Source organism: Roseococcus sp. GW821-FHT12F05 (assembly GCF_058806835.1).
Genome location: NZ_JBXAQB010000003.1, coordinates 282887 through 338265 on the forward strand (window position 1 = coordinate 282887; position 55379 = coordinate 338265).

Consider the following 55379-nt stretch of genomic DNA (forward strand, 5'->3'; position numbering starts at 1 on the left):
TGGTCGCGGCGGCCTTCGAGCCAGCCCATGGCGCCATGCGCGCCGGTGTCGAGAAAGGCGTCGAGATGCGCGCGGGCGGAGTCCGGGAGCAGGGCCTGGGTGAAGCGGGCCACGTCGAAGCCTTGCGCCAGGGCCTCGGCGCGGATGGCTTCGGCGGCTTGATCCGGCGACCGATTCAGACCTCCGCGCCTTCCGGCGCTCCAGTCATCGGGCGCCACGGGCCTCACCCCTTCGGAAGGATGGCCGTGGCCTCGATCTCGACCTTCGCCTCCTCCTCCACCAGCGCGCCCACCTGCACCAGCGTCATCGCCGGGAAGTGGCGGCCCATCACGGCGCGATAGGCGGGGCCGAGCTCGGCCAGGCTCGCGCGATACTCGCCGATATCGGTCACGAACCAGGTGAGGCGCGCGATGTCCTCCGGCCTGCCGCCGGCCTCGGCCAGCACGGCGAGGATGTTCTGCAGCGCCTGCCGGACCTGCGGCACGAAGCCCTCGGCGAAGCGGCCGGTGGCGTCCCAGCCGATCTGGCCGCCGACGACGACGAGGCGGCCCTCGCCCATCAGGCCGTTGGCGTAGCCCTTGGGGGCGGGCCAGCCCTTGGGTTGCAGCGCGGTGAGGCTCATGGGGCGAGGCTTTCGCAGGAGGCGGCGCGGTGCGCAAGGGTCATGGCGTGCCCTGCCGGAGGGCGAAGCGCTGCAGCTTGCCCGAGCCGGTCTTCGGCAGTTCCGGCACGAAGACGACCTTGCGCGGATATTTGTAGGGCGCGATCTCGGCCTTCACATGGTCCTGCAGGGCCTTGGCCGTGGATTCGTCGGGCGTGTGGCCCTGCTCCAGCACGACGAAGGCGGTGACGACCTGGCCGCGCGCCGGATCCGCCGTGCCGACGACGCCGCATTCGCGCACGGCCGGATGCAGCAGCAGCGCGACCTCCACCTCGGGCCCGGCGATGTTGTAGCCGGAGGAGACGATCATGTCGTCGCTGCGGGCCTGGTACCAGAAGTAGCCGTCGGCATCCTGGACGTAGGTGTCGCCGGTGATGTTCCAGCCCTTCTCGACGTATGTCCGCTGGCGTGGATCGGCGAGGTAGCGGCAGCCCGTCGGCCCGCGAACGGCGAGGCGGCCGGGCGTGCCGCGCGGGACCTCGTGGCCGTCCGGGTCCACCACGCGCGCCTCGTAGCCGGGGACGACGAGGCCGGTGCTGCCGGGGCGGACCAGCTCCTCGGGCGCGCCGATGAAGATGTGCAGCATCTCGGTGGCGCCGATGCCGTCCATCAGCTTGATGCCGGTCTTCTCCAGCCAGAGGTCGAAGATCGGCTTGGGCAGGGTCTCGCCGGCGGAGACGCATTTGCGCAGCGAGGAGATGTCGAAGCCCGCGGCATGCGCGGCCATCGCGCGATAAGCCGTGGGTGCAGTGAAGCAGATGGTGGCGCGGTATTTCGCGATGGCGGGCAGCAGCTCCTCCGGGCTCGCGCGCTCCAGCAGGATGGCGGTGGCGCCGACGCGGAAGGGGAAGAGCACGAGGCCTCCGAGGCCGAAGGTGAAGGCCAGCGGCGGCGAGCCGATGAAGCGATCGTCGGCGTCGGGCTTCAGCACGCGTGCGGAATAGGCGTCGCAGATCGCGAGCATGTCGCGATGGAAGTGCATCGTGCCCTTGGGCTCGCCGGTGGTGCCGGAGGTGAAGCCGATCAGGCAGGTGTCGTCGGCCGCGGAATCGAAGGCGGCGAAGTCGGGGCTGGCGGCGGCGCAGCGGGATTCGAGGTCGCCGTCGCCCCAGAGGACCAGGTGCCGCAGGTCCGGCGCTTCCGCCTTGCGCATGTCCTCGGCGAGCCTGAAGTCGCAGAGCGCGTGGGTGATGCGCGCCTTGATGCAGATCTGGCTGATCTCGCGCGCCCGCAGCAGCGGCATGGTGGCGACGACCACGCCGCCCGCCTTCAGCACGGCGAAATAGGCGGCGACCATCCAGGCATTGTTCGCCGAGCGCAGCAGCACCCGGTTGCCAGGGATGAGGCCGAGCTCGCCCACCAGCACGTTGGCGATGCGGTTCACGCGCTCGGCGAGCTGGGCGTAGGTCAGCGCCTCGGCGGGCGTGACGATGGCAAGGTGGTCAGCGCGGGTGGCGAGGTTGGCGTCCAGCAATTCCGTCGCGCAGTTGAGGCGCGCGGGGTAGGGGATGGGCAGAAAGTCAGGCCATTCTCCCGATGGCGGGAGGTTGTCGCGCGCGAAGCTGTCCATGCTCACATCCTCTCCCGCTCGGCGCGCGCGATGATCACGCGCTGGATCTCCGAGGCGCCCTCGTAGACGCGGAGGGCGCGGACCTCGCGCGTCAGCAGCTCGGGGGCGGAGCCGCTGACGACGCCGAGCCCGCCATGCAGCTGCGCGCAGGCATCGGCGACGCGGCCGGCGGCCTCGGTGGCGTGCAGCTTGGCCATGCTGGCCTCGCGCGAGACGCGGGGCGTTCCCTGGTCCTTCAGCCAGGCGGCGCGATAGACGAGGAGCGCGGCGGCATCGACGTCGACGGCGGCGTCGGCGATGGCGGCCTGGGTCATCTGCTGATCGAAGAGCGCGGCGCCGAAGAGCTTTCTCGATGTCGCACGCTGCAGCAGCAGATCGAGGCCACGGCGCGCGAAGCCCAGCGCCGCCGCGCCGACGGTGGCGCGGAAGACGTCGAGGGTTGCCATGGCGACCTTGAAGCCGTCGCCGGGTGCGCCGACGCGGTGAGCGTCAGGGACGCGCACATCCTCGAAGCGCAGGCGGGCGAGGGGATGCGGGGCGGAGACCTCGATGCGCTCGGCGATGGTCGCGGCCTCGCCCGGCATCCAGAAGGCAGTCAGGCCGCGCGCGCCGGGCGCCTCCCCGCTGCGAGCGAAGACGAGATAGCTGCCGGCGATGCCGCCATTGCTGATCCAGGTCTTTTCGCCGGAGATGCGCCAGTGGGCGTTTCCATCGCGCGTCGCCGTCGTGGTCAAGGCTGCGACGTCACTGCCAGCCTCCGGTTCCGACAGCGCGAAGGCGGCGAGGGTGGTGCCGGCGCGCACGCCGGGCAGCACCTGCCGCTTCAGCGCCTCGCTGCCGAAGAGGGTGATCGCGCCGGTCCCCAGCCCCTGCATCGCGAAGGCGAAATCCGCGAGGCCCGAATGCCGCGCCAGGATCTCCCGCGCGAGGCAGAGGCTGCGGACGTCCAGCACGCCATCCTCCGGCACGGCGATGCGGAGCAGCCCGGCCTCGCCCATCGCGCGGGCCAGGGCGCGCGTGCTGCCGTCGGCGTCGCGATGGTCGGTCGGGCGTTCGGCGTTCGCGGCGGCCCAGGTCTCGACCTCCTCGGCGAAGGCGCGGTGCCGTGCCTCGAAGAAGGGCCAGTCGAGGAAGGACCGGTCCGCCATCAGTCGCCCTTGAAGATGGGCGTCTGCTTCGCCGCGAAGGCTTGATAGGCGCGGCGGAAATCCTGGGTGGTCATGCAGAGCGCCTGGGCCACGGCCTCGGCCTCGATGGCCTGCTCCACGCCCATGGCCCATTCCATGGCGAGCATCCGCTTGGTCATGCCATGCGCGAAGCCGGGGCCGGCGGCGATCTCCTCGGCCAGCGCGTGGGCTTCCGTCATCAGCGCCTCCTCGGCGACGATGCGGTTGAAGAAGCCCCAGCGCTCGCCCTCTTCCGCGCGGAGCGGGCGGCCGGTGAAGAGCAGTTCGCTGGCGCGCCCCTGGCCGATCAGGCGCGGCAGGATGGCGCAGGCGCCCATGTCGCAGCCGGCGAGGCCGACGCGGTTGAACAGGAAGGAGGCGCGCGCCCGCGGCGTGGCGAGGCGGATGTCGCTCGCCATGGCGATGATGGCGCCGGCGCCGGCCGCGATGCCATCCACGGCAGCGACGATGGGCTGCGGGCAGGCGCGCATGGCCTTCACCAGCTCACCGGTCATGGCGGTAAAGCGCATCAGGCCCTTGGTGTCGCGCTCCAGCAGCGGCCCGATGATCTCGTGCACGTCGCCGCCGGAGCAGAAGTTGCCGCCGGCGCCGGTGACGATGAAGGCCCTGACAGCATCGTCCTTCGCGGCTGCGCGGAAGATGGCGGACATCTCCTCGTAGCTCTCGAAGGTCAGCGGGTTCTTCCGTTCGGGACGGTCGAGGGTCAGCGTCACCACGCCGCCCGCGGCCTCGAGGCGCAGATGCTGCGCGGCATAGTCGGCGAGGGGGATCATTCCGTGTCGAGCCTGTCGCGGATGGAGGTTTTCGCCCGTCCCAGCAGGCGATGCAGCTGCGCGCGCTCGGCCTCGGCGAGGCTGCCCAGCAGCTCCGCGATCCAGCCCTCATGCGCGGCGGATTGCCGGGCGAATTCGCGCGCGCCGCGCGCCGTCAGCCGCAGCCGGAAGGCGCGGCGGTCGCCGGCGTCGAGGCGGCGCTCCACGAGCCCCTCCGCCTCCAGCCGCGTGGCGAGGCCGGTGACGTTGCCGTTGCTCACCATCATGCGACGCGAGACGTCGCCGAGCGTCATTCCTTCGCCGTTGCGGTCCAGCGCGGCGAGGAGATCGAAGCGGGGCAGGGTGGTGCCGAACTCCACGCGCAGGCGCTTGCGGATCTCGGCCTCGATGAGGTTCGCGCAGGTGAGCAGGCGGAGCCAGAGCCGCAGCGAATCCTTGTGGCCGGGCGCGGAATCGGCGAGGGCTGTCTCGGCGTCCATCAGATCTCACCCCCACTCACCGGCAGCGCCGCGCCATGGATGCCGCGTGCGGCATCGGTGCAGAGATAGGCGGCGAGGCCCGCGATCTCCTCCGGCAGCAGCAGGCGGCCCTGCGGGTTGCTTTTCGCAAGTTCGGCGCGCGCGGCGTCCTCGTCGCGGCCGGTCTTCGCCGCGATGCGCGCGATGCTCTCCGCCAGCAGCGGCGTCTCGGTGAAGCCCGGGCAGATGGCGTTGACGGTCACGCCCCTGGACGCGACCTCCAGCGCCAGCGCGCGGGTGAAGCCGAGCAGCGCGTGCTTCGCCGCCACATAGGGGACGACATAGGCATAGCCCTTGAGCGAGGCCGTGGAGGCGATGTTCACGATGCGCCCGAAGCCGAGCTGCAGCATACCCGGCAGCACAGCCCGCGAAAGGGCGACGGCGCTCATCAGATTCGCCTCCAGCGCCGCGCGGAAATCCGCGTCGGTGGTCCGGAGGAAGGGCATGCTGGCGGCCGAGCCGGCCGCGTTGATGAGGAGCGAAAATCCCGACAACGGCGGCGGCGCGCAAGCGTCGCCGACCAGGATCGAGCTGGCCGCGCCGGACTCGACCGCAGCCCGCAGCGGCGCCTCGCGTCGGCCCAGCACCGTCACCTCCGCGCCGGCTTGCGTGAGTGCCCGCGCGCAGGCCAGGCCGATGCCGGTCCCGCCGCCGCTCACCAGGGCCCGCTGTCCTACGAGGGAGTGCATATTTTAAGCTTAAAGCATTGCGGGCCACCTTCCTTCAAGCGTAATTTGGAGGGGCAGAACGATGGAGACGGCCATGCGCATCGCGGTCATCGGCGGCGGCCCCGCCGGGCTCTACTTCGCGATCCTGATGAAGCGTGACCGCCCTTCGGACGACGTCACGGTGGTGGAGCGCAACCAGGCGGACGATACCTTCGGCTTCGGCGTGGTGTTTTCCGATGCGACGCTGGACGCGTTCCGCGAGGCCGACGGGCCCTCCTATCGCGCGATTGCGGAGAGCTTCGCCTATTGGGACGATATCGAGATCCATGCGCGCGGCGCCACGCATCGCATCGGGGGCAACGGCTTCTGCGGCTGCTCGCGGCGGACGCTGCTCACGCTGCTGCAGAGCCGCGCGCGGCAGCTCGGCGTGGTCCTGGAATTCGGCCGGGACGCGAAGCCGGAGGATTTTCCGGAGGCCGACCTGATCGTCGCGGCGGATGGCGTGAACAGCCCCATCCGCACCGCGCATGCGGAGCATTTCCGGCCGGAGGTCGATCTCCGGCCGAACCGCTTCGCCTGGATGGGCAGCACGCGGCCGCTCGACGCCTTCAACTTCTTCTTCGAGGAGCGGCCCGAGGGCATCTTCATCGCGCATGCCTATCAGTACGAGGCGGGCGCCAGCACCTGGGTGCTGGAGACGGATCCCGAGACCTTTGCCCGCGCCGGCCTCGGCCGCATGGATGAGGCGCAGAGCGCGCACTATCTGGAGGGTGTCTTCGCCGAGGCGCTGCAGGGTCATCGCCTCATCACGAACCGAAGCCACTGGCGGCAGTTTCCGATGATCCGCTGCGATCGCTGGGTGAAGGGCAACCTCGTCCTGCTCGGCGATGCCAAGGCCAGCGCGCATTTCTCCATCGGCTCCGGCACCAAGCTCGCCATGGAAGATTCGATCGCGCTGCACGGCGCCTTTCTGGCCGGCGGCGACGTCGCCACCTGCCTGCACCGCTTCGAGACCGGCCGGCGCGAGGAGGTGGAGAAGACCCAGCACGCGGCCGACGTCTCGCTGGTCTGGTTCGAGCATGTGCACCGCTTCTGGGACTTTTCGCCCGCGCGTTTCGCCTTCGGCGTGATGACGCGCAGCAAGGCCATCACCTGGGACAACCTGCTGCTTCGCGCTCCGGAGTTCGTGCGGGAAGTCCAGGAGGTGGTCGCGGCGGAGACGCCGGGCGGAGACCCGGAGAAGCCACCGATGTTCCAGCCCTTCCGGCTGCGCGGCATGGCGCTGCCCAACCGCGTCGTTGTCTCGCCCATGTGCATGTACTCGGCGGAGGAGGGCGTGCCCGGCGATTTCCATCTCGTGCATTACGGCGCCCGCGCGATGGGCGGCGCCGGCCTCCTCTTCACCGAGATGACCTGCCCGGCGCCCGATGCGCGCATCACCCCGGGCTGCGCGGGGATGTGGAACGACGCGCAGCAGGCGGCCTGGACGCGGATCGTCTCCCTCGCGCATGCACATGGGGCGAAGATGTGCCTCCAGCTCGGCCATGCCGGCCGCAAGGGCGCGACGAAGCTCATGTGGGAGGGCATGGACCAGCCGCTGGAGTCCGGCGCCTGGCCGATCATCTCGGCCAGCGCCATTCCCTACTATCCGCACAGTCAGGTTCCGCGCGCGATCGACCGCGCCGATATGGACCGCGTGAAGGCCGAATTCGTCGCGGCGGCCCGGCGCGGCATCGCGGCCGGTTTCGACATGCTGGAGCTGCACTGCGCCCATGGCTATCTGCTGGCGAGTTTTCTGTCTCCGCTCACCAATCACCGCGAGGACGAGTACGGCGGCCCCGCGGAGAACCGCCTGCGCTTCCCGCTCGAAGTCTTTCGCGCGATGCGCGAAGCCTGGCCCGGGGATCGCCCCATGTCCGTCCGCATCTCCGCCACCGACTGGGCCGATGGCGGCATCAGCGACGAGGACACCCTCGCCATCGCCCGCGCCTTCCACGCGGCGGGCGCCGATCTCATCGACGTCTCCACCGGCCAGACCGTGCACGACGCCGAGCCCGTCTATGGCCGCATGTTCCAGCTCCCCTGGGCCGACATGCTGCGCAACGAGGCCGGCGTCGCCGTGATGTGCGTGGGCTCCATCACCACAGCCGACCAGGTGAACACCATCATCGCCGCCGGCCGCGGCGATCTGGTGGCGCTGGCGCGCCCGCATCTGACGGACCCTTCCTTCACGCTCCATGCCGCCGCAGAATACGGCGTGCGCGGCGTGAACACGCCCGTGCAGTATGGCCCAGGCAAGGACGCGCTGTTCCGCAACACGAAGCGCGCGCGGGAGGATCTGATGGAGCTGCGCCGCAAGGCCAAACCGGCGAGTCACGCGCCAGCGCCTCTGAAGCGCGCGGCCGAATGAGCGGCGCGCGCCGGCGCCACAAGGCGCCTCCGCCCCCCGTCCTCATCGCCGGCGGCGGCATCGGGGGGCTGACGCTCGCCCTCTCGCTGCACGAGCGCGGCATCCCCTGCCTGGTCCTGGAGGCCGCGAAGGAGGTGAAGCAGCTCGGCGTCGGCATCAACACGCTGCCGCACGCGATCCGCGAGCTGGCCGCGCTCGGCCTCCTGCCGGCGCTGGACAAGGTGGGCATCCGCACGCGCGAGCTGCGCTACCTCAACCGCTTCGGCAGCCGGATCTGGACCGAGATGCGCGGCCTCTACGCGGGGCACGACACGCCGCAATTCTCCATCCATCGCGGGCGGCTGCACGGCGTGCTCTGGCAGGCGGCGCAGGAGCGGCTGGGCAAGCAGCTCGTCTCCGGCATGCGGCTGGTGGGCTACGCGCAAAGCGGCGGCAGCGTGACCGCGAATTTTTCCGATGGTTCCAGTATCCGAGGCTCGGCGCTGATCGGGGCGGACGGCATCCATTCCGTGCTGCGCGGAAAGCTGCACCCTGATGATGGCGGGATCCGCTGGAACGGCATCCAGATGTGGCGCGGGGCCACCGACTGGCCGGCTTATGAGGGCGGCGACACCATGGTCGTCGCCGGCGACATGAAGGAAAAGCTGGTCCTCTACCCGATCGGCGCGGGTGCCACGGCGGGCACGCGCCTCACCAACTGGGTCGTCTGCGCGCAGATCGGCGATCCGGAAAAGCCGCCGCCGCGGCGCGAGGACTGGTCGCGCCCCGGCACGCTGGAGGATGTGCTGCCCCATGTGCAGCGCTTCCGCGTGCCCTGGCTCGACGTCGAGGCGCTCGTGCGCGCGACGCCGGAATTCTGGGAATATCCCATGTGCGATCGCGACCCGCTGCCCTTCTGGACGCAGGGCCGCGTGACGCTGCTCGGCGACGCCGCGCACCCCATGTATCCGGTCGGCTCCAACGGGGCATCGCAGGCCATCCTGGATGCGCGCGCGCTGGCGGCGCTTCTGGCCGAAAAGCCCGTCGAGGACGCGCTCGCGGCCTATGAGGCCGCGCGCCTGCCCGCCACGCGCGAGCTGGTGCTGACCAACCGCCGCGGCGGGCCTGAGCGCGTGGTGGACGTGGTCAGCGAGCGCGCGCCGGACGGCTTCGACAAGCTGGAGGACGTGATCGCCATCGACGAGCTGGCCGCCATTGCCCGCGGCTACGCGCAGATGGCAGGTTTCGCGCGATGAGAATCCAGATCGAACGCCGGGGCGACGTCCGGCATGTCACCGTCGCCAATCACGCCAAGCTGAACACGCTGGGCTCGCCGCTGCTGGAGGCGCTCGCGCAGGCCTTCCATGTCGAGGACGACATCCGCGCCGTCGTGCTGACCGGCGAGGGCGACCGCGCCTTCATCGGCGGCGCCGACATCAAGGAGATGGGCGCCGTCACCACGCCCGCCGGCGGCGAGGCCTTCATCCGCCGCGTGCACGGCGCCTGCGCCGCCATCCGCGCGTGCCGTGTGCCGGTCATCGCGCGCATCCAGGGCTGGTGCCTCGGCGCGGGGCTGGAGATCGCGGCGGCCTGCGACCTGCGCATCGCCGCGACGGCGGGAAAATTCGGCATGCCGGAGGTGCGCGTCGGCATCCCCTCCGTGGTCGAGGCGGCGTTGCTGCCGGGGCTGATCGGTTGGGGCAGGACGCGCCGCCTGCTGCTGCTCGCCGAGACCATCGACGCCGAGGAGGCCGAGCGCTGGGGCTTTCTCGAGCGCGTCGTGCCGATGGAGGCGCTGGACGCCGCCGTCGACGAATGGGTGGACCTCATCCGCGAGGCCGGCCCCATCGCCATCGCCAACCAGAAGGCGCTGATCCGGGAATGGGAGGACCTGCCCATGAGCCAGGCCATCGCCGCCGGGATCACCGCCTTCGCGAAGTCCTTCGAGACGAAGGAGCCCAACGAGATGATGGGCCACTTCCTCTCGCGCCGGCGCTGAGAGGCCATCTCTGCCTCCGGTCCGAAATTTGCGTTTCCCGATATTTACTTTCCTCTGACGCCGTCAGTCTGACCTCTGCCACGCGAATAGAGCAGAGACATGAGAATTCGGCGCAGGGTCAAATAACGGTGATTTGACGGTAGGGACGTATCCTGGTCGAGGAAAGGAAGCGTCGGGCACAGCGGCCCGTACGATCCTCCCCAAGGATTGGAGGATCCGGCCATGCGTCTCCTCGTCAAGGCCCATCCGGAGGCGCGTGGATTGCGCCTCGGCCTGGGCGCCCGCTCCGAGATCCGTCTCCGGCCGCTGATGCCGAGCATCGACGCGTCGCGGCCCCGAGGCCTCGGCCTGGCAGGCGGAGCGCAGAGCTGGCTCCTGTCCGAGGAGATCGACGGGGGCAGGAAGCCCTGGGACGCAAGCCACGATTTGCTGCGGGAGGGCCTCGGCATCGGCCCTGGGGACGGCGTGGCCTTCGCCGAGCCCGATCTCGAGCAGGCCTGGATCGGGCAGGGCACGGCGGCCGCCGCGCGGCCGGAGGGCTGCGCCGCGCGCGAGGAGCAGAGGACCGACTACCCTCGGGGCCCGAAGGACAACTGGTTCGCGCTGGACGGCTTCTCCGGCCTGGCCTCCGCCCGCGCCGCGCTGGGCAGCAAGAAGCCCGTCACCCGCATCGCCCATCTCGACACCGGCTATGACCCCGGCCATGGCACCAGGCCCAACCGCCTCAGGACCGAGCTCGCCCGGAACTTCGCCGATCCGGGCCCCGACGGGCAGCCTCAGGACGGCGCCGTGGACCAGGACAATGGCGGGCTCGTCTCCTTCTTCGGCCACGGAACCGGGACGCTCGGCCTCCTCGCCGGCGAGGGCTATGGGGGCGCCCGGGGCTTCGAGGTGGTGCCGCTGCGCGTCGCCAACTGGGTGACGCTGTTCAGCAACAGCTCCATCGCCGCGGCCTTCGACTATGTCCACCGCCTGGCGGGCCGCGAGGACACCCGCTGCGACGTGCTGAGCATGAGCATGGGCGGCCTCGCCTCCGCCGCCTGGGCGGACGCGGTCAACGCGCTCTACGAGGCGGGCGTGGTCATGGTGACGGCGGCGGGCAACAACTTCGGCGGCGCGCCCGTGCGCAGCGTCGTCTTCCCCGCGCGCTTCGACCGGGTGCTCGCCGCCTGCGGCGTCATGGCGGACGGCAAGCCCTACGCGGATTTCGGGAACCCGCTGCTGATGGCGGGCTGCTACGGGCCGCCGAGCAAGATGCGGACGGCGCTTGCGGCATGGACGCCCAACACGCCCTGGGCGCGCTTCGGCTGCCCCGGCATCGTCGACCAGAACGGCGGCGGCACCTCCGCCGCCACGCCCCAGATCGCCGCCGCCGCCGCCATCTGGGTGGAGAAGCATCGGAACCAGCTCGCGGGCCTGCCGGGCTGGCAGCGCGTGGAGGCGGTCCGGGCGGCGCTCTTTCTGGCCGCAGGCCTGCCCGGAGACGGGCCGCCGGACACCTATTTCGGCCGCGGGCTGCTGCGCGCCCGCGAGGCGCTCAACCATTTCCCCACGCTGTCCTCCCTTCGGAAGACGCCGGAGGACGATGCCGATTTCGCCCTGCTGCGGCTGCTGACCGGCCTGGGCGTGGCCTCCGCCCGCTCGGGCCGCATGCTGGAACTGGAGGCGCTGCAGCTCTCGCAGCGCTCGGAGGCCGTGCGGGCGGCGCTGGCCGGGCTGGAGCTCGAAGACCCCGCCCTGCCCAATGCCGCGCGCCGCGCCGTGCTGCGCGCCCTCGCCGAGGAGCCGGACTGCTCCGACGTGCTGAAGAGGTTCATCCATCGCGGGCTGGGCGTGACGCAGGTCGCGCCCGGCGGGGGCGGGGGAGGGCTCCCGCCCGGGGATGCGACGAAGCCCGGCGCGGCGGCTGGCGATCCGCCCGCCAAGGCCGCCGTGGCGCAGCCCGGCCAGCGGCCCGCCGACGAGATGCCGGAGGTGGCCCCGCCCACCGCGCGTCGGCTGCGGGTCTTCGCCTTCGACCCCACCCTGGCAAGCCGGCTCGAGACGCGGCGGATCGCCACCGCCACCATCGAGCTCGACTGGGAAGGCGAGCTCAAGCCGGGCCCGGTCGGCGAGTATCTCGACGTGGTCGACATCGACCCCGCCAGCGGCCGGGCCTATCCGCCGGTCGACCTCAACCGGCCGGAGGTCCTGGCGCAGGACGGGCTGGCGCCGAGCGAGGGCTCGCCGCAGTTCCACCAGCAGATGTGCTACGCGGTCGCGATGAAGACCATCCGGCACTTCCGGGTGGCGCTCGGCCGCGCGCCCTTCTGGGCCGATCGCGTGACCGTCAGGGAGAACGACGAGAAGAAGAGGGAATTCGAGCGGCGCTTCGTCCGGCGGCTGCGCATCTATCCGCACGCGTTGCGCGACGCCAATGCCTATTACAGCCCCAACAAGGGCGCCTTGCTCTTCGGCTATTTCCGGGCCGTCTCGAGCGGCTCGGGGGAGGTGCTGCCGGGGGGCATGGTGTTCAGCTGCCTGTCGCACGACATCGTCGCCCACGAGACGACGCACGCGCTGCTGGATGGCCTGCATCCGCGCTGGAAGGAGCCGACCAACCCCGACGTCCTGGCCTTCCACGAGGCCTTCGCGGACATCGTCGCGCTGTTCCAGCACTTCACCATGCCGGCGGCCGTGCAGGCCGAGATCAAGCGGACGCGCGGCAAGCTCGGCAATGCCGAGATGATGGGCGCACTGGCGCGGCAGTTCGGCCAGGCGATCGGCGGCCATGGCGCGCTCCGCAACGCGCTGGGGCGGCGGCCGGGCGAGGGCGACTACCTCAAGGCCCGCGAGCGCGGCCCGCATGCGCTGGGCGAGGTCCTGGTGGCGGCCGTCTTCGACGCCTGGCTGCAGGTCTACCAGGAGCGGACGGCCGACCTCTTCCGGCTGGCCAGTGGGGGCACGGGCATCCTGCCCCCCGGCGAGATCCCCGACATCCTGGCGGCGCGGCTGGCGGAGACGGCCGCCCGCGTGGCGGCGAACTTCCTCAACATCTGCATCCGGGCGCTCGACTACTGCCCGCCGATGGACCTGACCTTCGGCGAGTACCTGCGCGCGATGATCACGGCGGACCGCGACATCGTCTTCGACGACCCGCACGGCTACCGCATCTCCCTCATCGAGGGCTTCCGCCGCCGCGGAATCCTGCCCGAGGGGGTGGACACCTGGTCGCCCGACGCGCTGGTCTGGAAGGTGCCCGCGTTGAGGATGGAGCACCTCTCCGAGGCCCTGAACGGCATGGCGAACGGCTGGCGGCTGGAGGCCGACCGGTACGACGCCTGGCAGAGCTGCCGGGACGATGCCGCGCATCTCCAGAGGGTGCTGATGGAAGCGCCGAACCGTGACGAGCTGCTCGGGGCCCTCGGCCTGTACCCCGTCTCGGGCCGGCAGAAGTGGGAGGTCGCCGAGATCGACGACCTGCCCGGCCTCGCCTCGCGGATCGAGGTGCATTCCGTGCGCCCGGGCCGGCGCGTGGGGCCGGACGGGCACGTGGTCTCCTCCGTGGTCATCGAGATCACCCAGCGCTGGAAGCCGAAGGACAGCACCGAAGCCTATCGCGGCGGCTGCACCATCATCTGGGACCGGACGCGGCGGGAGCCCTGCTACGTCGTCTCGAAGCGCATCGGGCACTCCAGGCGCGTCGCCGCGCAGCAGACCTACCGCCTCGCCATGTCCGACGGCGGCGCCACCCACGCCAACTACTTCGGCGCCGCCGGGCAGGGCGAGCCCTTCGCCCTGCTCCATTCCCATCTCTGAGGAGACGCGTCATGGCCCGCAAGCCGGCTTCCGCCGCCGCCCGCTCCCCCGCGCCGCCCCGCAGGCGCGCGCGCAAGACCGCCGCGGTCGCCACCAAGGCCGCCCCCGTGCCGGAGAAGATCGGCATCCGCATGTACCGGCTGGGTGTGGGGGACTGCTTCCTGCTCAGCCTGCCGCGCCCCGGCGGCAAGCCCTTCCGCATGCTCATCGACTGCGGCATCCACGCCGCGGAGACCGGCGGGAAGGACCGGATCCGCCGCGCCGTCCAGGACATCCGCGCGGAGACGGAGGACCACATCGATCTCGTCGTCGGCACGCATCTGCACTGGGACCATCTCTCCGGCTTCTTCCATGCCCGCGACCTCTTCCAGGATCTCAAGGCCGACGCGATCTGGTGCGCCTGGACGGAGGATCAGACGGACGCCTTCGCGCGCGCCCTCGCCAAGCACCGCGACGAGGCGGTCAACGCGCTCTGGGGCGCGATGGGCCGTAAGGCCCTCGCCGAGACGGGAAGCGGGAAGGCGCCGGGCTGGGAGGGCATCCTCGGCTTCTTCGGCGACCGGCCGGGCACCGGGCCCAAGGCGAAGCAGGCCGCCGACGCGATGCGCGCGCTGGTGGCCTCCGAGGACGACATCCACTACCACACGCCCGGCGAGGAGCCCTTCGATGCCGTCAGCGATTCCTGGCGCATCTTCGTTCTCGGCCCGCCGCGCAACCGTGACCAGCTCGAGAAGCTCGACCCCTCCCGCGGCAGCGGCGAGGCCTATCCCCTGGCCGCGGCCGCCATGGGCGCGGCCAATCTCAGCGCGGCCGTCGGCCATGAGGACGACCTGCCCTTCAAGGAAAGCGCGAGCATCGAGCTCGGCGACACCCGCGACCTGCGCTTCTTCCGCGAGCGCTACTGGGGCGATGGGGCCGCCTGCGAGAAATATCCCCAGGAAGAGGTCCGCCACGACTGGCGCCAGATCGCCGAGGACTGGCTGGACGTCGCCGGCCCGCTCGCGCTCACGATCGACCGGATGACGAACAACACCTCCCTGGTCCTGGCGCTGGAGATCGGCCCGAGGGACGGGAAGGACAACCGCGTCATCCTCTTCGCCGCCGACGCGCAGATCGGCAACTGGTCCTCCTGGAAGGACGTGGAGTGGAAGGACTACGCCGGCCGCCAGGTGACGGGGCCGGACCTGCTGCGCCGGACCGTGATCTACAAGGTCGGGCACCATGCCAGCCACAATGCCACGCTGATGGAGGGCGGGCTCGAGATCATGAACCGGCTCGCCCTCGCCCTCGTGCCGACCAGCTCCGAGATGGCCGGCAAGGTCGGCTGGGGGACGCTGCCCTGGCTCAACCTGCTGCGGCGGCTGCAGGAACGCACGGGCGACTGCCTGCTGCGCAGCGACCTCGGCGCCACGGCACCCGCGCTGGCCGGGAAGACCGCCGCCCTGGCCGCCGCGGGCGTGCAGGCCGTGCGCGAGAACGACCTGTGTTTCGAGATCGAGATCGCGGTCTGATCAGTCCAGCCGCACGCCCGTCAGCCGCACCACCTCGCCCCAGGTGTCGATCTCCGAGCCGAGAAAGCGGCCCATCTCCTCCGGGCTGCTGCCCACCGGCAGACCGCCGCTCTCGATGATGCGGCTGCGCACCTCCGGCACCGCCAGCGATTCATGCACGGCCGAGGCGTAGCGCGCGACCAGCGGCGCGGGCGTCCCGGCCGGCGCGAGCATGCCGATCCAGCTCGAGGCCTGCAGCTCCGGCATGCCGAGCTCCCTGAAGGTGGGAACGTCCGGCAGCGCGGGCCAGCGCTCGTCCAGCGCCACGGCGAGCGGCCGCAGCCGGCCGGACTGCACCGCGCCCAGCGTGGTGACGATGTTGTTGAAGGAGGCGTCCACCTGGCCCGACATCAGCTCGGTCATCAGCGGCCCGGCCTCGCGATAGGGCACGTTGGAGAGGTCGATGCCGAGGCGCAGCTTCATCAGCCCGCCCGCCAGCGTCTGCGTGCTGGCCGCGCCGAGCGAGCCGTAGGTGACGCGGCCGGGATTGGCGCGGGCGTAGGCGACGAATTCCTGGAAGGTGCGCGCGGGAAAATCGGGCCGCACCACCAGCAGCGTCGGCAGCATGGCGACGAGCGAGACGGGCGCGAAATCGCGGCGGATGTCGTAGGGCAGCCCGGGCTTGGTCGCCGTGATGGCGAAGATCGCCGCCGTCAGCAGCAGCGTGTTGCCGTCCGGCCGCGCCTTGGCGACGAGGTCGGCGCCGATCACGCCCGAGGCGCCGCTGCGGTTCTCGACCACCACCGCGTTGACGCCGAGGCGCGCCTGCATCTGCTGCGCCACCAGCCGCCCGACCTGGTCGGTCCCGCTGCCCGGCGAGTTCGCGACCACCAGCCGGATCGTCGTGCTGGATTGCGCCAGGGCGGGCGCGGCGAGCGCCGCCGGGGTCGCGCCGATCAAGGCTCTTCGTAACATCGCTTCCTCGCAGAATTTCGTTGGGCCGGAAGCTACCGCACTGCAGCGATCTGCCAAGCTACCCGCGCAGCGCCTTGATCTGCGCGGGATAGGAGCTCGGGTCGGTGCGCACGTCGATGAGCCTCGGGCCCTTCGTCGCCAGCGCCTCCGTCAGCGCGGCCGTCAGCCCTTCCGCGTCGTTCACGCGCCAGGCCGTGCCGCCCATCCCCCGCATCACCTGCGCGAAATCCACCTCCGGCCAGTCGAGCGCGCCTTCGGGCAGGTCGCGGTTGCCCTTCTTGATGTCGATGAGCGAGAGCGTCGCATCGTTGAACACGACGACGGTGAGGTTCAGCGCCATGGTGGCCGCCGTCGCGAGCTCGCCGACCGCCATCAGCAGCCCGCCGTCGCCGGTCAGCGCGATCGCGCCGCGGGCCTGATCGTGCCAGGCCGCGGCGATCGCAGCCGGCAGCGCATAGCCCATGCTGGCGAGGCCGTTGGAGATCAGCAGGTCGCAGGGCCGTTCCGCCTGCCAGAAGGTGGTGCAGGGGAACATATGCGCGCCCGCATCGACGGCGACGCGCGGATCGGCGCCGAGCCTGCGGCAGGTCGCCTGGGTGACGCGCACGAGCTCGGAGGGGGACATGCCGCGATTGCCGCTGGCGGTGTTCTCCAGACAGGCGAGCCACGCCTCGCGCAGCGCGACGAGGCGGCCATCCGGCCAGGCGCGGCGCGGCGCATCCTCGGCGAGCGCCGCGGCGGCGATCTCCCAGGCGCCGAGGATCTGCACCGCGGGCTTGCGGTATTCGAGCGCGCGCGCGGCCGTGGCGAGGTCGAGGATGTCAGCGTCGAAGCGCCAGGGCTGGGGGATGAACTCCACCGGGTCGGCGCCGGCGAGGATGATGAGGTCCGCCTCGCGCAGCAGCGGCGCCTCGGCCTCGCCGCCGGTGAAGATGCCGCCGAAGAGCGGATGCGAGTCGGGCAGCACGCCCTTGGCCTTGTAGGTGACGAGGCCCGGGCATCCCAGCGATTCCACCAGCCGCCGCGTGGCGGCGCAGCGCGCAGGCTCGGTCGCCTCCAGGCCGATGATCACGGCGGGACGCTTCGCCGCGGCGATCAGGCGGCGCGCGGCGGCGAGATCGGATTCCGAGGGCGCCGGCAGCACGGGCAGGCGCAGGGCGGGCGCCGGCGGCGTGGGCGCGCGCGCCGCGTCGCCGGCGAGCTCCAGATAGGCCGGGCCGCGCGGCGCGGTCATGGCCGCGGCGACGGCTTCGGCGGCGGCGCCCGGATGGCCCGCGGCGCGGCGCTGCGTGCGCGTGACGGGCGCCATCATCGCCGCCTGGTCGAAGAGCTGGTGCGTCGCGATCGCCGATTCCTGCACGCCGAAGCCGTCGGCCACCAGGATCACCGGCGCGCGCTCCAGATCGGCGTTCGCCATGCCGTTCGCGGCGTTGGAGACGCCGGGCCCGCGCGTGGTCAGAAGTCCGACGGGCTTATGCGTCAGCTCCGCCAGCGCCGCGGCCATGATGCCCGCGCCGTTCTCCGTGCGGGAGAGCACGAAGGGAATCCCCGCCGCCTTGGCCGACGCGATGAGGTCGAGGCTGGAGCCGCCGCCGGGCACGCCGAAGATCGCGGGCATCTCCGCCTCGGCGAAGCTCCGGGCCACGGCGTCGGCGCCGGTGGTGGCGTGGGACGGGTCGTTCATTCCTGGGATTCCTAAGGCTTCGCAGGATCATAGGCGAGCCTCCGCCTTCACCCAAGTCGCCCCGGACTTGCCTGTGCCATAGGCAGCTCCGGCCCGCAGCCGTGCTTTCCGGGCCGGTCTGGCTTGCGCCGACCGCGTGGCCGGGCTCAATCTCCCGGCATGAGGGAGCCGGGTTCTGCATGACGGGAATCGCGTTCGACGAAATGGGGGAGGGCGACCGGCTGCGCCCTGCCTATGCGGCCATCGCCGAGTGGCTGAAGCACACGCCGCAGGCCGATCTCGCGGCCAAGCGGGCGGAGGCGGAGGTGCTGTTCCGCCGCGTCGGCATCACCTTCGCCGTCTACGGCGAGGGTGGTGACCCTGAAAGGCTGATCCCCTTCGACATCATTCCGAGAATCCTCGGCAAGTCCGAATGGGACGGGCTGAGCGCGGGCCTGACCCAGCGCGTGCGCGCGCTGAACGCCTTCCTGGCCGATGTCTACGGCAAGCAGGCGATCCTGCGGGCCGGGAAGATCCCGGAGCGGCTGGTCAACGGCAACGAGCAGTTCCGCCCGGAGATGCGCGATTTCCTCCCGCCCGGCGGCATCTACACGCACATCTCCGGCATCGACGTGGTGCGCACCGCGCCCGACCAGTTCTACGTGCTCGAGGACAATGCGCGCACGCCCTCCGGCGTCTCCTACATGCTGGAGAATCGCGAGGCGATGCTGCGGCTCTTTCCCAAGTTGCTGGCGCGGCACCGCATCGCGCCGGTGAACCGCTACCCCGAGGAGCTGCTGGCGACGCTGAAGGCCGCGGCCCCTGAAAGGGCCGGGCCGAATCCGACGGTCGCGATCCTGACGCCCGGCTCCTTCAACAGCGCCTATTACGAGCATTGCTTCCTCGCCGACGAGATGGGCGTGGAGGTGCTGGAAGGCCCCGACCTCTGCGTCGAGGACGACGTGGTCTACATGCGCACCACCGCCGGGCCGAAGCGCGTGGACGTGATCTACCGCCGCATCGACGACGATTATCTCGACCCCAAGGTCTTCCGTCCCGACAGCATGCTCGGCGTCCCGGGGCTGATGGCGGCCTACAAGGCCGGCAACATCGCGCTGTGCAACGCGCCCGGCTGCGGCATCGCGGACGACAAGGCGATCTACCCCTACGTGCCCGAGATGATCCGCTTCTACCTCGGCGAGGAGCCGAAGCTGGAGAACGTGCCGACCTACCTCTGCGAGCAGGAGGAGCACCGCGCCTATGTGCTCGAGCATCTGCATGAGCTCGTGGTGAAGCTGGCGCAGGGCTCGGGCGGCTACGGCATGATGATCGGCCCGCACGCCAGCGAGGCCGAGCGCGCCGAGTTCTCCGCGCGCATCCGTGCCCGGCCACAGGACTACATCGCCCAGCCTACCTTGGCGCTCTCCACGGTGCCGACGCTGGTCGAGGGCGGCATCGCGCCGCGGCATGTGGACCTCCGCCCCTTCGTGCTCAGCACCAAGGACGAGGTGCGCATCGTCCCCGGCGGCCTGACCCGCGTCGCGCTGCGCGAGGGCTCGCTGGTGGTGAATTCCTCGCAGGGGGGAGGGACCAAGGACACCTGGGTCCTGGAACGCGATCCGCCCGCCGAGGGAACCCAATCGCAGTCGCAAAGTCAGTCCATGGGAGGTGCGTCATGCTGAGCCGCACCGCCGACAGCCTCTTCTGGCTCGGCCGCTACACCGAGCGTGCCGCCAATGTGGCGCGCGGCCTGGCCGTCGCCTCCCGCATGGCGAGCCTCACCGACGAGCTGAACGCCGAGAACGACCAGTGGCGCTCGCTGCTCGTCGCCGCGGGCTGCGAGCCGGCCTTCTTCGAGCATCACAGGGAGGCAACGGAGGAGAACGTCGTCGACTTCCTGGTGCGCGACCCCGCGAATCTCTCCGGCATCATCCCCTGCTTCGCCGCCGCGCGGCACAACGGCCGCAGCGTGCGCACGGCGCTCACCGTCGACATGTGGAGCGCGCTCAGCGACAGCTGGATGCGGCTGCGCCACGTCACGCCGGCGGACTACCAGGGCGAGAAGCTGCCCGGCTTCCTCGAATGGGTGCGCGAGCGGGTGCTGCTCTTCAACGGCGCCGCCATGGACACCATGCTGCGCGGCGAGGCCTGGATGTTCGTGCAGCTCGGCACGGCGCTGGAGCGGGCGGACAACACGGCGCGGCTGCTGGACGTGAAGCACGACCTGCTGAGCGCCACCGCGCAGGAATCCACCGTGCAGCACGGGCAGTGCCAGGCCGTCCTGCAGTCGGTCTCGGCGCTGCGCGCCTATCACTGGACCTATCGCGAACGGATGGATCCGGCGCGGGTGGCGGAGTTCCTCATCCTCAACCGCGAGATGCCGCGCAGCCTCGCCGCCTGCTACGACCGGGTCTGCGAGGTGCTGGAGCTGATTGCCGCCTGCCAGGGCGGCCGCAAGGGCGAGTGCCACCGCATGGCCGGTGAGGCCCAGGCGGCGCTGCGCTACGGGCGGATCGAGGACATCCTGAAATCGGGACTCCATGTATACCTGACGGACGTCATCGACGGGGTCGCGGCCCTGGGCGGCGAGATCGAGGCGTTCTACATCCGGGCCTGAGCACGCGGTCGCGCGCCAGGGAAGGGAACCGGAACATGACCTATTGCGTCGGCCTGCTGCTGAACGAGGGCGTCGTCATGCTCTCGGACACCCGCACCAATGCGGGGCTCGACAACATCTCGACCTTCTCGAAGATGTTCACCGTCGAGAATCCCGGCGAGCGCGCGCTGGTGCTGATGACGGCGGGCAACCTCGCCATCACGCAGACGGTGTGGAACCTGCTGCAGGCGGGCGTCTGGCTGAACGGCATCTCGCAGAAGCTCACGGACGTCCCGGACATGTTCACCGCGGCCCAGCTCGTGGGCGCGGCGGTGCGGCAGGTGGCGTCCATGGACAGCGCGGCGCTGGCGGCCCAGGGCCTCGGCTTCGACTGCAGCCTGCTGCTGGGCGGGCAGATCGCGGGCGGGGCGCCGCGGCTCTTCCTGGTCTATTCCGCCGGCAACTTCATCGAGGCGACGGACGACACGCCCTTCCTGCAGATCGGCGAGCACAAATACGGAAAGCCGATCCTGGACCGGGTGCTGACGCCGCAGACGACGCTGATCGAGGGCGTGGCGCTCACCCTGATCAGCATGGACAGCACCATCCGCTCGAACCTGTCGGTGGCGCTGCCGCTGGACCTCGCGGTGGTGCGGCTGGATCAGATGAAGATCTGCACGCGGCGCCGGATCACCGAGGACGATTCGTACTACCGGACCATCCGCGACGGCTGGTCGAATGCGCTGCGCGACGCCTATCTCGCGCTGCCCCGGCCGGATTTCGTGCTCGGCTGACAAGCCCCTTGCGGTCCTTCCCGCCCTGCGCGACGATTCGGCAGGGAAACGAGGGAAAGCAGCATGCCGCGCAGACGGAATCTGTGGCTCGCCGCGCCGGCATTGCTGGCGGCGGGCCGCGCCTGGGCGCAATCCGTCTGGCCGCAAAGGCCGGTGCGCATCATCGTGCCCTTCGGCCTCGGCGGCTCGGCCGATGTCGCGGCACGGTTTCTCGCGGAGCCGCTGAGCGCCGCCTTCGGCCAGCCCTTCGTCATCGAGAACCGGCCGGGCGCCGGGGCCACCATCGGCACCGATCAGGTCGCGAAATCGCCGCCCGACGGCCAAACGCTGCTGCTCATGAGCAACACGCACACGGCCAACGAGACGTTGCTGCCCAACCGGCCCTATGTGCTGATGCGCGACCTGCTGCCGGTGGCTGCCATCAACATCGCCTATCACGCGCTGGTGGTGCATCCCTCGATCGAGGCGCGCAGCGTGGGCGAGCTCATCGCGCTGCTGAAGGCCCATCCCGGCCGCTACGACTATGCGAGCAGCGGGCCGGGCACGCCCTACCACATCGCGGGCGAGGTGTTTCGGGCGATGGCGGGAGTCGAGATCCAGCACGTGCCCTTCCGCGGCTCGAACGAGGCGCGGACGGCGGTCATCGCGGGCCAGGTGCCCATCATGTTCGACGCCATCCCGACCATGCGCGAGCAGATCACCGCGGGACGGGTGAGGGGCCTCGGCACCACCGGCCCGCAGCGCAACCCGCTGCTGCCGGAGCTGCCGGCGGTGGCCGAGACGCTGCCGGGCTACGAGGCCTCGATCTGGCTCGGGCTGATGGCGCCGCTGAACACGCCGCGGCCGATCGTCGAGCGGCTGAACGCCGAGGTGAACAAGGTGCTGGAGCGGCCCGAGACGCGCGAGGCCCAGGCCCGCATGGGTGCGCAGCCCCTGCCCATGGGGGTGGAGGCCTTCGCCGATTTTCTCCGCGCCGATATCGCCCGGCAGGCCGAGTGGATCCGCATGGCGCGGATATCGGCGGGATGATCGCCTTCACCTTGAACGGCGCGCGTGTAGAGCATGCGCCGGGGGGCACGCTGCTGCAGGCGCTGCGCGGCGCCTTCGGCCTCGACGCGGCGAAATTCGGCTGCGGCGAGGAGCTTTGCGGCGCCTGCCATGTGCTGATCGACGGCAAGTCGGTGCCGAGCTGCGCAATCCCGGTCGAGGCCGCGGCGGGGCGTGAGGTGGTGACGCTGGAAGGCCTCGGCACGCGTGCCGCGCCGCATGCGCTGCAGCGCGCCTTCCTGGACGAGCAGGCGGGTCAGTGCGGCTTCTGCCTGCCCGGCATCATCGTCACCGCGAGCGCCGTCCTGCGGGAGAATCCTTCGCCCGACGAGGATCAGCTGCGCGCGGCGCTGGACGGGCATCTCTGCCGCTGCGGCAGCCACAACCGGATCCTGCGCGCCATCCTGCGCGCCGCGGCGGAGATGCGCGCATGAATCTCGCCTTCTCCGGCGGCGGCGAGGACGGGCGGCCGAAGCTGCCCGGCAGCCTGCACGTCAACCGGCGGCTGGACACCTGGCTCAGCTTTCATCGCGACGGCCGGGTCACCATCCATCCGGGCAAGGTGGAGCTGGGTCAAGGCATCCTCACCGCGCTGGCCCAGATCGCCGCCGACGAGCTGGACGTGGCGTCGGAGCGCATCGAAGTCGCGCCGACGATCACCGGCGAAAGTCCGAACGAGGCGGTGACCTCGGGCAGCCTCTCCATCCAGGAGGGTGGCATGGCGCTGCGCCATGCCTGCGCCGATGCGCGCGCGCTGTTCCTCTCGGTGGCGGCGCAGGCGAGCGGCGTCCCGGTCGAAGCGCTGCGCGTGGAGGAAGGGCGGTTCCTTGGTCCGCAAGGCGAGGTAGGCTCCTACGCCGCGCTGGCGGATCGCGAGTTGCTGGATGTGGAATCCTCGCCGGATGCGCGCGCCAAGCCGCCGGCCGGGCGGCGCATGGTCGGCCGCTCCGTGCCGCGACTGGATCTGCCCCAGAAGATCTTCGGCGAAGCGCGCTTCATCCACGACATGCGCCTGCCGGGCATGATGCATGCCCGCATGATCCGCCCGCCGGCGACGGGCGCGAAGCTGATGGAGACCCCGCCTCTCGCGCTGCGCGACGGCGACTTTCTGGCCGTGCTCGCGGAGACGGAAGCGGAGGCCGAGCGGCTCGCTGGACATGCGGCGCAGGCTGCGCGGTGGAGCGAGGGCGTGCCGCTGCCGGCCGATCTGCGCGGCTGGCTCGCCACGGCACCAGGCCAGGACAGCGTGGTACTGGAGCGTGGCGAGGCTGGCCCCGTCGCCCGCCGCCTCTCACGGAAATTCTTCCGGCCCTATTTCGTGCACGCCTCGGTCGGCACCTGCTGCGCCATCGCGCTGTGGGACGGCACGACGATGCGGATCTGGAGCCACAGCCAGGGCCCCTACAACCTCCGCGCCGACCTCGCCATCGCGCTGAAGCTCCCGCCGGAGCGCATCGTCGTCCAGCATGTCGAGGGCTCGGGCTGCTACGGCCACAACGGCGCCGACGACGTGGCGATGGATGCGGCCCTCTGCGCGCGGCAGCGACCGAATGTGCCGATCCGCGCCCTCTGGACGCGCGCCGAGGAACTGGCCCAGGCCCCGCACGCGCCGGCCATGTGGGTGGAGGTCGAGGCTGGGCTGGACGCGCAGAACAACCTGGCGGATTGGCGCGTGCACGTGCGCTCGAATGGCCATTCCGGACGGCCCGGCCGCGGCACCATGCCGCGGCTGCTCGGCGCGGCGCTGATGGAGGGCGGCCAACCCATCCCGCCTTCGATCAACCCGGCGCTCGCCGGCGGCGGCGGGGCGCAGCGCAACCTGGTCCCGCTCTACCGGATTCCCTATCTGGCCGCTGGTATGACCGAGCTCTCCGTCATGCCCATCCGCACCTCCGCGCTGCGTGGCCTCGGTGCGACCATCAATGTCTGGGCGATCGAGAGCGTGATGGAGGAGCTGGCGGAGCTGGCCGGCGAGGACCCCGTCGCCTTCCGCCTGCGCCATTGCGACGACCCTCGCGCCGCGCATCTGCTGCGCGAGGTCGCGGAGATGTCGGGCTGGGCCGGCCGCGCGCCGCTGCCGGCGGGCGAGGGGCTCGGCATCGCCGTGGCACGCTACAAGAACGCCGGCGCCTGGTGCGCGGTCGCCGCGCATGTCCGCGCGGAGGAGCGCGTGCGCTGCCTGCGGCTCTTCATCGCCTGCGACATGGGCGAGGTGATCAACCCCGACGGCGCCACGAACCAGATCGAGGGCGGTGCCATCCATGCGGTCTCGATCGCGCTGCACGAGGCGTCCAGCTTCGACACGCAGCGCATCACCTCGGATTCCTGGGAGCGCTACCCGGTGCTGCGCTTCAAGGACGTGCCGCGTGTGCAGGTGAAGCTGGTTCCGCGGCCGGAGCAGCCGCCGCTCGGCGTTGGCGAGACCAGCGTCGGGCCGACTGTCGCGGCCATCGCCTCGGCCATCCACCAGGCGCTCGGCATCCGGCCCGACCGGCTGCCCTTCACGCCGGACAACCTCGCGGAAGCTCCCTGAATGACGAAGCTGCGCCTCACCCTGGCCTGCACCCTCTCCGACCGCACGCGCCCCATCCTGGACGGCCGCGTGCCGGTGCCGGGCGTGGAGTTCATCGCGCTCCCGGGCGAGCCGGAGGACATCTTCCGCCGTGCGCTGAGGGACAGGGCCTTCGAGGTCTCGGAGCTTTCGCTGGGCAGCCACATCGTCACCACGGCGCGCGGCGACAGCCCCTATATCGGCGTGCCGATCTTTCTGTCCCGCGCCTTCCGGCACAGCGCGATCTATATCCGCACGGACCGTGGCATCACCCGCCCCGAGGACCTGGCCGGCCGCACCATCGCGCTGCCGGAATACCAGCAGACGGCGGCGCTCTGGGTGCGCGGCATCCTGCGCGAGACGCACGGCGTGGACACCAGGGCGATCAAGTGGCGCATCGGCGCCGAGCGCATCGCCATCACCCTGCCCGAGGGCTTCGACGTGGCACCCCTCGGCGAGACGCCGGAGAACGCGCTGCGCGAGGGGCGCGTGGATGCGATGATCGGTCCGCGTCCGCCGGCGCCGCACCCGCACATCGCACGCCTCTTTCCCGACTATCCCGCGGCCGAGAAGGCCTGGCACGCGCAGACCGGCTTCTTCCCGCTGATGCATTGCCTCGCCGTCCGCCGCGACGTGGCCGAGGCGCATCCCTGGCTGCCGCTCATCCTCTTCCGCGCCTTCGCCGAGGCGCGCCGGATCTCGCTGGAGGAGCTGCGGCTGGTGAACGTGCTGCGCGTCTCGCTGCCCTGGATCGCGGCGGCGATGGAGGAGCAGGAGCGCGCGATGGGCGGCGACGTCTGGCCCTACGGCTTCGCGAAGAACCGCGAGGAGATCGCCGCCATGATCCGCTTCGCGCGCGCCGACGGTCTCGCCGCGCGCGACGTCACGCCCGAGGAGCTTTTCCACCCCTCCACCCATGCCGAGGCGCCCTGAGGCGGGGCTGGGCCGTCAGACGGTCAGCACATAGGACTCGTTGAAGAAGCAGGCCTGGATGTACTCCGCGGAAGGGTAGCCGAAACCCTTGTCGCCCCAGCTGGTGTCCCAGCTGTTCCGAAGGATGAAGCGCCCATCGGCGCGATATCCGACGATCGCGACGGCGTGCCCGCCCAACGTCTGGCCGGGATCGAACTGGTCGAGCTTTCCGTCGCCGGTCCCCTGGCTGAAGCTTTGATCCACCGTCAGCCCCGCCAGGACCGGGGATCCCCCGGCGAGAGCCTTCTTCCATTCCATCATGTTCTTCTTCGCGTTGAAGTAGTTCGCGGCGCGGCGAGTGGAGCACTTCGCGTAGAAGGCCTCGATGTCGCCCAGGTACATCGATGATGTCACGACGAAGGGGAGATCCGCTTCCAGTGCCGTTCCGTACTTGCGGCAGATGTCGGCCGCCGCCTTCAGCGAGGTTCCCGATTCCTCGATGAAGCTTTCGGGACGCTGCGTGAATTCGTCGGTCTCCTTGGAGGCCATCCAGACGAAGCGTGGGGAAAGGAGCTCGTTCTGGCGCAACTTCCCCGCCTTCACGAGCAGCGGGCGCATGACGCCGTCGGCCGTCGCCCAGCCGACGCAGGAGCCCGTTGTCCCCTGGTTGCCGATCTTCCACCACGAGGCCCGCAGGTCCACCGCGGGCGGCAGCGGAGCGGCGCGCAGCGCGCCCGATGCCAGGGCCGTATCGATGTTCCAATCGCGCTCCTGGTCCTTCGAGGGGACGAGATTGTAGATGCGGCGCGTCGCTGTCTTGGTCGCCTTTGGTTTCTTGGCCATGGAAGGGATCTCCCTGTTTTTGTTTTATCCTGTCTTCATTGTACAGGGTAGCAATGAATGGGCCATTGATTGTCAATATGTCAACAATATTGATTGTCGTTATTTGAATTGAGCGATGGTCTGTTCCGGGCGCGACGAATTCACGATCGCGCCGGGCCCAGCTTTACGCCGCGCCGATTGCGTCACAGTCTCCCCGCAAATCGGGAAGGACATCCGACATGAATCTCACCATCGACGGCCGCAACGCGCTTATCACCGGCGGCTCCAAGGGGCTCGGCCTCGCCATGGCCAAGGCCTTCGCCATGGCCGGCGGCAACGTGGCGCTGGTCGCCCGCGGCGCCGAGGCGCTGGAGGCCGCGAAGGCCGAGATCCAGGCCGCGGCGCCCAAGGCCAAGGTCGCCGCTGTGCCGGCCGACATCCGCAGCATCGAGGGCTGCGCCGGGGCCGTGGCCGATGCCGTGAAGGCGCTCGGGCCGATCGACATCCTCGTGAACAACGCCGGCACCTCGCAGCGCGGACCCTTCCTGGATGTCGCGGAGGAGCTCTGGAAGGACGATCTCGACCTCAAGCTCATGGCGGCGATCCGGCTCTGCAAGGGCGTGCTGCCGGGGATGAAGGCGCGCCAGTGGGGCCGCATCATCAACGTGCTGAACATCGGCGCCAAGGCTCCGGCCGCCCAGTCGGCCCCGACCAGCGTGAGCCGCGCGGCCGGCATGGCGTTGACCAAGGCCCTGGCGAACGAATTCGCGCCGGACAACATCCTGGTGAACGCCATGCTCGTCGGCATCATCGAGAGCGACCAGTGGGTGCGCCGCCATGCGGCCGACAAGCGGAACATCACCTGGGAGGAGTGGAAGAAGGAGCAGGGCGCGCCGGTGCCGCTCGGGCGCATCGGCAAGGCCGAGGAATTCGCGGCCATGGCGCTCCTGCTGGTGAGCGAGCAGTGCGGCTACGTGACGGGCACGGCGATCAACGTCGACGGCGGCCGCAGCCCGGTGGTCTGACGCGGGGCGGTTTCCCCGAAGTCCTGCCTATTTGATGGGCTGAATCCGGCCCGGGGCTCCGGCTCCGGGCCGTCTCTTTTCCTGGCACGGCGGATGCATGGACAAGCGGCAACCCAAGGGAGCGCCGCATGGCCAAGCTGTTCGACCCCACCTGTGCCTGTGGCGTGCCCCATGCCGCGAACTTCGCCTGCGACACGCCGCCCGACGGCACGGGCGCGATCGGCCAGGCGGTGGACGAGGCCGCGCTGCGCGCCGTCTTCCCGCATGCGCCCACCCGCCGCGCCATGCTCTCCGCCTTCGGCGCCGGCACGCTGCTGGCGGCCATCGGCGACATCCTGCCGCTCTGCGACATGCGCGAGGCGATGGCCCAGACGGGGAATTCTTCCGCAGCGCCGGAGAAGCGCGACCTCAAGATCGGCTTCATCCCTATCACCTGCGCCACGCCCATCATCATGGCCGACCCGATGGGCTTCTACCGCAAGCACGGGCTGAACGTGGAGGTGATCCGCACCGCCGGTTGGGCCGTCATCCGCGACCGCGCCATCGCGCGCGAATACGACGCGGCGCACATGCTCTCGCCCATGCCGGTGGCGATGTCGCTCGGCGTCGGCGTGGCGGCGCCGCAGCCCTGGGCGGTGGCGGCCATCGAGAACATCAACGGCCAGGCGATCACGCTCGCCAACAAGCATCGCGAGAAGCGCGACCCGAAGGACTGGCGCGGCTTCCGCTTCGGCGTGCCCTTCGACTTCTCGATGCACAACTACCTGCTGCGCGCCTATCTCGCCGAGGCCGGGCTGGACCCGGATCGCGACGTGCAGATCCGCTCCGTGCCGCCGCCGGAGATGGTCGCCAACCTCCGCGCCGACAACATCGACGGCTTCCTCGGCCCCGATCCCTTCAACCAGCGCGCGGTCTTCGACGGCATCGGCTTCATCCACGTCCTGACCAAGGATTTCTGGGAGGGCCATCCCTGCTGCGCCTTCGCCGTGCCGGGCAGCATGCCGCGCGAGCAGCCCAACACTTTCGCCGCCCTGATGCGCGCGATCGTCGAGGCTACCACCTATGCCGACAAGGCGGAGAACCGGGCCGAGGTCGCCAAGGCGATCTCCGGGCCAAACTACCTCAACCAGCCGGAGACGGTGGTGACGCAGGTGCTGACCGGCACCTTCGCGAACGGGTTGGGCCAGGTGCAGCGCGTGCCCAACCGCATCGGCTTCGATCCCTTCCCCTGGCATTCCATGGCGGTCTGGATTCTCACGCAGATGCGCCGCTGGAATCATCTGCAGCGCGACGTGGACTACGCGCAAGTCGCGGGCCAGGTCTTCCTCGCCACCGATGCCGGCAAGACCATGCGCGAGATGGGCCTGACCGTGCCGGACAGCCCGATGCGCAAGGAGACCATCTTCGGCCGCGAGTTCGATCCGGCGCAGGCCGCGGCCTATCTGGCGTCCTTCCCCATCAAGCGGTGACATCAGGAATGCAGTGGAGGGCGGCGCTGCTGTCGCTCGCGATCGTGGCGCTGCTGCTGGGCGCCTGGCAGCTCGCGCTGACGGGCGGCGGTGGCGGTGGCGGCGAGGCCGTCGATCCGGAATATGCGGCGCTGGTCGGGCAGGCGGCGGCGAGTGGTGGGCGCACGCCCATGCCCGCGCCGTCGGAGATCGCCGTGCGGCTGTGGCAGCTGGTGAAGGATCCCTTCTACATCCGCGGGCCGAACGATCAGGGGATCGGCATCCAGCTCGCCTGGTCGCTGATGCGCGTGCTGACGGGCTTCGGCATCGCGGCGCTGGTCGCGATCCCCGTAGGCTTCGTGATCGGCATGTCGCCGCTGCTGAACGCGGCGCTGAATCCCTTCATCCAGGTGCTGCGGCCGGTCTCGCCGCTCGCCTGGATGCCGCTCGCGCTCTACACGATCCAGGACAGTTCGATCAGCTCGATCTTCGTGATCTTCATCTGCTCGATCTGGCCGATGCTGCTGAACACAGCCTTCGGCGTCGCGAACGTCCGGCGCGAATGGCTGAACGTCGCGCGCACGCTGGAGGCGGGGACCTGGCGCACGGCCTTCCGCGTGATCCTGCCGGCGGCGGCGCCCACGATCCTCACGGGGATGCGCATCTCCATCGGCATCGCCTGGCTGGTGATCGTGGCGGCCGAGATGCTCGTGGGCGGCACGGGCATCGGCTACTGGGTGTGGAACCAGTGGAACAACCTGTCGCTGGCCGACATCGTGATCGCGATCCTGCTGATCGGGCTGGTCGGCCTCGCGCTGGACCGGCTGCTGGGCTTGATCCAGGGCTGGGTGGCCTGGCAGGAATGAGCGCCTATGCCAGCATCGAAGGCATCGCCCGGCGCTACCCGGGCCTGACCGTCTTCCAGGATCTGTGGTTCGGCATCGAGCGGGGTGAGTTCGTCTGCCTCGTCGGCCATTCCGGCTGCGGCAAGACGACGATCCTCAACATCCTGGCCGGGCTGGACCGGCCGGACGCCGGCGCCGTGCTGGTGGACGGGACGGAGATCACCGGCCCCTCGTTGGACCGTGCGGTGATCTTCCAGGGCCACGCGCTGATGCCCTGGCTCACGGCCGAGCAGAACGTCGCCTTCGCCGTCTCCTGCCGGCATCCGGAGTGGAGCAAGCCGCTGGTGCGCGAAGCGGCGCGGATGGCGCTGTCCCGCGTGGGCCTGATGGATGCGGCCGGGCGAAAGCCGTCGCAGCTCTCGGGCGGGATGAAGCAGCGCGTGGGCATCGCGCGCGCGCTGGCCGTGGCGCCCAAGCTGCTGCTGATGGACGAGCCCTTTTCGGCGCTGGACGCGCTGACACGCGGTTCGCTTCAGGAGGAGGTCAGCCGCCTCGTCTCCGAAGCCGGGCAGACCGCCTTCATGATCACCCATGACGTGGACGAGGCGATCCTGCTCGCCGACCGCATCCTGCTCATGACCAACGGCCCGCAGGCGCGCGTGGCCGAGGTGGTGCACAACCTGCTGCCGCGCCCCCGCACGCGCGCCGACCTGCACCACATGCCCGGCTACCATCCGCTCCGCGACCACATCATGGACTTCCTCATCACGCGCAGCCGCACGCTCGCAGGCACGCCGCCCGCCGACTACGATTCCCGCAACCCGCCGATCGTGCAGATCGGCGGCTGAAACACAGGAGAGACGCCATGAAGCGCGCCGACCTCACCGAAAAGATCCTCGACATCAAGCGCGAGAAGGGCTGGAGCTGGAAGCACATCTGCGAGGAGATCGGCGGCATGTCGCCGACGCTCGTGGTGGGCGCGCTGCTCGGCCAGATGAAGCTGGTGAAGCCGCTGGCCGCCAAGGCCGCCGCGCTCTTCGGTCTCAGTGCGAGCGAGGAGGCGATGCTCAACGAGGTGCCCTATCGCGGCTCGCCCATGCCGCCGACCGACCCGCTCATCTACCGCTTCTACGAGATGGTGATGGTGAACGGCCCGGCCTGGAAGGCGCTCATCGAGGAGGAGTTCGGCGACGGCATCATGTCGGCGATCGATTTCGACTTCGATTTCGAGCGCATGCCGCACGCCAAGGGCGACCGGGTGAAGATCTCGATGTCCGGAAAATTCTTGCCCTACAAGTACTATGGCGCCGAGCAGGGCATCCCGGAGTACGGCTTCAAGGAGGAGTGACCTTCTGCTATCCGGCTCGGATGGCACAGGAACTCACGGTCGGCATCGCCGGCCTCGGCGCGATCGGGCTGCATCTGGCCCGCGCGCTGGACCAGGGCGTGGACGGGCTCAGGCTCGTCGCCGTCAGCGCGAAGGACCAGGCGAAGGCCGCGGCGAATATCGCGGGCTTCAAGGTCAAGCCGGCGATCGTCGGGCTGGCGGAGCTCGCGGAGCACGCGGATATCGTCGTGGAGGCGGCGCCTGCCGCCGTCTTCGAGCAGGTTGCGACCGCCGCGATCGAGCGTGGTCGCATCTTCGTGCCGAGCTCGGTGGGCGCGCTGCTGCCGCGCATGCACCTCGTGGAGCGGGCGAAACAGACCGGCGCGCGGATCATCGTGCCGACAGGCGCGCTGCTCGGGCTCGACGCCGTGCGCGCGGCGGCCGAGGGCACGGTCTCGACGGTGACGATCGAGACGCGCAAGCCGCCGGCGGGACTGGTGGGGGCGCCCTATCTTGAGCTGAACAAGATCGACCTGACCGCCGTCGACAAGCCGATGCGCGTCTTCATCGGCAATGCCTTCGATGCGGCGCAGGGGTTTCCGGCCAATGTGAACGTGGCGGCGGCGCTGGCGCTGGCGGGCATCGGCCCCGAGCGCACCATGGTGGAGATCTGGGCGGATCCGGGCGTCACGCGCAACACGCACACGATCCGCGTGGAGGCCGAAGAGGTGCGTCTGACCATGACGATCGAGAATGTGCCGAGCGTGGAGAATCCGCGCACCGGCAAGGTCACGCCGCTGAGCATCCTCGCCTGTCTGCGCGGCCTGACGAGCACGTTGAAGGTCGGCAGTTAAAGGGGCCAGGGACTAAGTCCCTGGTGGGGGGGGCACGAGGGCCTGGACCTTCCTTTACCGACAGGCCTGCCGGAAGCGGCAGGAGTCGATCGGCGCCGAGCCTTCTCGTTCAATTTGGCGTTCGCTGACGGGCAAAGTCGGGCAATTTCCGGGTGGTCTCGATAGATGGCTGCCGTTCCCGGGCTCGGATGCGATTGCGAGGTCGGTAGCGGCGGTTCCCGGACCAAACTGGACATCTCAAAAGCTTTTGGCGAAACGCGGCAGGATGCGTTGTCCCGAATGCCACGGCGAGGCCCGTGCCCACGGAACACGGGACAGGCGGCACGCTTCGAGCACCTCCAAGCGCATGACGGGGGCATTTTTGGTGCCCCATGGAAGGGGCAGACGCGCCGCCTCCGCCCCGCACCGGTGGACTAGGCTCGCGCGCTTTTCAGCGTCGTGTTTAGGAAGTGCATAGTCGCCCTTCAGTTCCTTTGTGGATCGGTTCTGAAAACGGCGGCGCTCGGTAATAACTTTCGATCAAGGCCCCTGCGGCGTCATCGGCGTCGCCGTTCTTGCAGGCAAAGGATGCCAAGGCCTGATGGGCAGTGCGAGCGTCAGCATCCAACAGCCGGCCAGCATCAGCGCCGAAGCGATCAGGCAGCCGGAGAGTCCGGCCCAGGCGTAGAGCAGCCCGGACAACAAAGTTCCCGCGAAGCGACCCGCGGCGTTCGCCGCGTAGTAGAAGCCAACATCCTCCGCCGCCTTCGCCGTCCCGGCATAGGCGAGCACCAGATAGGAATGGACCGACGAGTTCACGGCGAAAGCCACGCCGAAAAGACACAGACCGAGCGGGACAAAGAGGTCCGGCCGTGGTGCTCCGGCGATCAGCATGCCGGCCATGGCTGCCGGGATCAGGGTCAACGCGAGCGACCATATCCGCGCGGCCGGCACCTCGTTGGAAAGGCCGTCCACGCTCTTGCGAACGAGGCCGGGGGCGGCCGCCTGAATCACGCCGTAGCCGATCGTCCAGGCCGCGAGAAAGCCGCCGACCATCGTGAAGGTCCAGCCTGACGCGTAGAGGAAGACGGGAAGCCCCACGACGAACCACACGTCGCGTGCGCCGAACAGCAACACCCGTGCGCCCGCTAGGAGGTTCACGCCCCGGTTCTTGGCGAAGAGCTCCTTGGCCGATTTCGAGGCTTTCGCCTTGCCCATGAGCGGGGGCAACGACATCAGCACGGCAGCGAGGATGCAGGCGAGCGCAAGGGCCATCGCCCACAGCGCGCCGCGGAAGCCAAGGGCTTCAAGCAGCAGGCCACCCAGGAAAAAGCCGAAGCCCTTCATGGCGTTCTTGCTGCCCGTGAAGAAGGCGACCCAGCGAAAGAGGCGGCCGGATGCGTCGCCGGCAGTGAGCTTGATCGCCGATTTGCTGGCGGTCTTGGTGAGATCCTTGGCGACGCCGCAGATACCTTGCGCCGCCACCACCCACGCGACAGAGAGGGGCGCGCTCCATGCTGGCGACACGGCCGATAAGACGAGGAAGCCGACGATCTGTGTCGTCAGCCCGACCCCAAGCATGCGCGCGATGCCGTAGCGCGTGGCGAGCCAGCCGCCGATGAGGTTAGCGCCAATCCCTGCGGCCTCGTACAGCAGGAACAAGAGCGCGAGCGTGAAGGGGCTGTAGCCGAGGCGGTAAAAATGCAGCAGCACCAACATCCGCAACGCGCCATCGGTCAGCGTGAAGCCCCAATAAGCGGCGGTAACGATCGCGTAGTTGCGGGTTCCAGAGGAAGCGGGAACGGCGGCGGTGCTGCTCATGACGCTAAATCCCGACCGTCTGCACGTGGCAGGCGAGATCAACCATGCGGCAGGCATAGCCCATCTCGTTGTCGTACCAGGCATAGACCTTCAGCAAGGTGTAGTCGGTGACCATCGTGCTGAGCGCGTCAACGATGCTGCTGCGCGTGTCGCGGGCATAGTCGGCCGAGACGAGCGGCCGGGCTTCATAGCCGAGGATGCCGGCGAGATGGCTTTTAGCGGCCGCTCGAAATAGCGAGTTGACCTCCTCCGCCGTCGTCTCGCGCTGCATCTCGAACACGCAGTCGGTCAGCGACGCGTTCAACACCGGCGCGCGCACGGCATGCCCGTTCAGCTTGCCCTTGAGGTCGGGATAGATCAGCGCGATCGCGGTCGCACTCCCTGTCGTGGTGGGCTGCAGCGAAAGCATCGCCGATCGCGCGCGCCGCAGATCCTTGTGCGGAGCATCCACCACGACGTTGGTGTTGGTCGGATCATGAATCGTGGTGATCTGGCCGTGCCGGATTCCGATCGCCTCGTGCAGCACCTTCACCACGGGCGCCAGGCAATTCGTCGTGCAGGAAGCTGCCGTGACGATGGGATGGCGCTCAGGGTCGTAGAGCCCTTCGTTTACCCCCACGACGACATTCAGGACGCCATCGAATTTGACCGGCGCCGCGACGATGACGCGCTTTGCGCCGCGGTCCAAATGGCCCTGCAGGATCTCCGGGGTCAGGAATTTCCCGGTGCATTCGAGGACGACATCAACACCAAGGTCACCCCAGGGAATAGCGCCCGGCGTCGCGTGCTCCGAAAAACTCAGGCGTGTGCCGCCGATGGTAACAGCATCATCCGACGCGGAAATTCCGGCGCGCCATCTCCCCTGAACCGTATCGAATTCGAGTAGGTGCGCGCAGGCGGCCGCGCCGCCTTTGATCTCGTTGAGATGCACCACCTCGAGGCGATTGCCGCGCCGGGGATCGTCCGGCTGCCGTTCCGCCGCGCCCATGGCCGCCCGCAAGGCCAGGCGCCCGATGCGGCCCATGCCGCTTATCCCGACGCGCATCTCAGCGCGCCGCCGCGTGCGGCTGCGACAGCTCGTCCAGACGCGCTTTGAGCGCCATCCGGTCGAGCGAGGCGATGGGAAGATTGACGAAGATCTCCAGCCGCCGCGTCAGGGCGGCATAGAGTTCGTTCAGCAGGGTCGCACGCTCGGCGGCATTGCCGCTGAACTTCGCCGGATCAGGAAGTGGCCAGGCGGCAGTCATCATCGTGTCGCCGAAGTCGGGGCAGGCCTGCCCGGCCAGCGTGTCACACAGGGCGATGACGAAATCCATCTTTGGCGCGTCAGGTTGGGTGAAGAGGTCCCAGGACTTGGACCGAAGGGAGGAAACGTCGTGCCCGAGCGCGCTGAGCTGCGATATGACCTCGGGAAGCGGCCCAACCCCCGAGGGGTCTGAGCCGGCGGAAAAGGCCCGGAAGCGGCCGCCGCCGATCCGCGTCAGAATCGCCTCCGCCATGATGGAGCGTGCGGAATTGCGGGTGCAGATGAACAGCACGTTGAACACCGGCGTATTGGCCGTCATCGGAATCTCCCGGGCGGAAGGAAGGAAGCGAGCAAGCTCATCGCACCGTCCCGGCTCGCCGCCGCAACAGGTCTCTGCGAGGAAAGAAAGGAGGTCGCGCAGCATCTCGATGCGGGGCGCGTAGATCAGGCTGCGGCCGTGGCGCGTCTGTCCGATCAGCCCGGCCGTCTCCAGCGCGCGCAGATGGAAGGACAGGGTGGACTGCGGCACATCCAGCCGAGTCGCGATGTCGCCGGCAGCGATACCGCCGAGGCCGTCGTTGAGGAGGGCTCGAACGATGTCGAGCCTTGTTGCCTGCCCGAGGGCCGTGAAAGCCCTGGCCGCCTGATCGCTGTTCATATTTCCAGTATAATCGAATAGTTCGGCCTTTGCATATGAACCTTCGACCACTGGTCGGCATGGCACGGCAGGATCTGAGACGGTCATTCGTCGGGTCGCCGGTTGATGATGGCCCCGCTGCGCACGGTCTCGCGCAGCCGCGCCCGGCCGGCATCATCCAGGGCAACAAGCCCGCCCTGCACAAGATAGCCGCTTGGCCCGAGGGTCCGATCCGCGATGTATTCGGCGATGAAGGGCCGCAGGGCCGGCACCTGATCGAGGTTCGGCCGCTTGACGTAGAGGAAGAGCGGCCGGGCGATGGGATAGCGTCCCGACGCAATGGTTTCGCGGGAATCCGCGACCCCTTCGACCGTCGCACTCGCGATCCGCGCGCGGTTACCCTCGAGGAAGCTGAATCCGAACACACCGAGCGTGCCAGGCGCATCGTTGACCACTTGGCGCACGATCACTTCGTCATCTTCGCCGCCATCGGTCCATCCGCCGTCCTCGCGCAGGCTGACACAGGCGCGGCGACGCGCTGCTGCATCTCTGATGGCCTGAATTTCCGGGATGGCCTGGCAGCCCGGCAGGAGAACGAGATCGTTGAAACTGTCGCGTGTGCCGGAGGTCCCGGGCGGCCCGATCACGCGGATCGGCCAATCGGGGAGGTGGGGGGCGACATCGCGCCAGGTGCGGAAGGGATTGGGCACCATCCGGCCGCCCTGCGGCACCTCCCGGGCGATGCCCAGCCACAGTTCCGCGCGGGTGAAATTGGGCGAGGGGAGCCCCTGCCGATGGGCAATGACGATGCCGTCATAGCCAATCAGGAGCTCCATGATCTCGTGCACGCCGCGGCTCGCGCAGTGGCGAAATTCCGCAAAATTCATCCGGCGGGACGCATTCTGCAGGTCGGGATAGCGCAACGCCGCTCCCTGGCAGAACTCGGCAAAGCCCCCGTTCGTGCCCACGCTTCGGATCTCCGCACGTGGCGCACCGCTCTCGGCGAGGCGATCGGCGACCATGCGGGTGAAGGGAGCGACGGTCGAACTTCCGGTGGCCAATACCGTTTCGCGGGATTGGGCGAGGCCGGATCCGGCGCTGGCGACGAGCAGGCCAAGGGAACACAGTGCGAAAAGATGCCGTAGCATCGTGAAGTTTCCTGCTATTATTCTAGAATCATCGTATCAATGAGTCGGCACACTGTCTGTTGCAGTTTGATGAACATGCGGGGGCTTTAACCCGCAGAAAACGGTCAGCTTTCAGTCGAAGCTATGGTGGAATGTCCTCAACTGCAGGCGGCGGGCCCCCATGATCCTTCCATCAACGTCGAACGGACGACGGCCTGCATGATCCGGTGGCGACCCGTTCCCGGGAGCGGCATCTTCGTGGGTGCGATGGTGGCCGCGCAGGTGCTGGTCCAAATCGGAGCCTTCACCTTGCCGGCGCTGCTGCCCGACTACATCGCCCGGTGGCAGCTTTCGAAGACCGAAGCTGGCTGGCTCGTCGGCATGTTTTTCGCGGCCTATGTTCCGGCGGTTCCGATCCTGCTCGCACTCACGGACCGTTTTCCCGCACGCCGGATCTACCTCGCAGGCGCGGCGCTCACGCTCGTTTCCCATCTCGGATTTGCCCTGCTGGCGGAAGGGTTCTGGTCTGGTCTGGCCATGCGTGCACTCGCCGGGATTGGGTGGGCGGGTGCCTATATGCCGGGCCTCAAGGCCATCGCCGACCCGCTCGAGGGGAATGCGCAATCGCGTGCAGTCTCTTGGCACGCCGCAGGCGTCGGCATCGCCGGCGCGCTCTCCTTCGTCGTGGCCGACCTTTTCAATCGCTGGGCCGGGCCGTCCGCGGCCTTCCTTTTCGGCGCCGGTGCGGCCGCCACGGCGTTCCTCATCGCCGCGGCGATCATGCCAGGTGCTGAGGCCGGCCATTCATCGGCGCCGCGCGCTCCACTCCTCGATTTCCGACCCGTCCTGCGCAATCGCACGGCCATGGCGTGGATCATCGGATACACCGCCCATACCTGGGAGCTGGCGGCACTCCGGGCCTGGGCCGTGACGTTCCTGACGGTGACCGTGGCCCGCGCCGGCGCTCCATCCTGGCTGCCCGGCCCGGCCGCTCTCTTCACGATCGCGGGGCTTGCGGGCATCGCTGTGTCGGTCACCGGGAACGAGATGGCCCAGCGCCATGGCCGCATGCGTGTCGTGCAGTGGGCCATGGGGAGCGCGGCGATGCTGGCCCTCCTGACCGGATGGACGACGGGCGCATCCGTCCTTCTCGCCGGCCTCCTGGTCGTCGCATGGAACACCGCGATCTATCTCGATAGCTCGGCCCTGACCGCCGGGACGGTCCAGGCAGCCGACAAGCGGCTGCGTGGTGCTACGATGGGCCTTCATTCCATGGCGGGCTACGCGGGCGGGTTCTTCGGACCCCTTGGCGTCGGATTGGCCCTGGATCTTGCCGGCGGCGACAGCATCACGGGATGGGGCCTCGCGTTCGGCCACCTGGCGATCGTCACGCTGGGCGCCTTCTGGCTGCTGCGACGCCTGAGTCGAGGCGGGTCCAGCCCGTAGCGCCGAAGCGGCCCGTCGAGGGCCATTGAATTCACCAATATCTCCATTAATATGGAGATATGGAGAAAGCATCCGCAATCGCTGCCCTTGCCGCCCTGGCCCAGGAAAGCCGCCTCGATATCTTTCGCGTCCTCGTCCAGGCAGGCCCGGAGGGCATGCCGGCCGGGAAGATCGGAGAGGCCCTCAACCTGCCATCCGCCACCCTGTCTTTTCATCTGGCGCAGCTGCGCCACGCCGAGCTCGTGACCTTCCGCCGCGAGAGCCGATCCCTGATCTACATGGCGGCCTATGACGCCATGAACGGGTTGATCGGCTTCCTGACGGAGAACTGCTGCGGCCGCGAGCGCGGCGCATGTCTCCCGGATGGCACGGTCTGCCTCACCTCTGAAACCCAGCCCCGGAGTTCCATCCATGAGTGACGCTCGTCTTCCGATCGCGATCATCGGCGCCGGCCCCGTGGGTCTGGCGGCGGCCGTTCACGTCATGGCATGCGGGGATATTCCTCTGATCCTCGAGGCCGGGCCGGCGATCGCGCACAGCATGCGCCAGTGGGGCCACGTGCGGATGTTCACCCCATGGCGCTACTGCGTGGATGCGGCCGCCGGCGCCCTGCTGAAAGCCGCGGGCTGGGTGCATCCACCGGCGGAGGACGTGCCGACCGGCGCCGAGCTCGTCGCCGATTATCTGGAGCCCCTGGCCGCTCTGCCGGCGCTGGCGCCGCACCTGCACCTCAACAGCCGCGTCGTCGCGGTGACCCGCAAGGGCTGCGACAAGGTGCGCACGGAAGGGCGCGACGCCCTGCCGTTCGTGCTTCGAGTGGCGGGCCCGGACGGCAAGCATCGCAGCTTCGAAGCCCGCGCCGTCATCGATGCCTCCGGCACCTGGGCGACCCCCAATCCTTCGGGTTCGGACGGCTTGCCGGCGATCGGCGAGGAGGCTGCCGCCGATCATATCGTCACGGGCATCCCCGACGTGCTGGGCACGGCGCGCAGCCGCTATGGCGGCCGCACCACGGCCGTGATCGGCGGCGGGCACTCCGCCCTGAATGCCCTGATCGAACTCGCGTCCCTGCGCGAGGAAGCGCCGGAAACGCGGATCCTGTGGATCATGCGCAAGGCGCGGATCGAAGCGGCCTTTGGTGGCGAGGATCTGGATGGCCTGCCGGCGCGCGGCGCCCTCGGAAGCCAGGCGCGCCATTTGGTGGAAAGCGGCGCGGTGGAGGTGCTGACGCCATTCCGGATCGCGGAGATCCGCCGCAATGGCGCGAGCCTGCGCGTGTTGGGCGATCACGACGGTAAGCCATCGTCGTTCACGACCGATCAGCTGATTGTCGCGACTGGCTTCCGTCCCGATCTGTCCATGCTGCGCGAAGTGCGGCTTACCCTCGATCCCTGGCTGGAAAGCGCCGGCGCGATCGGCCCGCTGATCGATCCGAACCTGCATAGCTGCGGCACGGTGCGCCCCCACGGCGCGCGTGAGCTCGCCCATGCGGAAAAGGATTTCTACATCGCTGGCATGAAGAGCTACGGCCGCGCGCCGACCTTCCTGCTCGCGACCGGCCATGAACAGGTGCGCTCGATTGCGGCCGCCCTCGCCGGTGACATGGAAGCCGCGGCGCGCGTCGAGCTGGAGCTGCCGGAAACAGGCGTCTGCAACACGCGACCTTCGTCCGCGACGCCCGTACAGCTTCCAGGCGCATCCAGCTGCTGCGGCCCGGCTGCGGTCGAACCCGCCGCGGCCGCCTCGTCGTGCTGCGCGCCGGCAAAGGCCGCACCTGCTCCTGCAGCAGCCTGCTGCGGGGTCAAACGCGAGGAAGTGCTGTGACGATTACGATTTACCACAACCCGGATTGCGGCACGTCGCGCAACACGCTCGCGCTCATCCGCAACAGTGGCGAAGAGCCGCAGGTCATCGAGTATCTGAAGACGCCGCCGACGCGCGCCGAGCTGATGCGCCTAATCGCGCGCATGGGAATTTCCGTGCGGGATTTGCTCCGCGAGAAAGGCACGCCCTACGCTGAACTCGGCCTGGCTGATGCGTCGCTCTCCGGCGATCGGTTGCTCGACGCGATGATGGCGCATCCGATCCTGATCAACCGGCCGATCGTCATCACGCCGCTCGGCGTGAAGCTGTGCCGGCCTTCGGAAACCGTGCTCGACATCCTGCCAAGCCCGCAGCGGGGTGCCTTTGCCAAGGAGGACGGCGAGCCGGTTGTTGATGCGCAAGGCCGGCGTGTCACGGGAGTTCCCGCGTGAGCCAGGCTGTCCTTGAGTCTGAAAAGGTATCTGCCCCCGCCATGAACCTCTTCGAGCGCTACCTGACGCTTTGGGTGGCGCTGTGCATCGTCGTCGGAATCCTCCTCGGGCAGCTGCTCCCCGGTGTCTTCCACGCGCTCGGCGACGCGACCGTGGCCGAGGTCAACCTGCCGGTCGCGATCCTGGTCTGGCTGATGATCATCCCCATGCTGCTCAAGATCGACCTGGCCGCTCTCGGCCAGGTCGGCGCGCACTGGAAGGGGATCGCCGCGACGGTGGGGATCAACTGGCTCGTGAAGCCTTTCTCCATGGCCCTGCTGGGCTGGCTCTTCATCGGCATGCTGTTCCGGCCCTGGCTGCCGGCTGATCAGATCGACAGCTACATGGCGGGGCTGATCCTGCTGGCGGCCGCGCCCTGCACGGCGATGGTGTTCGTCTGGTCGAACCTGGTGGACGGCGAGCCGCATTTCACGCTCGGGCAGGTGGCACTCAACGACATGATCATGGTGGTGGCCTTCGCCCCCGTGGTCGGGCTTCTGCTGGGCCTGTCCTCCATCACGGTGCCCTGGGCGACGCTCCTGCTGTCGGTCGGCCTCTACATCGTCGTGCCGGTCATCGTGGCGCAGCTCTGGCGGCGCGGCCTTCTCGCCAATGGCGGGCAGGCGCGCCTCGATCACACGTTGCGCACCCTTGGCCCCTGGTCCCTGACGGCCTTGCTCGCAACACTCGTGCTGCTCTTCGGCCTTCAGGGTGAGCAGATCATCCGCCAGCCTGGCGTCATCGCGCTCCTCGCCGTGCCCATCCTGATCCAGGTCTATTTCAATGCCGGGCTCGCCTACTGGCTCAACAAGAAGCTTGGCGTCGAATGGTGTGTCGCCGGCCCGTCCGCGCTGATCGGGGCCTCCAACTTCTTCGAGCTCGCCGTGGCGACGGCGATCGCGCTCTTCGGATTTCAGTCCGGTGCGGCGCTCGCCACGGTCGTGGGCGTGCTGATCGAGGTCCCTGTCATGCTGTCGGTCGTGCACATCGTGCGGCGCTCCCGGGGCTGGTACGAGCGCGGATGAGCGATGCTGCAGTCCGGCCTCGCCGGCTCGTCGTCTCCGCCCTCGGCATCACGCAAACCCTCGCCTGGGGATCGACCTACTATCTGACCGCGGTCTTCGCAGACCCCATTTCGGAAGGCCTGGGCCTGTCCCGCGCCTGGTTCTTCGGGATCTTTTCCGGCGCCCTCCTGCTTTCCGGCCTGCTGGGGCCGGTGGCCGGGCGCATCATCGACCGCTACGGCGGCCGCGACGTGCTGGTGGCGACCAATCTGCTGTTTGCGGCGGGCCTGCTGCTCATGAGCATGGCACACGGCGTGGTGGGCCTGACGATCGCCTGGCTGGTGATCGGTATCGGTATGGGGTTTGGCCTTTACGAGGCTGCTTTTGCGACGGTGGCCGGCCTCTACGGCCGCGAGGCGCGGAGTGCGATCACGGGCATCACGCTTTTTGCCGGTTTCGCCAGCACGGTCGGCTGGCCGGCGAGCGCCTACTTCATCGACGCGTTCGGCTGGCGCGGCGCATGCCTGGCCTGGGCCTTGTTGCACATCGTGATCGGCCTGCCCCTCAACCGGCTGCTGGTCCCCCAAGCGCCGCCGCCGCCCCCGGCGGCGGTCGTAGCCGTGGCGGAAGGGCCCCAGGGCGTCCCCTGGACGATGATCGTGCTGGCGGTGGTCTTCGGGGCGACTTGGTTTGTCTCAACCGCGTTCGCCGCGCACATGCCCCGCCTCTTCGAAGCGCTCGGCGCCACGCCGGCCGCCGCGATCTTCGCAGCGTCCCTGGTTGGTCCTGCACAGGTCGCGGCACGGCTGATCGAGTTCCACCTGCTGAGCAAAGCATCGCCGATGATCACGGCCAGGCTGGCGACAGGATTGCATCCCGTCGGGGCGGTCGTCCTGGCTGTAGCTGGCCCGATCGCGGCCGTGCCCTTCGTGCTGCTGCATGGCGGGGGCAATGGCCTGCTGACGATCGCACGGGGCACACTCCCGCTGCTGATCTTCGGCCCTGCCGGCTATGGCCTACGGACGGGTATAATTTCGGCGCCAGCGCGGATTTTGCAGGGTGGCGCGCCTCTGCTGTTCGGATTGGTCCTGGACGAGCATGGCCCTTATGCGGCGCTGCTGCTTTCTGGTTCGCTGACCGGCATTTCATTCCTGCTGCTTTTCTTCACTGCGAAACCGCCATCAAACCGCTAATTCCAGATCAGAGAGTGCGGCAGATTGGGCGGCTGAGCATCTTGCAAAGCGAAAAGAGCCCCGGCTTCCGTCGAGGCCCCTCCCTGAGAATCGATCCACAAAGGAATTGAATTGCCTGAATCGGTCATGACTCGCTGTCCCCGTGAACGATTCGCGGGAGGCGTCGGATGGCTTGGACGGCGGAACGTCGACGTGCCGCGGACCGGCGAGGACTGCGCGACCCGTCTGACCTGACGGACGCCGAATGGGCGCTGGTGCTGCCGCTGATCCGTCCTGCCAGGCATGGCGTCAGGCCGCGCACGCGAGGGGGCGAAGTCCCTCTCGCTACTCGGCGCGGATGTTCGCGGCCTGCGCCGTCGCGCGGGTGCGCGCCATGTCCGCGGCCCAGAGCGCCGTCAGCGCGGCCGGCCCGCGCTCCTCGGGCGGGACCACATCGGCGCCGAGCTCGCGCTGGCGGGCGAGATAGGCGGGCGTCTCCATCGCGCGCAGCAGCGCGGCGGTGAGCGCGGCCTGGGTCGCGGCGGGCATGCTTGCGGGCCCCACGAGCGCGGCCCAGCTCCCGCCCGTCAGGCCGGGGAAGCCGGATTCGATCAGCGTTGGAATCTCGGGCATCAGCACCGAGCGTTGCGGGCCGGTGGTGGCCAGCACGCGCAGCCGCCCCTCGCGCCAGAGCGGGAAGACCGTGGAGATCTCGCCCATCACGCTGCCGACATTGCCGGCCAGCGTGTCGGGCACGGAGAGGCTGGAGCCGCGATAGGGCACGTGCGTCAGCCGGACACCGGCGGCCGCCATGAGCTGCTCGATGAGGAAATGCGTAGCGCTGCCCTGGCCGGAGGAGCCGATGCTCAGCCCCTCGGCCTTCGCGACATCGAGATACTGCCTGACGTCGCGGATCGGGCTTTCCGCGCGCACCGTCAGCGTGAGCGGGCTGCGGCTGACCATGCCGATCGGCGCGAAGTCGTCCGGCGACTGGTAGGGCATGCGCGGCTGGAGGATGGGGTTGTTCACCAGCGGGCCGTTGGAGCCGAGCAGGATGGTGTGGCCGTCGGTGGCGCGGGCCACGACCTCGGCGCCCACCGAGCCGCCGGCGCCGGCGCGGTTCTCCACCAGCACGGGCTGCGGCAGGAGCGGTGCCATGTGCAGCGCCAGCAGCCGCGCCTGCACATCCGACGAGGTGCCGGCGGCGAAGGGAACGATGATGCGAACCGGCCGCTCGACCTGCGCCAGGGCAGGGGTGGCCAGGGTGGAGAGGAGCAGGGCGCGGCGGAGCATGCGGCCAGCTTGCGGGCCGCATGACGTGGCTGCAAGGCCTATGTCAGCTTCAGGTGCCCCACCGCCGCGACGCCCTGCAGCAGCTTGCCGATGTCGTCGCGCACCTTCGGCAGCCGCCGGTAGAACTGGTGGCTCCTGTCGATGCCGCCCTGCGGCTCGTCATCCTCCAGCTCCGAGCAGTCGACGAAGCGGAAGCGCGAGATCGGGTAGCGGCCCTGGACGTCCAGGTCGACCGGCCCGTTGTCGCCGAGCCGCCGGACATGGTTCACCCGCGCGCTCAGCTTCAGGATGATGTCCGCGCGCGAGAAATAGACGCTGACGCCCTCCGAGACTTTTCCGAGGTGCAGCAGCCAGTCGGGGCCGCTGCCGTCCTTGTCCTCGAAGGCGGTGTCGGCGGAGGCGCTGATCGCCTCGTCGAAGAGGATCTCGACCGGCAGGCCCATATTCGCCCAGTTGGCCAGCGTGCCCTCCATCGCCCGGTTGCCCATGCTGTGGCAGAGCAGGAAGACGCGCCGCCCGCCCGCGCGCACCTGCTTCGCGATGGGCCTGATACGGTCGAGGAAGCTGGTCAGGTCGGCGGCCGAGGCGTCCGCGGCCTTCTGGTCGGCGAGGTAGGCGCTGGCCAGCGGCGAGGCCTCCAGCTTGTCGAGCAGCAGGTTGACCGGCGCGAGGAGGAGCCCGGGCAGGAGCATGGCCGGGTCGAGCACCACCCCCGCCGAGGGCCAGGAGAAGGCGGCGATGGTGCAGTCCGCGCCGCCCTCGGAGAACCAGGCGCGGTTGAAAGCCGCCCGGGTCAGCGCGTCCGAGAAGCTGTTGGCGAAGCCGTGGATGAAGATCAGCAGGTCCCGCCCGCCCGCGAGGTCCGCGGCGACCTGCTTCGAGAAGGCGTCGGGCGCGATCCCCTCGATGCTCCGGACGCGGCCGGTCTCCTGGCTCGGGATGTCCGTGCCTTCCACGAAAGCCATGGCGTGGGCGAGCTTGCCGGGCATCCCGGCGGGCCCCGCCTCGCCCGCATAGTCAGCGAGCTTGTCGCCGGGGCCGAGGAGCCGGCGGTTCGTCGCGAAGAAGACGGTTGTGTTCATGGCGGCCTCCACAACCGAGCGTGGCACAGCGGAGGGCGTCAGGTCAGCGCAAAAACAATCCGCCCAGCGTGGCGCCGACGACGAGGACCCAGAGCGGGCTCTTCCGGGTCCGCCAGACGAAGAGCGTGCTGGCGGCGCTGATGGCGATGGGCAGCCAGCCCTCGGCGGCACCCGAGGCCAGCAGGAAGCCCGAGGCGGCGATGAGCCCGATGGCGATGGGCACCATCCCCCGCTCGAAGACCCGCATCCAGCGCGCGCCGGACACCTGCTTGCGCACCCGCGCGAAGCCGTAGGAGAGCAGCGAGGTCGGCCCGCACATGGCCAGCATCGCGCTCACCATGCCGAGCGGCCCGGCCACGTGCCAGCCGATCAGCCCCACCACCATGATGTTCGGCCCCGGCGCGGCCTGGGCCAGGGCGTAGCGCTTGGCGAAGGCGAGGTCGTCCATCCAGCCGTGATTCTCGACGACCATGCGGTGCATCTCGGGCAGCACGGCGATGCCGCCGCCGACGCTCAGCAGCGAGATGCCGAGGAAGCCGATGATGAGCCGCCAGAGGTCGTCCTCGTCCATCACCGGTCGAGCTCCCGCCAGGCGGCGAAGAGGCCCAGCGGCGCCAGCATCAGCAGCACGTAGGGCATGCGCACCTGCAGCACCGCGAGGGCGAGGGCCGAGAGGCCGATGCACCAGAGCGGCAGCGAGGGCCGCAGCTTGGTCGCCATCTTCATCGCGGTGCCCATCACCATGCCGGCGGCGGCCGCGGCGATGCCGGTCAGGATGGCGCGCACCAGCGGCAGCTGCCCGTAGGCGTCGTAGAGCGAGGCGACGGCGGCCAGCAGCGTCATCGGGCCCGTGAAGAGGCCGAGCGCGCAGGCGAGGGCGCCCGTCGCGCCATGGAAGCGGGTGCCGATGCCGATGGCGGTGTTCAGCGCATTGGGCCCCGGCAGCACCTGCCCGATGCCCAGCGTCTCCGCGTATTCCTGCTCGGTGAGCCAGCCCTTCCGCTCCACGAAGAAGCGCCGCGCCCAGGCGTTCACGCCGCCGAAGGCGGTCAGGCCGATCTGCAGATAGGCGAGGTAGAGCGCGGTGCGGCTGGGCGGCGGGGTCGTTGCGCGCCGGTCGCTCACGGCATGGCGCTCACAGCAGCACGAGCCCCAGCAGGCCGCCGCCGGCGAGCACCCAGAGCGGCGAGTACTTGGTCCGCCAGACGAAGAGGGTGGAGACGCCGATGATGAGGAAGCTCAGCCAGGTGGTCCCCGCCGCCTGCGCCATGATGAGGCCGGAGGCGGCGATCAGCCCGACCGCGATGGGCACCAGCCCGAACTGCGCCGGCTTCATCCAGGTGTTGCCGCGGAGACGGATGGTCAGCCCCGCCATGATCCAGGCGAGGCAGGCGGACGGCACCAGCATGCCGAGGGTGGCCGCCATCATCCCGGCCGGGCCCGCGATGTGCCAGCCCATCACCGAGGCCGCGAGGATGTTCGGCCCCGGCGCGGCCTGGGCCATCGCGAAGAGCTGCGAGAAGGTCGCGTCGTCCATCCAGTGATGCACGTCCACGAGGAGGCGGTGCATCTCCGGCAGCACGGCGTTGGCGCCGCCGATCGCGAGGAAGGAAAGCGTGCCGAAGGCGAGGAGGATCTGGCCCAGCAGGATCATGGCTTCGCCTTCTGCCCCTGGGCCGTCCGCGCATGCCGCAGCGAGATCCAGATGCCGAGCGGCGCCAGGATGAGCACGATCAGCAGCATCGGCACGCGCAGCCAGGCCGCGGCGGCCATGGCCAGCAGCCCCACGGCCACGAGCTGCGCCGAGGCCTTCAGGTTGGCGGCCATCTTCAGCGCCATGCCGATGACCATGCCGGCGGCGGCGGCGGCGACTCCCTCCATGAAGGGCGCCACGCGCGGCAGGTCGCCATAGGCGTCGTAGAGCATCGACATGACGATTAGCAGGCAGAGCGGGCCGATATAGAGCCCGGCCGTCGCCAGCAGCGCGCCGGTGAGTCCGTAGAAGCCGCGGCCGATCATCACGGAGGCGTTGCCGACATTGGGCCCGGGCAGGATCTGGCCCATGCCCAGCACTTCCGCGTACTCGCGCTCGGTGAGCCACTTGCGCTCCTCGACGATCACGTGGCGCGCCCAGGGCCCCACGCCGCCGAAGCCGAGCGCGCCGATCTTCGCGAAGCCCAGGAAGAGCTCGAGTTTTCCAGGTGTCTCAGCCACGCGGCAAAAGCTGCTCCGTCAGCGTCACCCAGTAGCTCGCGCCCATGGGCAGGATCTCGTCGTTGAAGTCGTAGAGCGGGTGGTGGACGCCCGGATCGCGATCGGTCTTCCCGGCCCCCAGCAGGATGTAGGAGCCGGGCCTGGCATTCAGCATGAAGGAAAAATCCTCGGCGCCCATGGTGGGCTTGGCCAGATGCGTCACGCGCTGCTCGCCCGCCACGGCCTCCGCCGCCCGGCGCGTGAGCGCCGTGCTCTCGGGCTCGTTGACCGTGGCCGGATAGGCGCGATGGAACTCGGCGGTGGCGGTGGCGCCGAAGCTCGCGGCGATGCCGGTGACCAGCGCCCGGAACTTCTGCTCCAGCAGGTCGCCGACCTCGGGCTGGAACCAGCGCGCGGTGCCGAGCATGGTCACCGTCTCCGGGACCACGTTGTAGGTGTGGCCGCCGTTGATGTGGCCGATGGTGACGACGCCGGCGTCCGAGGCGTCGAGGTTGCGCGCCACGATGCTCTGCAGGGCCTGCACGATGGCGGCGGCGATCACGATCGGGTCGTTGCCCTGGAAGGGCAGGGCGCCGTGGGCGCCCTTGCCGGTGATGGTGGCCTCGAGGTTGGCGACGGCGGCCATGATCGGTCCCTCGCGCCAGACGAAGGTGCCGGCCGGGGCGGTCGGCCAGTTGTGCATGCCGAAGACGCGCTCCATGGGGAAGCGGTCGAACAGGCCCTCGGCGACCATCACGCCGCCGCCGGCCTGGTTCTCCTCGGCGGGCTGGAAGATGACGTAGACGGTGCCGTCGAAGTTGCGCGTCTCGGCGAGGTACTTCGCCGCGCCGAGCAGCATGGTCGTGTGCCCGTCATGCCCGCAGGCGTGCATCTTGCCCGGAATCGTGGAGGCGTGCGGCAGGCCGTTGGCCTCCAGGATGGGCAGCGCGTCCATGTCGGCGCGCAAGCCGATCGCCCGGCCCGGGCCTTTCGCGCCGTGGATCACGCCGACCACGCCGGTCTTCGCCAGGCCCGTCACCACCTCGTCGCAGCCGAATTCGCGCAGCTTGTCCGCGACGATGCCGGCGGTGCGGAACTCCTCGAAGCCAAGCTCGGGATGCATATGAAAATCGCGGCGCCACGCGGTCATCTCGGGGTGGAACTCGGCGACGCGGTTGATGATGGGCAAAGAACGACTCCTCCGGGCGTCAGGAAAACGTCAAGCGCAGCCCCTCGGCAAGGGGGCGGGGCCGGATGCCGAGAATTTCACGCATCGGCCGGATGTCGAAATCCTTGTCCTCGGTGAGGCGGCGGATCTCCTCCGCGCCGATCCGGGGCAGGAAGGGCAGGGCGCGGGCGAGGGGGCTCGCGGCGATCAGCAGCGCGGCGGGCAGGGGCAGGACGGGCCGAGGTGCGATCCCGGCCGCGCGGGCCACCGCGGCGCAGAAGTCGCGATAGGCGAGAGGCTCGGGCCCGGCGATGGTGACGACCTTCGCGTCCGGTGCCGTCAGCGATGCGGCGGCGATCAGGCAGGCGGTCACGTCGTCCTGATGGATGGGCTGCACCAGGTTCCGCCCGCCGCCGGGCAGCGGCAGCACGGGCAGCCGCCGCATCAGGGCGGCGAGGCGCTGGACGTTGTCCTCGCCCTCGGCGCCGTAGATCATCGTGGGGTGCAGCATCGCGCCGGCGCGGCCGCTGGCGAGGAAGGCGGATTCGCCGGCGCGCACGCCGTCGCCGTGATCGTCCGGCCAGCGCGAGTAGCGCCGCGTGCTGCCCATGAAGACGAAGCGTGCCCCCTCCGGCGCGGCGGCGAGGATGGACGCCGCATGCCGCGCATGGGCGCAGGAGATGACGGTCGCCGCCCCCTCCAGCGCCGCCCGCAGCGAGGCCGGGTCGCCGAGATCGGCCACCGCATGCGGTGCGCCGATCCCCAGCGCCGCCCATTTCGCCGGGCTGCGCACCACGGGGCGAAAAGGCCGCCCCAGCGCCCGGCAGAGCGCCGAGCCCGAGCGGCCCGACGCGCCGATGACCGCGATCAGACCTTCAATCAATCACCGGCCTTCGGGCAGGAGGAAGCGCAGATCCGCGCCCTGCGGCGCTTGGAGCACCTCGCGATGCACCAGCGCGTCCCAGCCGCGCTTGGGCTCGGCCTTGGCCTTCCATTCGGCGCGGCGCTTGGCCAGCTCGGCCTCGTCCACCAGCAGGTCGAGGCTGCGGTTCTTCACGGAGAGGCGGATGCGGTCGCCGGTCTTCACCAGGGCCAGCGGGCCGCCGGCCTCGGCCTCCGGCGAGATGTGCAGGACGACCGTGCCGAAGGCCGTGCCGGACATGCGGCAGTCGCTCATGCGCACCATGTCCTTCACGCCGGCGCGGGCGAGCTTGCGGGGAATGGGCAGGTAGCCCGCCTCGGGGAAGCCGGCCGTGCTCAGCGGTCCCGCGCCTTTCAGGATGGTGATGTCGTCCTTGGTGACGTCGAGGTCGTCGCTGTCGATGCGGGCGGCGAGGTCCTCCACGCCGTCGAAGACCATGCAGCGCGCCTCGGTCTCGAAGAGGCTCGGCGTGGCCGCGCTGCGCTTCAGGATCGCGCCGTCCGGCGCCAACGAGCCGAAGAGCGCCACGATGCCGCCCACCGGCGAGACCGGCTCGTTGCGCGCCTTGATGTAGGTGCGGTCGACGAAGCGCGGCCCGGCGCCGATCCGGTCGCCGAGGGTGACGCCGTCCACGTCCTTCGCGTCCAGATGCAGCAGGTCGCGCAGCTCATGCAGGAGCGCGACCATGCCGCCGGCCGTATGAAAGTCCTCCATGTAGCCCTCGCCGGTGGGCTTGAGGTCCACCAGCACCGGCGTCGTGTCGGAGAGCATGTTGAGGCGGTGGTAGTCGATCTTGATGCCCACGCGCCCCGCGATGGCGGCCAGGTGCACCAGCGCGTTGGTCGAGCCGCCGAGCGCCAGCAGCACGCGCAGCGCGTTCTCGACGCTGTGCTCGGTGATGATCTCGTCGGGACGGACGGGCTTGTGGATGAGGCGCACGGCCTGGGCGCCGGCCTCCTCGGCCGCCCGCAGCCGGTCGGCATGCACGGCGGGGATGCTGGCGGCGTCCAGCGGCATGAAGCCGAGCGTGCTGGTCAGGCAGGCCATGGTGCTGGCCGTGCCCATGACGCCGCAGGTGCCGGCGGTGACGGCGAGCGAGCCCTCGATCTCCTGGATGCGCTCCTCGGAGACGTCGCCGGCGCGGTAGCGCGCCCAGTAGCGGCGGCAGTCGGTGCAGGCGGCGAGACGCTCGCCCTGGTAGCGGTTGGCGCTCATCGGCCCGACCACGAGCTGCACGGCGGGCGTGCCGGCTGACGCGGCGGCCATGAGCTGGGCGGGCACCGTCTTGTCGCAGCCGCCGATCAGGACCACGGAATCCATGGGCTGGGCCGCGATCATCGCCTCGGTGTCGAGCGCCATGAGGTTGCGGTAGTGCATGGAGCAGGGCGAGAGGTAGGGCTCGCAGAGGCTGATGGTCGGGAAGGCCATGGGCAGGCCGCCGGCCATCAACACGCCGCGCTTCACGGCCTCGATGAGCTCGGGCGCGGTGCGGTGGCAGTTGTTGAGGTCGCTGCCGGTGTCGACGATGCCGACCACCGGGCGCTTCAGCGCCTCGGCCGAATAGCCCATGGACTTGGCGAAGGAGCGGCGCAGATAGAGGGCGAATTCCTTGTCGCCGTAATTCGCCGCGTTGCGGGCGAGGCCCTTCGGTTCGGGGGCCTTCTTCTCGTCGCTCATATCCGTCACTTCGCCTGGGGTTGTTGGGGCACGTTGCCCCGGTTCTCGCCGCCGCGCCAGTTGCCGGGATTAAGTTCTGTGGTATTCCATTACCACGTCGGAAAATCCCGCTTTCCGCTTGACCTCCCGCGCCGGACGCTGCACATAGCGCGCCGCATTCCAAGTTTGATCTCGAAGGTTCAGATGCTCAGCACACAGACCCGCTCGGTGAAGCCGGCGGAGGTCCAGAAGAACTGGTGGGTGATCGATGCCGAGGGCCTCGTGCTCGGCCGGCTCGCCACCATCGTCGCCAACCGCCTGCGCGGCAAGCACAAGGCGACGTTCACCCCGCATGTCGATTGCGGCGACCACGTCGTGATCCTGAACGCCGGCAAGGTGAAGCTCACCGGCAACAAGGCGGACCAGTCGGTCTTCTACTGGCACACGGGCTTCGCCGGCGGCATCAAGGGCCGTTCCGCGAAGGAGCTGCTCGACGGCCGTTACCCGGAGCGGGTCATCACCAAGGCCGTGGAGCGCATGATCACGCGCGGTCCGCTGGGCCGGAAGCAGATGAAGAACCTGCACGTCTATGCCGGGACCGAGCATCCGCATGCCGGCCAGGATCCGAAGGCGCTCGATGTCGCCGCGATGAACCGCAAGAATGTCGCCTCCGGCGGCGCCCAGTCGAAGGCGGCCTGAATTCCATGAGCGAGCAGACCACGGCGAACTCCCTCGCCGACCTCAAGAACCTGGTGCAGGGCACGACCATCGCCGCCGGCACCGAGGCAGCCGCCGCCCCCGTCGCGCCGAAGCGTGACGCCCAGGGCCGCGCCTATGCCACCGGCGGCCGCAAGGAATCCGTCGCGCGCGTGTGGGTGATGCCGGGCAAGGGCACCTTCACCATCAACGACAAGCCGGCGTCCAAGTACTTCGCCCGGCCGGTGCTGCGCATGCTGATCGCGCAGCCCTTCCTGGTGGCCGACCGCTACCAGGCCTTCGACGTGGTGGCGACGGTCGCCGGCGGCGGTCTCTCGGGCCAGGCCGGCGCGGTGCGCCACGGCATCAGCCGCGCGCTCGTGAACTACGAGCCGGAGCTGCGCAGCATCCTCAAGAAGGCCGGCTTCCTGACGCGCGACCCGCGTGCGGTCGAGCGCAAGAAGTACGGCAAGATGAAGGCGCGACGTTCCTTCCAGTTCTCCAAGCGCTGACGCCCTGCGGACCGGGCGTCACGCCCGGCCTGCATGCCGGCTATCCCCAAGGGGCGGGTCCGCAAGGATCCGCCCCTTTTGTTTTTTTCACGCGACTGGTTCAGACTCGTTCCAACAGGAGGGCCCCATGGCCAGGAATCCGAGCATCTTCATCGACGGCGAAAGCGGCACGACGGGTCTGCAGATCCGCGCCCGCCTCGCGAACCATCCGCGGATCGAGATCCGCTCGATCGCCGATGCCGACCGCAAGGATCCGGCCGCCAAGCGCCGCCTCATGGAGCAGGTGGACGCCGTGGTGCTCTGCCTGCCCGATGCGGGCGCCAAGGAGGTCGCGGCGATCGCGGCCGGGATGGGCGACGCGGCGCCGAAGCTGCTGGACGCCAGCACGGCCCACCGGGTGGACCCGGACTGGGTCTTCGGCTTTCCGGAGCTGACGCCGGACCAGCCGGCCATGATCGCGGCCGCCAAGCGGGTGGCCAATCCCGGCTGCTACCCGACCGGCGGCATCGCGCTGCTGCGGCCGCTGGTGGATGCCGGGATCATCCCGAGGGACTATCCGATCACCGTGAACGCCGTCTCCGGCTACACCGGCGGCGGCAAGTCGATGATCGCGGAGTTCGAGGAGGCTCATTCGGCCGGGCCCTTCTTCCTCTACGGCCTCCAGCTCGAGCACAAGCACGTGCCGGAACTGCAGCTCTACAGCGCGCTGTCGGTGCGGCCGATCTTCGTGCCCAGCGTGGGCGACTTCGCCCAGGGCATGCTGGTCAGCATCCCGCTGCACCTCGACACGCTGCCCGGCAGGCCGAAGCCGGCCGATCTCGAGGCGGTGCTGTCCGAGCGCTATGCGAAGTCCGGCTGGGTGAAGGTCATGCCCGCCGACGGCGCGCAGCGGCTGGAGCCCTTGGCGCTCAACGGCTCGAACATGCTGGAGCTGCGCGTCTACGGGAATGCGAAGCACAATCAGGCGGTGCTCGTCGCCAAGCTGGACAATCTGGGGAAGGGGGCGTCCGGCGCGGCCGTGCAGAACCTCGGCCTGATGCTGAACGTGGATGTGGACGCGGCGCTGCCGCTGGGGATCGCTGCGGAATGAACGGACCTCTCTACCCTTTCGAGGGCAAGCTGCCCGCCATCCACGCACGCGCCTGGGTGGCGCCGACGGCGGCCGTCATCGGCGACGTCGAGATCGGCGAGCTCTCGAACATCTGGTACCACTGCGTGCTGCGCGGCGATTCCAACTACATCCGCATCGGCGCGCGCACGAACATCCAGGACGGCACGATCATCCACGTGAACTCGGGCACCTTCCCGACGATCATCGGCGATGACGTGACGGTGGGCCATGCCGCCATCATCCATGCCTGCACCCTCGCGAACCGCGCCTTCGTCGGCATGGGCGCGACCGTGCTGGACGGCGCCGTGATCGAGGAGGGCGGCGTGCTGGCCGCCGGCTCCGTGCTGCCGCCGGGCAAGCGCGTGCCGGCGCTGGAGCTCTGGGTGGGCAATCCCGCGAAGCTGATGCGCGTGCTCACGCCCGAGCAGCGGGCGGGCTTCGACACGACCGCGCCGCACTATGTGGAACTGGCGGAACGCCACCGCGCGTCGCTTCGTTCCACTTCGTAACTTGAGATGGCGGCGCGCCACCCCATAAATTCCTTGTCATGAGGAACGCTGTTCGAGCCGCTATGCTCCTGGTGCCGTTGGCCGCCTGCGCCACCGGCCCGCTCCCACCCAGTGCGCGCCTGCCGCCGGATGCCATCTCGGCGGCGCAGGATCCGATGCGCACGGCGATTCTCGGCTCCGCCTACACCTTCAACCGCACCAGCTCGCCCGCCGAGCGCGCGCGGGCCGTCGCGCTCGTCGAATTCCTCGCCGCCGACTATCGCTGGGACTGGCGCTGGGCCGAGTACACGCCGACCACGGGCTCCGCGCTGGAGGCCGCGCGCCACGAGCTGCACACAGCCTTCGGCATCGCGCCCAGTGCATCGCCCCAGGCGGTGGTGGACGGGCTGATGGTCGCCTCGCGCTCGCTGGAGCTGGGGAATCCGCCGGCTCTGTCGCCGGCGGTCTTCGCGCAGCCTTCCGTCACCCTCGCGAGCCTCTCCACGCCGGCCGAGCTTCCGGCGACCCGCAATGCCACGGCGATGATGGAGCGCGAGCTTCACCGCATCGATACCGAGCGTTACAGCGGCGGCGGCCCGGGCGGCAGCGGCGGCGGCGGCGGCGCGCATCCGTAAAGCTTCCCAAATTCGGGTGACTTCGGCGGACACCTCTGCTAAGTATTTGAAAATATGGCTGGTTCGCAATGAATTCGGCTTTGTATGAGGACTGATTCCATGAAGCGTTCCCTGCTGCTGGCCCTTCCCTTGCTGGCGGCCTGCTCCGGCCCGATCCTCACAGCACCTCCTGGCGAGTGGGCCACGCTGCCGCGAGACGCGGTGGTCGGTGCCGGCGACCCGACGCGCTCAGCCGTCCTCTCGACCGCTGCCGTTTTCGGCGACCGGACCCCGGCGGCGGGCCAGCCTGCCACGGCCGCGCGCGCGATTGCACAGATGGAGTACCTCGCGGTCGCCCTGCCGAGCGACAGCAACTTCGCCAACGCCTCGCCCACTTTGATGCCGCAGCTCGCGACGGCGCGCCGCGAATGGCGCGGGGCGCTCGACATCGCGCCGGATGCGGCCCCGCAGGCCATCATCGACTCGCTCTACGCGGCGGCCCGTGCGCTCGATGCGGGACAGCGTGACGCCGCCGCCGCAGCCTTGCCGCCGACCATCTTCCGCCGCGGGGGAGCGGCGACACTGGCGCTGCTGGCTTCGCTGCCGAACCTCCCGAGCACCGCCGCGGCCGCAGCGACCGCCCAGCAGGCGCTGCGCACGCTGACCCCGCAGCGGACACTGTGATGCAGCGCCGCGCCCTTCTGTCCGTGCTGATCCTCTCGGGCTGCGCCGAGGGGCTCACCACGCCGGAAGCGGCGCGGCTGCCGCGGGATTCGGTCGAAGGTGCCGGGGATCCCACCAACGCGGCCGTATCCCGCACGGCCTTCGCCTTCGCGAACCAATCGACGGCGCTGACCGGCCGTCCCGGCGAGGCGGCGCGTGCCATCGCGGACATGGAGTTCCTGGCCGCCTCGCTGCCCTCCAATCCGCGGTTCCAGCAGCGCGACCCGCTGCTGCCGGTGCGCCTGGCCCAGGCCCGCACGGAATGGCGGCAGGCGCTGGGCAT

General features: G+C 69.7%; 54 protein-coding genes and 1 pseudogene (2 of these 55 running past the window's edge). 32 read left to right on the top strand and 23 right to left on the bottom strand.

Translation table 11 applies throughout. The features are described 5' to 3' along the window. The 7 genes in view from queG to AC1ROY_RS09785 are tightly spaced (at most 44 nt apart) and all read right to left on the bottom strand, a layout consistent with a single transcriptional unit that may run on beyond the window. Nucleotides 1–179: the beginning of a tRNA epoxyqueuosine(34) reductase QueG gene (gene queG, locus AC1ROY_RS09755; protein WP_493149018.1), read on the bottom strand. 865 nt of this gene lie to the left of the window's left edge; 179 of the gene's 1044 nt are visible here — the first part of the coding sequence; its start codon is at nt 177–179; the stop codon falls past the left edge of the window. A 44-nt stretch (nt 180–223) separates the two neighbouring features. Next, on the bottom strand, nt 224–622 hold the full coding sequence (locus AC1ROY_RS09760; protein ID WP_493148607.1) for a RidA family protein: 399 nt from the start codon (nt 620–622) through the stop codon (nt 224–226). Nucleotides 623–662: 40 nt separating this feature from the next. Then, entirely contained in the window at nt 663–2231 is a 1569-nt protein-coding gene (locus AC1ROY_RS09765; RefSeq protein WP_493148608.1) for an AMP-binding protein, read from the bottom strand. 2 nt (nt 2232–2233) lie between these two features. Beyond that, a complete protein-coding gene (locus AC1ROY_RS09770; protein ID WP_493148609.1) occupies nt 2234–3379 on the bottom strand; it encodes an acyl-CoA dehydrogenase family protein in 1146 nt (381 codons plus the stop codon). Next, nucleotides 3379–4191, bottom strand: a complete 813-nt coding sequence (locus tag AC1ROY_RS09775) for an enoyl-CoA hydratase family protein (protein WP_493148610.1) — start codon at nt 4189–4191, stop codon at nt 3379–3381. The genes AC1ROY_RS09770 and AC1ROY_RS09775 overlap by 1 nt, the downstream gene beginning before the upstream one ends. Beyond that, the gene (locus AC1ROY_RS09780) at nt 4188–4670 is read right to left on the bottom strand and encodes a MarR family winged helix-turn-helix transcriptional regulator (protein ID WP_493148611.1); all 483 of its coding nucleotides are present in this window, start codon (nt 4668–4670) and stop codon (nt 4188–4190) included. The genes AC1ROY_RS09775 and AC1ROY_RS09780 overlap by 4 nt, the downstream gene beginning before the upstream one ends. Beyond that, on the bottom strand, nt 4670–5398 hold the full coding sequence (locus tag AC1ROY_RS09785; RefSeq protein ID WP_493148612.1) for an SDR family NAD(P)-dependent oxidoreductase: 729 nt from the start codon (nt 5396–5398) through the stop codon (nt 4670–4672). The genes AC1ROY_RS09780 and AC1ROY_RS09785 overlap by 1 nt, the downstream gene beginning before the upstream one ends. Before the next feature lie 73 nt (nt 5399–5471). Here AC1ROY_RS09785 and AC1ROY_RS09790 point away from each other — a divergent pair, with 73 nt between their 5' ends. From AC1ROY_RS09790 to AC1ROY_RS09810, 5 genes are all read left to right on the top strand, one after another. Further along, the gene (locus AC1ROY_RS09790) at nt 5472–7787 is read left to right on the top strand and encodes a bifunctional salicylyl-CoA 5-hydroxylase/oxidoreductase (protein ID WP_493148613.1); all 2316 of its coding nucleotides are present in this window, start codon (nt 5472–5474) and stop codon (nt 7785–7787) included. Then, nucleotides 7784–9022, top strand: a complete 1239-nt coding sequence (locus AC1ROY_RS09795) for a flavin-dependent oxidoreductase (protein WP_493148614.1) — start codon at nt 7784–7786, stop codon at nt 9020–9022. Before AC1ROY_RS09790 ends, AC1ROY_RS09795 begins: the two co-directional genes overlap by 4 nt. Beyond that, nucleotides 9019–9765, top strand: a complete 747-nt coding sequence (locus AC1ROY_RS09800; protein WP_493148615.1) for an enoyl-CoA hydratase — start codon at nt 9019–9021, stop codon at nt 9763–9765. Before AC1ROY_RS09795 ends, AC1ROY_RS09800 begins: the two co-directional genes overlap by 4 nt. Nucleotides 9766–9987: 222 nt before the next feature. Next, on the top strand, nt 9988–13563 hold the full coding sequence (locus tag AC1ROY_RS09805) for a S8 family serine peptidase (protein WP_493148616.1): 3576 nt from the start codon (nt 9988–9990) through the stop codon (nt 13561–13563). A gap of 11 nt (nt 13564–13574) precedes the next feature. Then, nucleotides 13575–15074: a ComEC/Rec2 family competence protein gene (locus AC1ROY_RS09810; RefSeq protein ID WP_493148617.1), complete on the top strand. Its 1500-nt coding sequence runs from the start codon at nt 13575–13577 to the stop codon at nt 15072–15074. On the opposite strand, the gene AC1ROY_RS09815 is transcribed toward AC1ROY_RS09810, so the two are convergent. Continuing rightward, nucleotides 15075–16013 (bottom strand): Bug family tripartite tricarboxylate transporter substrate binding protein, encoded by a 939-nt coding sequence (locus AC1ROY_RS09815; RefSeq protein ID WP_493148618.1) that lies wholly within the window; start codon nt 16011–16013, stop codon nt 15075–15077. Nucleotides 16014–16086: 73 nt separating this feature from the next. Continuing rightward, complete coding sequence (locus tag AC1ROY_RS09820; RefSeq protein WP_493148619.1) at nt 16087–17712, bottom strand: thiamine pyrophosphate-binding protein; 1626 nt, start codon at nt 17710–17712, stop codon at nt 16087–16089. Between the two features lie 179 nt (nt 17713–17891). Between AC1ROY_RS09820 and AC1ROY_RS09825 the strand changes: the two genes are divergently transcribed. The 7 genes from AC1ROY_RS09825 to AC1ROY_RS09855 all read left to right on the top strand — a co-directional run bounded on the left by AC1ROY_RS09825 (nt 17892) and on the right by AC1ROY_RS09855 (nt 25612). After that, complete coding sequence (locus AC1ROY_RS09825; RefSeq protein WP_493148620.1) at nt 17892–19373, top strand: circularly permuted type 2 ATP-grasp protein; 1482 nt, start codon at nt 17892–17894, stop codon at nt 19371–19373. Next, nucleotides 19367–20308, top strand: a complete 942-nt coding sequence (locus AC1ROY_RS09830; RefSeq protein WP_493148621.1) for an alpha-E domain-containing protein — start codon at nt 19367–19369, stop codon at nt 20306–20308. Before AC1ROY_RS09825 ends, AC1ROY_RS09830 begins: the two co-directional genes overlap by 7 nt. 35 nt (nt 20309–20343) lie before the next feature. After that, nucleotides 20344–21081: a proteasome-type protease gene (locus AC1ROY_RS09835; RefSeq protein WP_493148622.1), complete on the top strand. Its 738-nt coding sequence runs from the start codon at nt 20344–20346 to the stop codon at nt 21079–21081. Nucleotides 21082–21144: 63 nt separating this feature from the next. Then, nucleotides 21145–22110, top strand: a complete 966-nt coding sequence (locus AC1ROY_RS09840) for a tripartite tricarboxylate transporter substrate binding protein (RefSeq protein WP_493148623.1) — start codon at nt 21145–21147, stop codon at nt 22108–22110. Continuing rightward, nucleotides 22107–22562, top strand: a complete 456-nt coding sequence (locus tag AC1ROY_RS09845; RefSeq protein ID WP_493148624.1) for a (2Fe-2S)-binding protein — start codon at nt 22107–22109, stop codon at nt 22560–22562. Before AC1ROY_RS09840 ends, AC1ROY_RS09845 begins: the two co-directional genes overlap by 4 nt. Next, the gene (locus AC1ROY_RS09850) at nt 22559–24661 is read left to right on the top strand and encodes a xanthine dehydrogenase family protein molybdopterin-binding subunit (protein WP_493148625.1); all 2103 of its coding nucleotides are present in this window, start codon (nt 22559–22561) and stop codon (nt 24659–24661) included. Before AC1ROY_RS09845 ends, AC1ROY_RS09850 begins: the two co-directional genes overlap by 4 nt. Further along, nucleotides 24662–25612, top strand: a complete 951-nt coding sequence (locus AC1ROY_RS09855) for an ABC transporter substrate-binding protein (protein WP_493148626.1) — start codon at nt 24662–24664, stop codon at nt 25610–25612. Nucleotides 25613–25627: 15 nt separating this feature from the next. Here the strand turns inward: AC1ROY_RS09855 and AC1ROY_RS09860 are convergent, their stop codons facing one another. Next, the gene (locus AC1ROY_RS09860) at nt 25628–26434 is read right to left on the bottom strand and encodes a C1 family peptidase (protein WP_493148627.1); all 807 of its coding nucleotides are present in this window, start codon (nt 26432–26434) and stop codon (nt 25628–25630) included. Nucleotides 26435–26652: 218 nt separating this feature from the next. Between AC1ROY_RS09860 and AC1ROY_RS09865 the strand changes: the two genes are divergently transcribed. The 6 genes from AC1ROY_RS09865 to AC1ROY_RS09890 all read left to right on the top strand — a co-directional run bounded on the left by AC1ROY_RS09865 (nt 26653) and on the right by AC1ROY_RS09890 (nt 31912). Next, nucleotides 26653–27438: an SDR family NAD(P)-dependent oxidoreductase gene (locus tag AC1ROY_RS09865; protein ID WP_493148628.1), complete on the top strand. Its 786-nt coding sequence runs from the start codon at nt 26653–26655 to the stop codon at nt 27436–27438. 128 nt (nt 27439–27566) lie between these two features. After that, a complete protein-coding gene (locus AC1ROY_RS09870) occupies nt 27567–28907 on the top strand; it encodes a CmpA/NrtA family ABC transporter substrate-binding protein (RefSeq protein ID WP_493148629.1) in 1341 nt (446 codons plus the stop codon). Between the two features lie 8 nt (nt 28908–28915). Further along, nucleotides 28916–29752, top strand: a complete 837-nt coding sequence (gene ntrB / locus AC1ROY_RS09875) for a nitrate ABC transporter permease (RefSeq protein ID WP_493148630.1) — start codon at nt 28916–28918, stop codon at nt 29750–29752. Next, the gene (locus AC1ROY_RS09880) at nt 29749–30579 is read left to right on the top strand and encodes an ABC transporter ATP-binding protein (protein WP_493148631.1); all 831 of its coding nucleotides are present in this window, start codon (nt 29749–29751) and stop codon (nt 30577–30579) included. The genes ntrB and AC1ROY_RS09880 overlap by 4 nt, the downstream gene beginning before the upstream one ends. Nucleotides 30580–30596: 17 nt before the next feature. Further along, a complete protein-coding gene (gene cynS, locus AC1ROY_RS09885) occupies nt 30597–31079 on the top strand; it encodes a cyanase (protein ID WP_493148632.1) in 483 nt (160 codons plus the stop codon). 20 nt (nt 31080–31099) lie between these two features. Then, nucleotides 31100–31912, top strand: a complete 813-nt coding sequence (locus AC1ROY_RS09890) for an aspartate dehydrogenase (RefSeq protein WP_493148633.1) — start codon at nt 31100–31102, stop codon at nt 31910–31912. A gap of 519 nt (nt 31913–32431) precedes the next feature. On the opposite strand, the gene arsJ is transcribed toward AC1ROY_RS09890, so the two are convergent. From arsJ to AC1ROY_RS09910, 4 genes are all read right to left on the bottom strand, one after another. Beyond that, nucleotides 32432–33712 (bottom strand): organoarsenical effux MFS transporter ArsJ, encoded by a 1281-nt coding sequence (arsJ, locus tag AC1ROY_RS09895; protein WP_493148634.1) that lies wholly within the window; start codon nt 33710–33712, stop codon nt 32432–32434. Nucleotides 33713–33716: 4 nt separating this feature from the next. Beyond that, on the bottom strand, nt 33717–34757 hold the full coding sequence (locus AC1ROY_RS09900) for an ArsJ-associated glyceraldehyde-3-phosphate dehydrogenase (RefSeq protein ID WP_493148635.1): 1041 nt from the start codon (nt 34755–34757) through the stop codon (nt 33717–33719). A 1-nt stretch (nt 34758) separates the two neighbouring features. Beyond that, entirely contained in the window at nt 34759–35616 is an 858-nt protein-coding gene (locus AC1ROY_RS09905) for a metalloregulator ArsR/SmtB family transcription factor (RefSeq protein WP_493148636.1), read from the bottom strand. Nucleotides 35617–35699: 83 nt separating this feature from the next. Continuing rightward, nucleotides 35700–36743 carry a substrate-binding domain-containing protein gene (locus AC1ROY_RS09910; RefSeq protein ID WP_493148637.1) on the bottom strand — a complete coding sequence of 348 codons (1044 nt, stop codon included), beginning with the start codon at nt 36741–36743 and terminating at the stop codon, nt 35700–35702. Between the two features lie 246 nt (nt 36744–36989). Here AC1ROY_RS09910 and AC1ROY_RS09915 point away from each other — a divergent pair, with 246 nt between their 5' ends. From AC1ROY_RS09915 to AC1ROY_RS09945, 7 genes and pseudogenes are all read left to right on the top strand, one after another. Then, complete coding sequence (locus AC1ROY_RS09915; RefSeq protein WP_493149019.1) at nt 36990–38168, top strand: MFS transporter; 1179 nt, start codon at nt 36990–36992, stop codon at nt 38166–38168. A 59-nt stretch (nt 38169–38227) separates the two neighbouring features. Then, nucleotides 38228–38587: an ArsR/SmtB family transcription factor gene (locus tag AC1ROY_RS09920; RefSeq protein WP_493148638.1), complete on the top strand. Its 360-nt coding sequence runs from the start codon at nt 38228–38230 to the stop codon at nt 38585–38587. Next, nucleotides 38580–39992 carry an FAD-dependent oxidoreductase gene (locus AC1ROY_RS09925; protein ID WP_493148639.1) on the top strand — a complete coding sequence of 471 codons (1413 nt, stop codon included), beginning with the start codon at nt 38580–38582 and terminating at the stop codon, nt 39990–39992. Before AC1ROY_RS09920 ends, AC1ROY_RS09925 begins: the two co-directional genes overlap by 8 nt. Continuing rightward, nucleotides 39989–40423: an arsenate reductase (glutaredoxin) gene (gene arsC / locus AC1ROY_RS09930; protein WP_493148640.1), complete on the top strand. Its 435-nt coding sequence runs from the start codon at nt 39989–39991 to the stop codon at nt 40421–40423. The genes AC1ROY_RS09925 and arsC overlap by 4 nt, the downstream gene beginning before the upstream one ends. Before the next feature lie 41 nt (nt 40424–40464). Next, nucleotides 40465–41487: an ACR3 family arsenite efflux transporter gene (arsB, locus tag AC1ROY_RS09935; protein WP_493148641.1), complete on the top strand. Its 1023-nt coding sequence runs from the start codon at nt 40465–40467 to the stop codon at nt 41485–41487. Beyond that, the gene (locus tag AC1ROY_RS09940) at nt 41484–42659 is read left to right on the top strand and encodes an MFS transporter (RefSeq protein ID WP_493148642.1); all 1176 of its coding nucleotides are present in this window, start codon (nt 41484–41486) and stop codon (nt 42657–42659) included. The genes arsB and AC1ROY_RS09940 overlap by 4 nt, the downstream gene beginning before the upstream one ends. A 167-nt stretch (nt 42660–42826) precedes the next feature. Continuing rightward, a pseudogene (locus AC1ROY_RS09945) lies at nt 42827–42961 on the top strand (IS5/IS1182 family transposase); the annotation flags it as partial. Between the two features lie 22 nt (nt 42962–42983). Here AC1ROY_RS09945 and AC1ROY_RS09950 read toward each other — a convergent pair. From AC1ROY_RS09950 to AC1ROY_RS09990, 9 genes are read right to left on the bottom strand one after another with little or no spacing between them, the layout of a single operon-like run. After that, nucleotides 42984–43931 carry a Bug family tripartite tricarboxylate transporter substrate binding protein gene (locus AC1ROY_RS09950; protein WP_493148643.1) on the bottom strand — a complete coding sequence of 316 codons (948 nt, stop codon included), beginning with the start codon at nt 43929–43931 and terminating at the stop codon, nt 42984–42986. Between the two features lie 38 nt (nt 43932–43969). Next, a complete protein-coding gene (locus AC1ROY_RS09955; RefSeq protein WP_493148644.1) occupies nt 43970–45013 on the bottom strand; it encodes an alpha/beta hydrolase in 1044 nt (347 codons plus the stop codon). A 43-nt stretch (nt 45014–45056) separates the two neighbouring features. Further along, nucleotides 45057–45584: a chromate transporter gene (locus AC1ROY_RS09960; protein WP_493148645.1), complete on the bottom strand. Its 528-nt coding sequence runs from the start codon at nt 45582–45584 to the stop codon at nt 45057–45059. Continuing rightward, nucleotides 45584–46138, bottom strand: a complete 555-nt coding sequence (locus AC1ROY_RS09965; RefSeq protein WP_493148646.1) for a chromate transporter — start codon at nt 46136–46138, stop codon at nt 45584–45586. Before AC1ROY_RS09965 ends, AC1ROY_RS09960 begins: the two co-directional genes overlap by 1 nt. Before the next feature lie 10 nt (nt 46139–46148). Next, nucleotides 46149–46667: a chromate transporter gene (locus AC1ROY_RS09970; protein ID WP_493148647.1), complete on the bottom strand. Its 519-nt coding sequence runs from the start codon at nt 46665–46667 to the stop codon at nt 46149–46151. Beyond that, nucleotides 46664–47227, bottom strand: a complete 564-nt coding sequence (locus AC1ROY_RS09975; RefSeq protein WP_493148648.1) for a chromate transporter — start codon at nt 47225–47227, stop codon at nt 46664–46666. Before AC1ROY_RS09975 ends, AC1ROY_RS09970 begins: the two co-directional genes overlap by 4 nt. Continuing rightward, nucleotides 47220–48395, bottom strand: coding sequence for a M20 aminoacylase family protein (locus tag AC1ROY_RS09980; protein ID WP_493148649.1), 1176 nt, complete (start codon nt 48393–48395; stop codon nt 47220–47222). Before AC1ROY_RS09980 ends, AC1ROY_RS09975 begins: the two co-directional genes overlap by 8 nt. A gap of 19 nt (nt 48396–48414) precedes the next feature. Further along, on the bottom strand, nt 48415–49257 hold the full coding sequence (locus AC1ROY_RS09985; protein ID WP_493148650.1) for an SDR family oxidoreductase: 843 nt from the start codon (nt 49255–49257) through the stop codon (nt 48415–48417). Continuing rightward, entirely contained in the window at nt 49258–50973 is a 1716-nt protein-coding gene (locus AC1ROY_RS09990; protein WP_493148651.1) for a dihydroxy-acid dehydratase, read from the bottom strand. It lies immediately after the preceding gene. Between the two features lie 183 nt (nt 50974–51156). Here AC1ROY_RS09990 and rplM point away from each other — a divergent pair, with 183 nt between their 5' ends. The 7 genes from rplM to AC1ROY_RS10025 all read left to right on the top strand — a co-directional run. After that, nucleotides 51157–51651 carry a 50S ribosomal protein L13 gene (rplM, locus tag AC1ROY_RS09995; RefSeq protein WP_493148652.1) on the top strand — a complete coding sequence of 165 codons (495 nt, stop codon included), beginning with the start codon at nt 51157–51159 and terminating at the stop codon, nt 51649–51651. 5 nt (nt 51652–51656) lie between these two features. Next, nucleotides 51657–52160 carry a 30S ribosomal protein S9 gene (gene rpsI, locus AC1ROY_RS10000; RefSeq protein ID WP_493148653.1) on the top strand — a complete coding sequence of 168 codons (504 nt, stop codon included), beginning with the start codon at nt 51657–51659 and terminating at the stop codon, nt 52158–52160. Between the two features lie 127 nt (nt 52161–52287). Continuing rightward, nucleotides 52288–53250 carry an N-acetyl-gamma-glutamyl-phosphate reductase gene (argC, locus tag AC1ROY_RS10005; protein ID WP_493148654.1) on the top strand — a complete coding sequence of 321 codons (963 nt, stop codon included), beginning with the start codon at nt 52288–52290 and terminating at the stop codon, nt 53248–53250. Further along, nucleotides 53247–53780 (top strand): gamma carbonic anhydrase family protein, encoded by a 534-nt coding sequence (locus tag AC1ROY_RS10010; RefSeq protein WP_493148655.1) that lies wholly within the window; start codon nt 53247–53249, stop codon nt 53778–53780. The genes argC and AC1ROY_RS10010 overlap by 4 nt, the downstream gene beginning before the upstream one ends. A 62-nt stretch (nt 53781–53842) precedes the next feature. Next, complete coding sequence (locus AC1ROY_RS10015) at nt 53843–54394, top strand: hypothetical protein (protein ID WP_493148656.1); 552 nt, start codon at nt 53843–53845, stop codon at nt 54392–54394. Between the two features lie 99 nt (nt 54395–54493). Continuing rightward, nucleotides 54494–55057: a hypothetical protein gene (locus AC1ROY_RS10020; RefSeq protein WP_493148657.1), complete on the top strand. Its 564-nt coding sequence runs from the start codon at nt 54494–54496 to the stop codon at nt 55055–55057. After that, nucleotides 55057–55379 carry the 5' portion of a hypothetical protein gene (locus AC1ROY_RS10025; protein ID WP_493148658.1) on the top strand. 244 nt of this gene lie beyond the right edge of the window, so only the first 323 of its 567 coding nucleotides appear in the window; it begins with the start codon at nt 55057–55059; its stop codon lies beyond the right edge, outside the window. Before AC1ROY_RS10020 ends, AC1ROY_RS10025 begins: the two co-directional genes overlap by 1 nt.

Excerpts from the sequence above, each read along its gene's own strand:
- AC1ROY_RS09790 (WP_493148613.1), top strand. The coding sequence starts at position 5,472 with ATGCGCATCGCGGTCATCGGCGGCGGCCCCGCCGGGCTCTACTTCGCG.
- ntrB (WP_493148630.1), top strand. The coding sequence starts at position 28,916 with ATGCAGTGGAGGGCGGCGCTGCTGTCGCTCGCGATCGTGGCGCTGCTG.
- AC1ROY_RS09970 (WP_493148647.1), bottom strand. The coding sequence starts at position 46,667 with ATGATCCTGCTGGGCCAGATCCTCCTCGCCTTCGGCACGCTTTCCTTC.
- AC1ROY_RS09795 (WP_493148614.1), top strand. The coding sequence starts at position 7,784 with ATGAGCGGCGCGCGCCGGCGCCACAAGGCGCCTCCGCCCCCCGTCCTC.
- AC1ROY_RS09830 (WP_493148621.1), top strand. The coding sequence starts at position 19,367 with ATGCTGAGCCGCACCGCCGACAGCCTCTTCTGGCTCGGCCGCTACACC.
- AC1ROY_RS09870 (WP_493148629.1), top strand. The coding sequence starts at position 27,567 with ATGGCCAAGCTGTTCGACCCCACCTGTGCCTGTGGCGTGCCCCATGCC.
- AC1ROY_RS09820 (WP_493148619.1), bottom strand. The coding sequence starts at position 17,712 with ATGAACGACCCGTCCCACGCCACCACCGGCGCCGACGCCGTGGCCCGG.
- AC1ROY_RS10010 (WP_493148655.1), top strand. The coding sequence starts at position 53,247 with ATGAACGGACCTCTCTACCCTTTCGAGGGCAAGCTGCCCGCCATCCAC.
- AC1ROY_RS09860 (WP_493148627.1), bottom strand. The coding sequence starts at position 26,434 with ATGGCCAAGAAACCAAAGGCGACCAAGACAGCGACGCGCCGCATCTAC.
- AC1ROY_RS09775 (WP_493148610.1), bottom strand. The coding sequence starts at position 4,191 with ATGATCCCCCTCGCCGACTATGCCGCGCAGCATCTGCGCCTCGAGGCC.
- AC1ROY_RS10020 (WP_493148657.1), top strand. The coding sequence starts at position 54,494 with ATGAAGCGTTCCCTGCTGCTGGCCCTTCCCTTGCTGGCGGCCTGCTCC.
- AC1ROY_RS09810 (WP_493148617.1), top strand. The coding sequence starts at position 13,575 with ATGGCCCGCAAGCCGGCTTCCGCCGCCGCCCGCTCCCCCGCGCCGCCC.
- AC1ROY_RS09865 (WP_493148628.1), top strand. The coding sequence starts at position 26,653 with ATGAATCTCACCATCGACGGCCGCAACGCGCTTATCACCGGCGGCTCC.
- AC1ROY_RS09925 (WP_493148639.1), top strand. The coding sequence starts at position 38,580 with ATGAGTGACGCTCGTCTTCCGATCGCGATCATCGGCGCCGGCCCCGTG.
- AC1ROY_RS09770 (WP_493148609.1), bottom strand. The coding sequence starts at position 3,379 with ATGGCGGACCGGTCCTTCCTCGACTGGCCCTTCTTCGAGGCACGGCAC.
- AC1ROY_RS10015 (WP_493148656.1), top strand. The coding sequence starts at position 53,843 with ATGCTCCTGGTGCCGTTGGCCGCCTGCGCCACCGGCCCGCTCCCACCC.
- AC1ROY_RS09960 (WP_493148645.1), bottom strand. The coding sequence starts at position 45,584 with ATGGACGAGGACGACCTCTGGCGGCTCATCATCGGCTTCCTCGGCATC.
- AC1ROY_RS09990 (WP_493148651.1), bottom strand. The coding sequence starts at position 50,973 with ATGAGCGACGAGAAGAAGGCCCCCGAACCGAAGGGCCTCGCCCGCAAC.
- AC1ROY_RS09905 (WP_493148636.1), bottom strand. The coding sequence starts at position 35,616 with ATGAACAGCGATCAGGCGGCCAGGGCTTTCACGGCCCTCGGGCAGGCA.
- AC1ROY_RS09900 (WP_493148635.1), bottom strand. The coding sequence starts at position 34,757 with ATGCGCGTCGGGATAAGCGGCATGGGCCGCATCGGGCGCCTGGCCTTG.
- AC1ROY_RS09915 (WP_493149019.1), top strand. The coding sequence starts at position 36,990 with ATGGTGGCCGCGCAGGTGCTGGTCCAAATCGGAGCCTTCACCTTGCCG.
- rpsI (WP_493148653.1), top strand. The coding sequence starts at position 51,657 with ATGAGCGAGCAGACCACGGCGAACTCCCTCGCCGACCTCAAGAACCTG.
- AC1ROY_RS09845 (WP_493148624.1), top strand. The coding sequence starts at position 22,107 with ATGATCGCCTTCACCTTGAACGGCGCGCGTGTAGAGCATGCGCCGGGG.
- AC1ROY_RS09950 (WP_493148643.1), bottom strand. The coding sequence starts at position 43,931 with ATGCTCCGCCGCGCCCTGCTCCTCTCCACCCTGGCCACCCCTGCCCTG.
- cynS (WP_493148632.1), top strand. The coding sequence starts at position 30,597 with ATGAAGCGCGCCGACCTCACCGAAAAGATCCTCGACATCAAGCGCGAG.
- arsB (WP_493148641.1), top strand. The coding sequence starts at position 40,465 with ATGAACCTCTTCGAGCGCTACCTGACGCTTTGGGTGGCGCTGTGCATC.
- rplM (WP_493148652.1), top strand. The coding sequence starts at position 51,157 with ATGCTCAGCACACAGACCCGCTCGGTGAAGCCGGCGGAGGTCCAGAAG.
- AC1ROY_RS09890 (WP_493148633.1), top strand. The coding sequence starts at position 31,100 with ATGGCACAGGAACTCACGGTCGGCATCGCCGGCCTCGGCGCGATCGGG.
- AC1ROY_RS09835 (WP_493148622.1), top strand. The coding sequence starts at position 20,344 with ATGACCTATTGCGTCGGCCTGCTGCTGAACGAGGGCGTCGTCATGCTC.
- arsJ (WP_493148634.1), bottom strand. The coding sequence starts at position 33,712 with ATGAGCAGCACCGCCGCCGTTCCCGCTTCCTCTGGAACCCGCAACTAC.
- AC1ROY_RS09855 (WP_493148626.1), top strand. The coding sequence starts at position 24,662 with ATGACGAAGCTGCGCCTCACCCTGGCCTGCACCCTCTCCGACCGCACG.
- AC1ROY_RS09940 (WP_493148642.1), top strand. The coding sequence starts at position 41,484 with ATGAGCGATGCTGCAGTCCGGCCTCGCCGGCTCGTCGTCTCCGCCCTC.
- AC1ROY_RS09760 (WP_493148607.1), bottom strand. The coding sequence starts at position 622 with ATGAGCCTCACCGCGCTGCAACCCAAGGGCTGGCCCGCCCCCAAGGGC.
- AC1ROY_RS09850 (WP_493148625.1), top strand. The coding sequence starts at position 22,559 with ATGAATCTCGCCTTCTCCGGCGGCGGCGAGGACGGGCGGCCGAAGCTG.
- argC (WP_493148654.1), top strand. The coding sequence starts at position 52,288 with ATGGCCAGGAATCCGAGCATCTTCATCGACGGCGAAAGCGGCACGACG.
- AC1ROY_RS09825 (WP_493148620.1), top strand. The coding sequence starts at position 17,892 with ATGACGGGAATCGCGTTCGACGAAATGGGGGAGGGCGACCGGCTGCGC.
- AC1ROY_RS09780 (WP_493148611.1), bottom strand. The coding sequence starts at position 4,670 with ATGGACGCCGAGACAGCCCTCGCCGATTCCGCGCCCGGCCACAAGGAT.
- AC1ROY_RS09880 (WP_493148631.1), top strand. The coding sequence starts at position 29,749 with ATGAGCGCCTATGCCAGCATCGAAGGCATCGCCCGGCGCTACCCGGGC.
- AC1ROY_RS09920 (WP_493148638.1), top strand. The coding sequence starts at position 38,228 with ATGGAGAAAGCATCCGCAATCGCTGCCCTTGCCGCCCTGGCCCAGGAA.
- AC1ROY_RS09765 (WP_493148608.1), bottom strand. The coding sequence starts at position 2,231 with ATGGACAGCTTCGCGCGCGACAACCTCCCGCCATCGGGAGAATGGCCT.
- AC1ROY_RS09955 (WP_493148644.1), bottom strand. The coding sequence starts at position 45,013 with ATGAACACAACCGTCTTCTTCGCGACGAACCGCCGGCTCCTCGGCCCC.
- AC1ROY_RS09840 (WP_493148623.1), top strand. The coding sequence starts at position 21,145 with ATGCCGCGCAGACGGAATCTGTGGCTCGCCGCGCCGGCATTGCTGGCG.
- AC1ROY_RS09785 (WP_493148612.1), bottom strand. The coding sequence starts at position 5,398 with ATGCACTCCCTCGTAGGACAGCGGGCCCTGGTGAGCGGCGGCGGGACC.
- AC1ROY_RS09805 (WP_493148616.1), top strand. The coding sequence starts at position 9,988 with ATGCGTCTCCTCGTCAAGGCCCATCCGGAGGCGCGTGGATTGCGCCTC.
- AC1ROY_RS09800 (WP_493148615.1), top strand. The coding sequence starts at position 9,019 with ATGAGAATCCAGATCGAACGCCGGGGCGACGTCCGGCATGTCACCGTC.
- AC1ROY_RS09910 (WP_493148637.1), bottom strand. The coding sequence starts at position 36,743 with ATGCTACGGCATCTTTTCGCACTGTGTTCCCTTGGCCTGCTCGTCGCC.